Origin of the sequence: Streptomonospora alba (assembly GCF_000826685.1) — a bacterium.
Taxonomy (GTDB): domain Bacteria; phylum Actinomycetota; class Actinomycetes; order Streptosporangiales; family Streptosporangiaceae; genus Streptomonospora; species Streptomonospora alba.
Genome location: NZ_JROO01000016.1, coordinates 57,672 through 112,864, shown reverse-complemented (window position 1 = coordinate 112,864; position 55,193 = coordinate 57,672). Strand labels below are relative to the sequence as shown.

Here is a 55,193-nt window from a genome sequence, read left to right as displayed (position 1 = left end):
CGGGACGCGCGGCTACATCTCCTCGTGGACGTCCGGGTCGCCGCCGAACAGGCGCCCGTCGTCCTTGGCCAGCCCACTGATCGCCGCGACCTCGGCGTCGGTGAGTTCGAAGCCGAACAGGTCGAGGTTCTCCTGCTGCCGCTGCGGGTTCGCCGACTTCGGAATGGGCAGCGCCCCGAGCTGCAGCTGCCAGCGCAGGATCACCTGCGCCGGCGTGGCGCCGTGCGCGGCCGCGGCTTCGGCCACCGGCCGCTCGGCGAACGGGGCGCTGTTCTTGCCCAACGGACTCCACGACTGCGTCCGGATTCCGAGTCCGGCGTCGACCCGGCGCATCGCGGCCTGCGGGAAGTACGGGTGCAGCTCGATCTGGTTGACCGCGGGGGTGACCCCGCTGTCGTCGATGACGGCGCGCAGGTGCTGCTCGGTGAAGTTGCTGACGCCGATGGACCGCACCAGGCCCCGCTCGCGGGCGTCGACCAAGGCGCGCCACGCTTCGACGTATTTGCCGACACTCGGATTGGGCCAGTGGATCAGGCACAGATCGATGTAGTCGGACCCGAGCCTGCGCAGGGACTCCTCGACCGACTTCACGGCCAGGGAGTACTCGTGGTATCGGCCGGGGATCTTCGTGGTGATGCGCACGTCCTCCCGAGCCACGCCGGATGCGCGCACCGCCTGACCGACCGCCTCCTCGTTGCCGTAGTTGACGGCAGTGTCGAGCAGCCGGTAGCCGCTTTCCAGGGCGGCCCGCATCGCCGCCACCCCTTCTTCGCCGCGCAGCGAAACCGTGCCGAAACCCACTACGGGCAGAGAGTTTCCGTCGTTCAGTTCGTAAGAATCGACTCCACGCATCCGCCCAGCCTAGCCCGATCTTCGAGGGCGTCCGCTCATGTGCCGCCCGGCTCGGTGCGGGCGCGTGCTGCACCGCGTCCGGAAGCGCCGCGGAGCGGGCGGGTGAGGAGGAGTACGCCGCCGTGCGGGAGCGTGGGCCCTCTCGGTGCACCCGGCAGGGTTCGAGCCGGCGGCCGCGGGATCAGAAATCCCGGGTCCAGGCGTACCAGGGGCCGTGCAGGTGCTCGTAGGAGTCGTCGGCCGTGCCTGGCGGCGTGCCGCCGGGGCGGTAGGCGAAGCCCCGGTCCCTCAGGAACCCCGCGTCCTCGACCAGGAACCGGGCGCCGCCGTCGTCGAGGTGCTCGGCCCGGTGCACGCTGTAGGGACCGAATCGTGCGGGCGCCTCGGCACGGGGGTCGGCGGCGTAGGCGGCGACCGCGGACTCCGCCAGGGCGGTGCCCGCGCGCACGGCCGCTCCGGTCTGGGTGAGCGCCAACGTGGCCGCCATGATCCCCAGCACCAGTGTCCACCGTGCCCAGGGGTGCCACCACGGCGCGGGCCGCCGCACGCCGAACACGGGCTGCATGACCGCCTTGATACCCACGGCCACCAGCACGAGCGCCCAGCCCGCCGTCGTCGCGAGGACCGGAAGGAGGTAACCCCCGGGGACCGAGTACGCCCACATGCTGAACAGCGCGTTGGCGGCGGCGAGGACACCGACGATCCGGCCCGGCGGCCCGGCGAACCAGCGGCGGAACCGGGAATCGCCGGCTGTCCCGCCCGGCGTGAACGCGTCCTTGCGGGCGTCGACCACGGTCTCCGTCCTCCTTCTGCCGCAGGCTTTCCGGAGCGGCAAGCCTGCCACACGCCGAAGGCGGGCCGCGCCGAGCCCCGCGGCGGCGGGTGCGGGAGCCCCCGGAGCCCCCCACCCGCCGCCGCGGGGCGGCGCCGCCTCAGGCCGGCGTGATACGCACCCGCCGGGTAGCGGCGGCGGCCTCGACACGCAGTCCCTCGGCGGTCTCGACCGCCTCGGCCGCGCCCTCCACCGCCGCTGCGGCGGAGGCACCCACCGCCAGCACGCTCCACGCGGGCACTGCCTCGGCCTCGGCCTCGACCACAACCGCGCCGCCGTCGCGCCGGGTGGTGAACACCGCGGCGGGCGAACCGTCGGCGGCCGGTACCGCGGTGCGCACCGGGTCGGTGCCCCCGCCCGGGTAGACGCACAGCGTCACCCCGTCGGCGAAGTCGTAGTCGGGCCGCTCCTGCACCGCGCCCATCGGCAGCACCGCTCCGGGCCGCACCAGCAGGGGCAGCGAGTCGAAGCCGTGCTTCTCCCGCCGCCAGGCGGGCCCCCGCACCGCCTCGCCGGTGAGCAGGTGGCGCCAGTCGCCCTCGGGGACGTAGTACTCGACCTCGCCGTCGTCGGAGAAGACCGGCGCCACCAGCAGGTCGGAGCCGAGCATGTACTGGGTGTCCAGGTGGTGGCAGGTCGGGTCGTGGGGGAACTCCAGCAGCATCGCCCGCATCACCGGCACGCCCCGCTCGTGGGCCTGCACCGCCGCGCCGAACAGGTAGGGCATCAGCCGGTGCTTGAGGCGGGTGAACGTGCGGGCGATCTCGCCGGCCTCCTCGTCGAAGGCCCACGGGACCCGGTAGGACCCGCTGCCGTGCAGCCTGCTGTGCGAGGAGAGCAGCCCGAAGGCCAGCCACCGCTTGAACAGCCCGGCGTCGGGCGTGCCCTCGAAACCGCCGATGTCGTGGCTCCAGTACCCGAATCCCGACAGCCCCAGCGACAGCCCGCCGCGCAGGTTCTCGGCCATGGCCCCGTAGGTGGAGGCGCAGTCGCCGCCCCAGTGGACCGGGAAGGACTGGCCGCCTGCGGTCGCCGACCGCGCGAAGACCACCGCCTCGTTCTCACCGCGCTCCTCGCGCAGCAGGTCGAACACCGTGCCGTTGAAGAGGTGGGTGTAGTAGTTGTGCATGCCCTGGGGGTCCGAGCCGTCGGACCAGACCACGTCGGTGGGGATGCGCTCGCCGAAGTCGGTCTTGAAGCAGTCCACGCCCATGTCCAGCAGCGCGCGCAGCTTGCCGGCGAACCACGCGCGCGCCGCCGGGCTGGTGAAGTCCACCAGCGCCATGCCCGCCTGCCACATGTCCCATTGCCACACGCCGCCGTCGGGCCGGCGCACCAGGTGGCCCAACCGCCTGCCCTCCTCGAACAGCTCCGAGCGCTGGGCGATGTAGGGGTTGATCCACACGCACACCCGCAGCCCGCGCTGCTTGAGCCGGGCCAGCATGCCCTCGGGGTCGGGGAACCGATCGGGGTCCCACCGCAGGTCGCACCAGTGGAACTCGCGCATCCAGAAGCAGTCGAAGTGGAAGACGCTCAGCGGGATGCCGCGCTCGGCCATGCCGTCGACGAAGCCGGTCACCGTCTGCTCGTCGTAGTCGGTGGTGAAGGAGGTCGACAGCCACAGCCCGAACGACCACGGCGGCACCAGCGCCGGGCGCCCGGTCAGCGCGGTGTAGCGCTCCAGGATCTCCTTGGGGGTGGAGCCCTCGATCACGTAGTAGCGCAGCGCCTGGTCGTCGACGCTGAACTGCACCGCTCCCACCGACTCCGAACCGACCTCGAAGGAGACCGGGCCGGTGTGGTCGACGAAGACTCCGTAGCCCCGGTTGGTCAGGTAGAACGGAACGTTCTTGTAGGCCTGCTCGCTGCTGGTGCCGCCGTCGGCCTGCCAGATGTCGACGGGCTGGCCGTTGCGTACCAGCGGCGTGAAGCGCTCGCCCAGGCCGTAGACCAGTTCGCGCACCCCCAGCGACAGCTGCGTCAGCATGTGGTGCGAGCCGTCGGACATCTCGGCGAACCCGGTGCCGCGGTCGGCCACCGAGGTCAGGGTGCGCCCGCGTGCGCGGAAGTCCATCCGCCACGGGCCTTCGGTGTCCACCCGAAGCGACAGGTCTCCGCTGGACAGCTCCACCGCCGAGCCGTCCCGCCGCGTGCGGGGTGCGGCGGCGGGATCGGCCCGCACGTCGAAAGCGGGAGCGGGGCGGACGGAGCCGGCCAGGTGCGTGGTCTGCACCCCGATCACGCCGGGGGCCGGCGACCAGGCCTCCACCGTCAGCAGCGGCGTGTTGAGGGTGTCGCCGCGGTGGGTGATCCTGCGTACGGGGGCGTAGAGGGTGATGCTGTCGTTCTCGACGCGGACGTCGCGGGCCTCGCGCGCATAGTGGGCGCGGACGCCCTCCCGGGTCTGCCAGAACCCGTCGGTGAACTTCATCAAGGGGCCTTCGTGTCGTCGTGAGTCGTCATAGGCGGACGGCTGCGTGGGGGAGCGGTCGCCGGCTGCCGGCGGAGCGCGAAGGCGCGCCGGGGCGGGGCCCGTGCGTCTCGGGAGCGGGGCGGACTCACTTGATCGAGCCGCCCGAGATCCCCGCCGCCACGTAGCGCTGGGCGAGGACCAGCAGCACGGCCGCGGGGATGGAGGACAGCGTCGCCACCGCCATCACCGCGCCCCAGTCGCCCACGTGCGCGCCGAGGTACTCGTAGATCCCCAGCGTCACCGGCTTGACCGCGTCGGTGGTGTTGAGCGTGAGCGCGAACAGGAAGTCGCTCCAGGCGAAGAGGAACGTGAACAGGCCACCGGTGATCAGCGCGTTGCGGCTCATCGGCAGCGCGATCCTGAGCATCACCAGCCACCGGCCCGCCCCGTCGACCATCCCGGCTTCCAGGACCTCCTCGGGGATGGAGACCATGAACGCGCGCAGCAGGATGATGGTGAACGGCAGCCCCAGCGACGCGTCGGCCAGGATCAGGCCCAGGTAGGAGTTGACCAGGTTCAGTTCCACATAGGCGTTGTAGAGCGCGTTGGCCACCACGATGCCGGGCACCATCTGGGTGATCAGCGTGCCGAAGACGACGGCGCGCCCACCGGGCAGCCGGAACCGGGCCAGCGCGTAGGCGGCGGGCGCGGCCAGCGCCAGACACACCGCGACCGCGCCCAGCGCGACCAGGATGCTGGTCAGCAGGTTGTCGGCCTGGGAGCTCCAGGCGCGGCCGAAGTTGCCCAGGTCCAGGGTCTGGGGGACCCAGCGCACCTCGGCGAGGGCCGCCTCCGGCTGCAGCGCGGTGTTGACCATCCAGTACAGCGGGAACAGCAGTACGGCCAGGATCGCCGTGCCTGCGGCGGCGCTGAGGTAGTCCGGCCGCTTGGCGCGCGTCGTCCGCGCGCCCCGGTCGGCGGCGGTGCTCGTGGTGCTGCTCATCGGGTCACCCCCTCGCGGTTGGCCCGCAGGTAGATCACCGCGAAGACCATGCTGACCAGGATCAGGACGTTGCCGACCACGGCGCCCTGGCCGAAGTCGAGTTGCAGGAACGACAGCTGGTAGGTGTGCGTGCCCAGCGTCTCGGTGGCGTGGGCCGGGCCGCCGTTGGTCAGCGCCAGGATCAGATCCAGGATCTTGACCGTGGACATGAAGCCCAGCACCAGCACCACGGTGACCACCGGCTTGAGCATCGGCAGGGTCACGCTGAAGAACCGGCGGAAGAAGCCCGCGCCGTCCAGCACCGCCGCCTCCCGGATCTCCCTGGGGATCTCCTGCAGGCCGCCGTAGAGGATGACCATGTTGAACGGGATCCCGATCCAGATGTTGACCAGGACCACCGACAGCAGCGCGAAGTCGGGGCTGCTCAGCCAGGGGATCGCGGAGTCGGTCAGTTGCAGGCCCTGCAGCGCACCGTTGAGCACGCCGGTCTCCTGGTCCAGCACGCGCCGCCAGAGCGTGCCCGCCACCACCATGGGGATCAGCCAGGGCAGCAGAAGCAGCGAGCGCATCAGGCCCGACAGCGGGAAACGGCGCTGGAAGAACAGTGCCAGCGCCATGCCCACCACGAACTGCCCGGCCAGCGAGCCGAGCGTGAACAGCAGGGTGTGCCACAGCGAAGCGGCGAACAGTTCGTCGCTCAACACCGCCCGCCAGTTGTCCAGGCCGGTGAAAGGCGCCTCGCCGGTGAAGTAGGTGGCCGGGGTGTAGCTCTGGAAGCTCATCACCGCGTTGCGCACCAGCGGGAAGCTGAAGAACATCAGCATGTACAGCACGGCCGGAACGACGAACAGCCACTGGGAGACGACGCGGCGGCGCTCGGCGCCGGGGCGGCTGCTCCGGGAGCGTTCGGCGTTCTCGGTTCCGGTCGCGTGCGCGGATTCGCGGACGGTGGTCGTCATGGCCGGCTCCTCAGCTCCTGCTCGACCTGGGACTGCGCCCGCGTCAGCGCCTGCTCGGGCGTGGCCTCACCGGTCAGTGCGGCCTGCACGGCCGTGCCGATGGCCTGGGAGTAGACGCTGTAGTCGGTGCCCACGTGCTCGGTGCGGCTGCGCGCCGTCTCGACCTGGTCGGCGAAGGCCGCCAGCTTGGGCACCTCCTGGCGGTACTCCTCGGCCGCCTGCGGCGCGACCGGGACGTTGTTGGCCTTGGTGGACCACTCCAGCTGCGCGTCGGGCGCGGTCAGGCACTTCACCAGCTCGCCGGCGATCTCCTCGCGCTCGGGGTTCTCGGAGTCGACCGGCACGGTGAACGTGGTGCCGCCGATGGGCGCGACAGGGTCGGCGCCCTCTTCGGGCACCGGCACCTCGACCACGCCCCAGTCGACGTCGGGGTGTTCGTCCAGGACCGGCTTCTGCCAGGGGCCGTTGATCATCATGGCGGCGTTGCCCGCGATGAACTGGTCGTTGACGTCGGCCTGGGTCCAGTTCACCGCCGAGCGCGAGGCCGAGCCGTCCTCGATCAGCGAGGACACGAACTCCAGCGCCTCCACCGCTTCGGGCTCGTCCAGCCGGCGCTCGTCGCCGCCGTTGGACCACAGCCAGGGCAGGAACTGGTAGACGCCGTCCTCGGTGGACAGCGCGCTGATCGCCAGACCGTAGCGGTCGCCCTCGGTCAGCGCCGCCGCCGTCTCGCGCAGCTCGTCCCAGGTCTGGGGCGGCTCGACGCCCTCCTCGGCCAGGACGTCCTTGTTGTAGAACAGGCCCAGCGAGTTCACCGAGCGCGCCGCGCCGTAGTAGGTGCCGTCGTAACCGCCGAAGGAGCGGGCCCCTTCAGACAGCTCGTCGGGCGGCATGCCCAGCTCGGCCAGCGGCACCAGGCCGCCCGGGGCGGCGAACTGGGGCATGTCCGAGCCGTCGAGCACCAGCACGTCGGGCAGTGAATGCGAGGAGGCCATGCGCAGTGCCTTGGGCACAAGCTGATCGGCCGGCACGCTGAGCTGGCGCACCTCGACGCCCGCCTGGGCGCCGCATTCGGCCATCACCTCGTCGTCCCAGCTGTGGTAGGGCTCGTCGGTGCTGGAGTTCATGATCGTGTAGACGTTCGGATCGGGTTCGGCGGCGCAGCCGGCGCATACCAGCGCCAGGGCGGCTGCCGCCGCTGCCGCGCCCCGGGGCGGGCGCTTAGGGCGGTCTCTCATGGAATCTCCGGCAGAGGGCGGACGCGCGGCCCGCACTGCTGCAGGGTCGAGGGTTGGGGGTCGGGGGTGGGAGTCAGGGGGCGGGGGCCACCGTTGCGCCCCGGATGAGGCGCGGCGGGATCAGCGTGTGCGGCGCGCGGCCGCCGTCGCCGTCGTCAAAGGGACCGGGATCGCCGACCCTCGCGATGGCCTCGACGGCCAGCCGGGTCGCGGCCGCCGACATCTGCTCGACGGGCAGCTCGATGCGGGTGACATCGAGACCGCCCAGGTCTTCGGGGAAGTTGCCGATCGCCACCAGCGACACGTCGCGCGGCACCTCGATCCCGCGTGCGGCCAGGTGGCGCAGGATGCCCGGGATCGCCGGGGGGTGCTGGACCGCGAGCGCGGTGGGCGGAGCGTCGGAGTCGAAGCGGGCGTCCAGCCGCCGGTACAGCTCGACGGGGTCGTCGCTGGAGTGGCAGACGTCGACGGCGACTCCCGACTCGGCGGCGGCGCGTTCGGCGCCGCGGATACCGCGCACCGAGTAGGTGCGGCCGCTGCCGACGTCCTCCTCGACCGTGGCCAGGTAGAGCATGCGGCGGTGGCCGGCCTCGCGCAGGGCGCGGACCGAGGACACCACCGATTCCTCCCAGTCCAGGTCGCACCAGGGGGCGGCGGACTCGTCGTCGGGGTGGCCCATGAGCGCGACGGGGAAGTCCAGCGAGCGCATGGCCGCGACCCGGGGGTCCTCCATCTCCACCCCCATGAGCACAGCGGCGTCGGCGAAGCGGCCGCGCGCGGCCCGCTCCAGCCCGGCGCCCCGGTCGTCCTCGCCGGGCGGGGTCACCAGCAGAACCAGGTAGCCGTGCCGCCCTGCCGCCTCGCTGAGTCCGTACATGAACCGCCCGCCCACGGGCAGGTAGCCGTGTCCTGACAGCGGCAGCGCGAGAGCCAGGACGTCGGTGCGGGTGCTGCGCAGCGACCGCGCCCCGGCGTTGGGGTGGTAGCCCAGCTCCTCGACGGCGGCCTGTACCGCCGTGCGGGTATCGGCGGAGATCTTCCGCGACCCGCTGAGCACATAGGACACAGTGCTGGGCGCCACCCCCGCCGCCCGGGCGACGTCCTTGATCGTGGCCATGTCCCGCCTCCTCGCTGCATCGTCGAATCGATTCGACAACCGCTCGCACGAGCCCGATGTCGAATCGATTCACCACCGCGGAATGCTAGAGGTCATAGCCCCCTGTGGCAAGCGGCACAGTCGTGGAGGGTGGGGGAGGGGCGCGGGGCGGGCGGCCCGGGGGGTTCACGCTCGCTTGAGCGAGCCGGTCGGCAGTCGGCGGCGAATCGCCCCGATCGCGATAGGATTCCGCGACGGGCCGGTTCGGGGGGTTTCGCGCGATGATCCGCGAGAGAAGAGAAGAAGATCTCGATCGGCTGTGCGCTGTCCTGGAATCCATGGACCGCCCCTCGGGGATTCCAGAGGACCTCAGCGGATGGCTCGAAGAGTACGACGCGGAGCTGTCCTGGGTTTTCGATATGGCGCCGGTGAGGGTGGCGCCGACGAAGAACGTGGTCGCACATGTCCAGGTGTACGGCCCTGCCGACGGTCCAGCCACAGCCCGGATGGCCGAGTGCACAGGGAGACCCCCCGGTGAGCTGCTGGCCATCGGGAAGCACTTCGTGAAGCCCGGCACCTATGAGTGGAACATCGGAAGGTACCTCTTGAGGGAATCCGTCACGTACATCCGGAGCCGGGGGAGGATCCCGGTCCTGGACCTCCACAGGGACGGGTTCCTTTCGAAGGAGTTCTACGAGAAGTTCGGGTTTCACGAGGCGGATTCGGGCGATCCGGGCGTCACTCCGATGGTCTACACCGGGTGACCCTGCTGTATCGCCCCGCGAGGCACCTCTCGACGACTCTCCCCTTCAGCGCTCCGAAGGCGCCCCGGCACCCTTAACGCACCCCTGACGGTCGAACGCCCGTGCGGCCCTGGTCGGGCCTGCCCGCAGGGCGGGAGCATGGCCGCAGGGCGCCGTCGGCGTGAGCCTCCGGATGGAGCGGGCTCTGCGGCGCCGCGAGGAGGAGTGCGTGATGGACGTGGTCACCCTGGACGCCGTTGCGGCGGGGATGGAGGGCGCCGTCGGCGGCAAGGCCGCCGGGCTGGGCGCGATGATCGCCCGGGGCGAGCGCGTCCCGCCGGGATTCTGCCTGACCACCGACTCCTTCACGGCCGGCGAGATCCCCGAGGACGCTCTGCTGGCGGCCTACCGCGACCTCGGCGGCGGGCCGGTCGCGGTGCGTTCCAGCGCCACCTCCGAGGACCTGCCCGAGGCGAGCTTCGCGGGGCAGCAGGAGACCTACCTCGACGTCGAGGGCGAGCGCGAGCTGGTGCAGGCGGTGCGGCGCTGCTGGGAGTCGCTGGAGACCGACCGCGCCCGCGCCTACCGCGAGGCCAACCTGCCGCCCGGCGCCGAAGCCCGCATGGCCGTGGTCGTGCAGCGCATGGTCGACGCCGCGAGCGCCGGGGTGCTGTTCACCGCCGACCCCACCACCGGCAGCCGCTCCCGCACCGTCGTCGACGCCGCACGCGGCCTGGGCACCGCCGTTGTCGACGGCAGCACCATCCCCGACCACTACGTCCTGGACGCCGACGGCGTCGCCGAGGCCCCCGACGACGGGTGCCTGTCGGCCGCGCAGGTGGAGGAGCTGCGCGCGGCCGGGGAGCGTCTGCAGCGCGCCTTCGGCGCGCCCCAGGACGTGGAGTGGGCCTACGACGGCGACGGCGTCCTGTGGCTGCTCCAGTCGCGCCCGATCACCGCGCTCTTCCCGCTGCCTTCCGCCCCTCGGCGTCCCGAACCCCGCCTGTACTTGGAGGTCGGCAACATCCAGGGCATGGTGCGGCCGTTCACCCCGATCGGCATGTCGCTGCTGGAGCAGGCCCTCGACCGGATGTTCGCGGTGGCGCGCCTGGATGACAGCGTCCGCGACGTCTTCGACATGGCCCCCATCGGCGGCCGGCTCTTCAGCGACGTCACCGGGTTGATGCGCAACCGGTGGACCGGCCCCAACCTGGCCGAGAGCATGGAGGTCTACGGCCCGCGCGTGCAGGCCGCCGTGCGGCGCATGCTGGAGGACCCCCGCTTCTCCGCCGATCGCGGTTCCGCGCCGCTGCCCGCGGCGGCGCTGCTGCGGCTGGCCCTGCGGTACGGGCCGCCGACCGTGCTCGCCTCCGCCGACGTCCTCGCCCGCCCGGAGGCGGCGCGCGCCCGCGCGGCCGAGGGCGTCGCGCAGCTCCGCCGGCACCGGGGACCGGGCCCCTCGGCCGACGCCTCCCAACGGCTGCGCTACATCGGCGAGGACGGCTTCGCCCGGATCTACGGTCCCGAGATCTTCAAGGCGGCGATGCCGACGATGGTCGGCGTGGTCCTGCCCCAGATCCTCCCCGCGCTGCTCAAGGGCATCGCCACAGCCGAGGAGGCGACCGCTGTACTGGCCGGTGCGCCGCACAACGTCACCACCGAGATGGACCTGGAGCTGTGGCGGCTGGCCGAGGGCGCCGCCGAGCACCGCGACCTGCTGACCGGCACCGACCCGGCCGAGTTGGCCGCGCGCTACCACGCCGGGACGCTGCCCGACATCGGTCTGGAGGGATTCCTCGACCGCTACGGCCACCGCGCCGGCGGGGAGATCGACATCGGCCTTCCGCGCTGGTCGGAGGACCCCGCGCCGCTGTTCGCCACCATCGCGAACTACCTGCGCCTGGACGACCCCGACCAGGCCCCGCCGCGGCGCTTCGCGCGCGCCGCCGCCAGGGCCGAGGCCGCCGTCACCGACCTGTCGCGGCGCGCCGTCGGCGCCCGTCCTGTGCGCGGGCGCGTGGCCGCGTTCCTGATGCGCCGCACCCGGGAGCTGGCGGGCATGCGGGAGTTGACGAAGTTCGCCTGGCTGATCCCCTACGCCGAGATGCGCCGGCAGCTGCTGCTGGCCGGCGCGGAGTTGGCCGAGCGCGGGCTGCTGGAGGCCGCGGAGGACATCGTGTTCCTCGGCCTCGACGAGGCCCGCGCCGCCGCCGACCGCGGCGTCGACCAGCGCGACCTCGTCGCCGAGCGCAAGGCCGTCCACACCCGCGAGCTGCGCCGCCGCCACGTCCCGGCCGCGCTGCTGTCCGACGGCACCGACGTCGAGGCGCTGGCCCCGCCGCTGCCCGCCTCCGAAGGGACGCTGACCGGGTCACCGGCCGCGACTGGCAAGGCCACCGGGCGCGCCCGTGTGGTCGTCGACCCCGCGGGCGCCCGGATCGAACCGGGCGAGATCCTGGTGGCCCCGACCACCGACCCCGGGTGGACCCCGCTGTTCATGACGGCCGGCGGCCTGGTCACCGAAACCGGGTCGGTGGTCGCCCACGGGCCCACGGTGGCCCGCGAGTACGGCATCCCGGCCGTGATCTGCCTCCCGCGGGCCACCGAGACGATCTCCACGGGCGATCTGATCACGATCGACGGCGGCACCGGTCGCGTGGTCTTCGAGCCGGAGGGGTGACGGGCGGCCGCTCGCCCGGCAGGCGCTTATCCGGTCAGTCGGTCGTCTTTGAGGGCGGCGATGAAGGCGTTCCAGGAGGCGGCGGGGAAGGAAAGGTGGCCCAGTTCCCGGTTCCGGGTGTCGCGGACGTGGACCTGGTGTCTGGTGTCAGCGACTTCGACGCAGTCGCCTCCTTGGTTTCCGCTGTAGCTGCTCTTGCGCCAGCCGGAATCATTGAGTTTCATTCTCGTATTTTTCCTTGTACTGGCGAATGAATTCGCCGGACTCGTCTGGGGGGAGCGCAGCCGAGCGTAGTGCACCGAAGCGCAATGCACATTGCGAGACTTCGTCGCTGTCGGTGATCACCTGGCCGGTTCCCGGAACTTCCGCGTAGGCCACGGTCTCGCCGTTGCTCATGTCCAACACCTTGAACGCGCCGTCCATCGCTGCGTGTGCGCCCTGTGCGAAGGGAAGGACCTGAAGTCGGATGAAGGGCATAGCGGCGATCTCCAAGAGGCGACCGAGCTGCTCGGTCATGATCTCAGCCGACCCCACCGGGCGGCGGAGTACCCCCTCGTCGATCACGACCCACAGCAGCGGAGGATGCTTGCGCTGGAGCAACGTCTGCCGCTCAAGTCGAACTGCAAGCAGTCGGCTGTTCTCTTCTTCTGCTTTGGGCGGCCAGCCGGCACCGAGGACGGCGCGAGCATAATCCTTCGTTTGGAAGAGGCCGGGGACAGCTTGGAGTTGGAAGTCGTGGATGGCCCGGGCTTCTGCCTCCAAGTCGATGAATTTCTTGAACCAATGCGGATACGCGTCCTGGGCACCCGGCCACAGCCGAGCGAGCGTGCCGTTGGCCCTGAGTACCTGGTCGGCCTTCTCGGCGAACTCTTTCCGCGGAGACCGCTCCGCGCGCTCGATCGCCCCCAGCATCTGGTGCGACACCAAAGTGGCTTTGGCGAGTTCGCGCTGGGACATGTCGGCCGATCGCCGCAACCTGTGCAGTTCGCTGCCGAACTGTACGAGCGCTGCCCGCTCCGCCATCTGCGCATCCTGGCTCATGGCTACAGTTGACCACTTATTACTACACCGCGCCACCTGTTTCCACAAGAAACTGCACGCCATGGCCATACAAGGACGGACCCAAGATTGAGTGGCACTGTGGCCATCTGAAGTCGGCAGCTGAAGTCGAGCACCCGCCTCAGACACAAGCGGCCCTGGCCAGTGCGGAATCACTGACCAGGGCCTTAGCCCACGACCTGAAACAGCAGGTGAGGACTCATGTCCAACGCTATCGCCCCCGAACCCCGACTTTCACGGCGCTTCCGGCTGCGGCGGTGCGCATTCCGGTTCGACGGCCGGACGCACTGCGTCAAGGCGGCGCGGACGTGGCTCGACGCCCGGATGAAGGTCGCCGGCGTTCCCCCGGAAACCGCCGACACGGCCGCGCTGCTGCTGTCCGAACTCGCCACGAACGCCGTGCTCCACACGCCCAGCGGGGACGTCGGCGGGCGGTTCGCCGTCCGGGCGTACTTCCTCCCCGGGCGGCTGCGCGTGGAGGTTCGCGACGAGGGCGGCCTCCTGAGCCCGCTGCCGCCCACCGCGTCGGCTCCCGACCCCGACGCCGAGCACGGGCGCGGGCTGCTTCTGGTCGCGACGCTCGCCCAGCGGTGGGGCCGTTTCACGTCCGGGCGGGGACCGGGGATGTACTTCGAGCTGCGCTGGGCTGCCGCCCCCGCCGCCTCGGCGCTGCCGCGCCGCGAGGAGGTGCGGCCATGACCCCCGCCGCGCACACGGCCGCCCTGACAGCGCACCCCGCGATCGCCCCGGAGGAGCGTGCGGCGGCCGCCCATCCACTGGCGCGGCTGCGCCGGGCGTACCGTCCCTACGGCTGGACCGTCTGGTACGGCGCCGCCACCGGTCAGTACTGGGCCGCCCACACCGCGGCCATGGTGCTGGTGTGCGGCGACGGCGAGGCCGAGCTGGCCGCGGCGATCACCCGCTTCCGGCCGAACCGGCCGCCTTCACCTCCGGCCGCCGTCCCCGCCCGGTGCCGCATGCCCTCCCGCATCCCGCCGAACGTGCCCTCGCCCCGCCGGTGGCCGGGCGCGGGCTGACCGTCGGCCCGCGGAGTCGTCGTCGGCGGCGCCGGTCGTGGACGGGGGAGTGGCCGGTACGGTGTGCACGCGGTCGTGCAGCTCGGCGCCGAGCGCCTCGGTGACAACCACGACCGCTCCCACCTCCTCGCAGTGCCCGAGCAGCGCCTCGGCGCCTACCCGACTGCGCAGCGGCCGCTACTTGGCGACGAACGGCACCAGCGCGGAGTTCACCTCCGCTGCGTGGGTCCACAGCAGCCCGTGCGGGGCGCCGTCGACCTCGACGTACTCCGCCTCGGGCAGTGCCTGGCGGAAGCGGCGGCCGGTGGCGTCGACGGGCAGGATCTGGTCGCCGCTGCCGTGCAGGATCAGCACGGGCTTCCCGCATGCCCGCACCGCCTCGACGTCGCCGCGGAAGTCCTCGATCCAGGCGGAGACGACAGCGTAGGCGGCCACCGGCGCGCTGGAGACCGCGGTGTTCCAGTTGGCGTCGACGACCTCCTGGCTGATCCGGGAGCCCAGGGTCTCGTCGAGGTTGTAGAAGTTCCGGAAGAACTGCGTGTACCAGGCGTAGCGGTCAGACCGCGCGGCCTGCTCGATCCCCTCGAAGACCTCGCGCGGCACCCCGCCGGGGTTGTCGTCGGCCTGGACGAGGTAGGGCTCCAAAGACGCGAGGAAGGCCAGTTTGGCGACCCGGTCGGCGCCGTAGCGGTTGACGTAGCGGGCCAGCTCTCCCGTGCCCATGGAGAACCCGACCAGGACGACGTCGGTCAGGTCGAGGGTCTCCAGAACGGTGTTCAGGTCGGCGGCGAACGTGTCGTAGTCGTAGCCGGTGCCGACCTTGCTGGAGCCGCCGAAGCCGCGCCGGTCGTAGGTGATGACGCGGTACCCCGCCGCGATCAGCTCGCGGGCCTGCAGCTCCCAGGAGGAGCCGTCCAGCGGGTAGCCGTGGATGAGCACCACGGGCTGCCCGGAGCCGTGGTCCTCGTAGTAGAGCTCGATGGTGCTGCTGTTCTCCTGGCCGACGGTGATGAACGACAAGGCGGTCTCCCTGGAAGCAGGGGAGAACGATCGTTCTCCCTCTACCCGAAACAGTAGTCCTCGCGGGCGAGGACGCACAGCCCTCCGCCCCGGCGGCAGCGCTGCGAGCCCGGAGCCGACCGCGGAGTTCGTCGCGGCGGCGCTGCTGCGCTTCCTGCACCTGCTCGCGGTGTTCGCGGGCCTGGTGCTGATGTTCACCCCCTCGGCCGGCGCCCACTTCCGCGCCGACAACCGGGCGCCGGGGGTGGGTGCGGCCGTGCTGCGTAGCGCGGTTGCGGGCTCCGCGGTCCGAGTCGGCATTCGGATTCGCCCGCGGAACGCCCCTTGACACTCTCCCGGCTGCGGGGCAATATCGAGAAAATATTTTCAGCCAACCGACCCGTTCAACGACGACAGGTAATGTTAGCGCTAACAATCGAATAGGAAATCCCCGGGACGAGTGTGCCTAACGCGCACTGCGCCCCGGGAGGAATGGCGATCGTCGTCGCGGATTCTCATCGCCTGCGCGGTCTGGCGACCCCGCCCTCGGTTCGCCGGATTCTTGTCGCCCTTTTTCGCGCACCGTCCATTACACACCGTCGGAACCGCGTTCCGCTCCGCGCTCGCCGCTGCTGTACACGGCCGCAGCGGAGGCCGCGGTCCCCGACCCCGACCGAATCCCCCGCAGCCGCCGGAGCCCCCGCCGGCGGTACACCCCCTCGGAGGAGACTTGCGAGCGAACCGAAGGAGACCGGCGGGCACCGCGTGTGCGCTGCTCGCCGGCCTGCTGTGCGTCGTGCCGACGGCGGTCCCCGCCTCGGCCGCGACCGATTACGGCATCGACATCGACACCTCCGCCACCGGCCCGCAGATCAGCGACCGGATGTACGGAATCTTCCTCGAAGACATCAACCACGCGGCCGACGGCGGGCTCTACGCCGAACTGGTGCAGAACCGCTCCTTCGAATACAGCACCGCCGACAACGAGAACTACACGCCCATGACCGCCTGGGAGGAGGTCGCCATCGGAAACGCCCCGGGCAACGCCGAAGTCGTGAACGACGACGGCCGGCTCCACGAGCGGAACCGCAATTACCTCCATCTGGCTCTGCCCGCCGACGGCGGCGAATACGGCGTGGTCAACAGCGGATACTCGACCGGAATCACCGTCGCCGAAGGAAAGAAGTACGACTTCTCGGTGTGGGCCAAGGCGCCCGGAAACGCCGCGGCGCCCCTGACCGTCCGCTTGCGCGATGCCCAGGGCGAGCCCCTCGCCGAGCAGCTGAGGATCGAAACCGACAAGGGCGGCTGGACCCGGTACACCGGCACGCTGACCGCGACCTCCTCCAGCACCACCGGTCGGCTGTCGGTCACCGGCAGCGGCGGGGGATCGCTGAGCCTGGACATGGTCTCGCTGTTCCCGCGCGACACCTTCAAGGGCCGCGACAACGGCCTGCGCGCCGACATCGCCGAGAAGATCGCCGCGCTCGACCCCGGTTTCGCCCGCTTCCCCGGCGGCTGCCTGGTCAACACCGGAAGCCACGAGGCCTACGAAGGCCCCGACTGGCCGCGCGAGCGCTCCTACCAGTGGAAGGACACGGTCGGCCCGGTCGAGGAGCGTGCGACCAACCACAACTTCTGGGGCTACAACCAGTCCTACGGCCTGGGCTACTACGAGTACTTCCAGTTCGCCGAGGACCTCGGCGCCATGCCGCTGCCGGTCGTGCCCGCCCTGGTCACCGGCTGCGGCGAGGACGAGGCCACCGACGACCCCGAGCTGCTGCAGCGCCACATCCAGGACACCCTGGACCTGATCGAGTTCGCCAACGGGCCGGCGGACTCCGAATGGGGCGGCGTGCGTGCCGAGATGGGCCACCCCGAGCCGTTCGGCCTGACCCACGTGCAGGTCGGCAACGAGGAGAACCTGCCCGACGCGTTCTTCGACAGGTTCCTGCGGTTCCGCGACGCCATCGAGGAGGAGTATCCCGGCATCACCGTGGTCGGCAACTCCGGTCCGTCCTCCGGCGGCACCGTCTTCGAGCGCGCCTGGGACCTCAACCGCGAGCACGGCGTGGCCATGGTCGACGAGCACTACTACAACTCGCCCGAGTGGTTCCTGGCCAACAACGACCGTTACGACTCCTACGACCGCGAGGGCCCCGACGTCTACCTGGGCGAGTTCGCCTCGCAGGGCAACCGGTTCTCCAACGCTCTGGCGGAGGCCGCCTACATGACCGGGCTGGAGCGCAACGCCGACGTGGTCAAGATGGCCTCCTACGCCCCGCTGCTCGCCGCCGAGTGGGACACCCAGTGGACCCCCGACCTGATCTGGTTCGACAACAGCACCAGCTGGGGTTCGGCCAACTACGAGGTGCAGCGGCTCTTCTCCGCCAACACCGGCGACCGTGTGGTGCCCAGCACCGCCACCGGCACTCCCGGTGTCGGCGGGCCGATCACCGGCGCAGTGGGGCTGTCCACCTGGAACACCAGCGCCGAGTACGACGACGTCCGCGTGACCTCCGCCGACGGCGAGACGCTGCTGGCCGACGACTTCTCCTCCGGCGCCGACCAGTGGTCCCACACCACCGACGCCGGGAACTGGGCCGTCGAGGACGGCGCCTACGTGCAGACCGAGACCTCCGGCGAGAACACCATGGTCACCGCCGGAGACTCCGACTGGAACGACTACGACCTGGAGGTGACCGCCACCAAGCGCGAAGGCGCCGAGGGCTTCCTCGTCGGGTTCGGAGTCCAGGGGACCGGGGACTACTACTGGTGGAACCTCGGCGGCTGGAACAACACCCAGTCCGCGGTGGAACGCGCCTCCGACGGCGCGAAGAGCCTCGTCGTCGCCGACGACACCACCGTGGAGGCCGGCCGCGCCTACGACGTCCGCATCGAGGTGCGCGGCCGCGAGGTCACCCTCTACCTCGACGGCGAGGAGTGGAACAGCTTCACCGCGCCCACACCCGAGCCGTTCCGCCAGGTGGTCGCACGCGACGAGCAGACCGGCGAACTCATGGTCAAGGTCGTCAACGCCCAGGACGAAGCGGCCCGGACGTCGGTCGACCTCGGCTCGGCCCGGGTGGAGCCCACCGCCGAGGCGACCGTCCTGCAGGCCGACCCGGGAGCCCGGAACACGGCGGCCGACCGGCCCGTCAGCCCGGAGACCTCCACGGTCGAGGGCGTGGACAGCACCTTCACCCACACCTTCCCGGCGCACTCGATCACCTTCATGCGCCTGACACCGCAGGACTGAGTCCACCGACCCCGCTCGCCGGGCACCGGGCAGGAGCCGGTGCCCGGCGAGCGGCCCGTCCCGGCGCCGCGGACATCGAGGACGCCCCGGCGCCCGCCCGCCACGGCACTCAGCCGCCGTGGCTCCGGGGGCGCGCGGCCATCGCCTCGACGCCCGCCATGAGCAGGTCGAGGCCGAAGTCGTAGGAGGAATCCGGGTCCTCGCACGCGCTCAGGGGGGCGGCCGCCTCGACGAGGTGCGGATAGCGCGCGGGCGGCAGCGACTCCAGGAAGGCCCGGGCGCGCCTGCGCTCGTCCGCGGTGTCGTCGGGTGCTTCCGGCGCCGCGCCTGCGCGCACTCGGACGACGAGGTCGGTGACGGTGCTCAGCGCGTGTCGGGCGATCTGGGTCGCTTCGGCCGGTGAGAAGCCCGCGTACCGGAGGACGGCGAGCATGGCCTCGATCGTGCGCAGGCTGCTCTCGGAGGCGGTGCTGCGCGTAGCGAGCAGGGGAGCGGCGGCGGGGTGGTCGCGCAGCACCGCGACCATCGCCTCCAGCAGCGTTCGCAGCTGCCGCTGCCACGCCTCGGAGGAGGCCACCGCCGGGTCGATCTTCTCGTAGAGCCGGTCGACCATGCCGTCCAGCAGTTCGCCTTTGCTGCGGAAGTGCCAGTACAGCGCCATGGGGGTGACCCCGAGCTCCTGCGCCAGCCGGCGGATCGTCACCGCCTCCAAACCCGCCGAATCGGCGAGCGCGAGCGCTCCCTCGGCCACCGCCCGAGGTGTGAGCGCCGTCCGGTCCGCTGCGTCTGTGCGCTTGCGCTGAGCCATCGATTGACGATCGTACAGCGTACAGTCTAGCGTTCGAATTGTACTAAGTACATGTACGGTGTTCTTAGGGAGGGCGTGGACAGGACGATGGACATGAGCCTGAAGAGATGGTTCTACCGGGGCGGGCGCCCCAACCGCGCGGCGCGCGCGATCGACGGGTGGACCGCCGCGCTCTACGCGCGGGGAATCGCCCCGGACCGCCTGGTCGTACTGGAGGTCGCCGGCAGGCGCACGGGCAGGACCGCCACGACGCCGCTGGTGATGGCCGCGGTGGACGGCGAGCGCCACCTGGTGTCGATGCTGGGCGAAGGATCGAACTGGGTGCGCAACGTCCGAGCGGCCGGCGGCGCCGCGGTGCTGCGCCACGGCCGCCGCGAGGAGGTGCTCCTCGAAGAGATCGCAGCGGAGCACCGCGCGCCGGTGCTGAAGGCCTATCTGCGGCGGGCGCCCAACGCCCGAGCGCACCTGCCCGTCGGCCCGGACGCGCCGCTGGCGGAGTTCGCACACGTGGCCCACCGGTTCCCCGTGTTCCGCGTAACGGCCCCGCCTGCAAGGGCGGCTGCCGGCGGCGAACCGTAAAACAGGAATCCGATACCGCCCATGACCCGAGTTCCGGAGCTCGGCGCTTCCGGGAATCGGCGAATCCGCGCACGGTACGACCGCCCGTGGTTCGTTCAATCTCCGAACGCGGGTGAAAACCTGAGCCCTGCCTTCGCCTTGATCTATCGCGCGGATTTCACCGCTGTGGCGCCCGGGGGCGGTGGAAACCGCGCGATAGGCGGCGGGCGGTCGGGCCGGTGAGCGCGGCTCAGGAGGCGGTGTCGCCGGCTACCGAGGTGAGGTAGGCGTCGGTGCTGTCGGCGTCCATGAACCAGTGCTGGAAGTCGGTGGGGTCGGTGTAGCCCTTGGCGAACCGGTAGGCGACCGTGTCGTTACGGGCCGCGGTGGCCAGGACGCGCTGGACGTGGTCCGGCAGCGGGCCCAGCATCATGTTGGTGAAGTCGGTGACGTGGCGCGCGTAGGACCAGTAGGCCTCGAAGGTCTGCTGCATCCACTGCGGGTCGAAGGGCCGGTCGCCGCGCTCCAGGATGGCCCGGTGGTAGATGTCGGCGCAGTGCGCGGCGTTGTTCGCCCCTTGGCCGGTCACCGGGTCGTTGGCGACGACGACGTCGGCCATGCCCAACACGTGGGAGGTGGCCGAGAGCCGCCCGACCGGCTGGCGTACCACCGGAGCGTAGCCGCCGACGAGGGTGCTGCGCTCGTCGGTGGGCTGGGCGTCCACGGCGCGCTCGTACTCCCAGGGAACGTAGCGCCGCATCAGCTCCAGGGTGCGTTCGAGGTGCGCCTCGGGGCCGGGGCGGTCGTCCCAGCAGTCCAACGGCCCGCCGGGAACCGCCTCCCACAGCAGGATGTCGGCGTGGCCCGTGGTGGTCATGCCCGGCATGAAGAACAGCTCGCCGATGCCGGGGAACGCGGCAATGCGCACGTGGTGCTCGGGGTAGTCGGGCCGCGGCGTCATGCCGCGCACGTAGATGCAGGAGAGCTTGCGCTGCAGTGTGTCGTAGGGGGAGCGGGAGGCGTCGCGCTCGAAGACGTCGACCAGGTCGCCCTTGCCCGCGGCGATGACGGTCAGGTCGTAGAGCGCCGTCAGCCCCTCCAGCTCGGAGGTCATGGCGCCGTGGTAGACGACCTCGCCGCCGCGCTTCTCGAACAGCTCCAGCCAGCCCGCCATCTTCACCCGCTGGTCGACCGACTGCGCGTAGGAGTCCCAGCGGCCGACGAAGCCGAACGCGATGTCGCCGGGCGGGTCCGATACGGTCACGCGCTGGGCGACGATCCGCGGAGCCTGGTCCTCCCACAGGTTGAGGCCGTGCCGGCGCTCGACGTCCAGGGCCGGATAGAACATGCACTGGGTCGACATGACACGACCGCTGCGGATCTCCTCGGGGGTCCGCGCCGACATGACGGTGACCTCGTAGCCCGCGTTCTGCAGGCTCAACGCGAGTTGGAGTCCGGCCTGTCCGGCGCCGACGATGAGGATTCTGCGCATTGCCGCCTCTCTTGGTTCCCTGGATACGGCTGGTGTGGACTAATGCACGGCGCGCCGGTCCTCGGCCCGGCCCTGCCGCGGGGGAGCGGTGCGGCGCATCGTGTGGGTCAGCGAGGCCGTGAGCGTCTCCACCACCGACCGCCGGTCCCGCGCGTCGCAGGCCACCATCGGCACGTCGGGGGAGAGCTGGAGCGCATCGCGCACATCGGCCGGGTCGTGGCTCTGCTCGCCGTCGAAGAGGTTCACGGCGACGATGAAGGGGACGTCGGAGTCGTTCTCGAAGTAGTTGACCGCGGCGAAGGACACGTCCAGCCGGCGGGTGTCGACGAGGACGACGGCCGCGCTGGCGCCGCGGCACAGGTCGTCCCACATCGGCCAGAAGCGTGCCTGTCCGGGAGTGCCGAAGAGGTACAGCACGAGGTCCTCGGACATGGTGATGCGGCCGAAGTCCATCGCGACGGTCGTCGTCATCTTCCCGTCTCCGCCGGTCTCGGGATCGACGGTGCGGGAGGCCTGGGTCAGCCATGCCTCGGTGTTGACCGGCGGGATCTCCGACACAGCACCGACCATGGTGGTCTTCCCGGTGCCGAATCCGCCGGCGACGACGATCTTGGCCGAGGCCAGCTGCGGCGTCCGGTCAGGCGAGTTCGTAAAGCCCATCGATGACTCTCTTCAGCAACCGGGGGTCGTAGGGGGAGGAGTAGGCGTCGGGGTTGACGATCAGCCGCTCTCGGGCGGCCATGTCGCCGATGAGCACACGTGTGACCCCCAGTGACACCCCGCAGTGCGCCGACAGCTCGGCGACCGACTGCACCGCCGAGCGCGCGCGCTCGTACAGGGCGCGGGCCTCGGGCGGCAGCCGCTGCGAATAACCGGGATCGTAGTCGGGCACCGCGATCAGGGTGTGGACGAACAGGCGGTGTCGCGTGCGGGTGCGTCCGCCGGTCAGAACATAGGGGCGCACCCATGGATTGACCGTCATAGTGGCTCTTTCGCTGTGGTTGGAGCCGGACTCACGACGCGCCCCGGCTCATGGACAGTCCGCGCAGGTCGTCGCGCATCTGGGGGGTCAAGACGTGGCCGACGCTCTGGACGAGCTGGGTCATGCGGTGGGCGACGACGCCCAGGTTCGCCCCGTCGCGGACGAGGACGGCCAGCCCTGCCAGGCTGCCGATGCCCATGAACAGGAAATGCCCGGCCGGGAACTTCAGCATCACCTGGTCGCACCCGGGCTCGCCCACCTGGTGGGCGATGTTGGTGCCGAGGCTGATGAGTCCGCTGATCATGGCCGCCATGGGATCGGCCGTGTCGGCGGGTATGTCGCCGGAGGTGATCAGCGGCAGGCCGTCGGAGGAGACGATCAGCGCATGCGAGACCCCGGGGGTCTGCGCGGTGAAGTCGTCGAGCAGCCAGCCGAACTCCTGGGGATTGCGCGGCTGGGCGGTGCCACCGTTCATCGCCCCTCCTCCTCGTCGTCGGTGTGCCCGCCTGCGGGCGGTGTGGTGTCGTGGCCGGTGGCGGACGCGCCGGCCGAGAAGGCGCTGAGGTCGTCGGCGAACGACGCGCCGCCGTCGCCGCCTGCGCCGCCGGTCCCGCTGGACGCGCTCTCGCCGCCCGGGGGGCGCAGCGAGCCGCGATCGTCGTCGCGGCGCAGGCTTTTGCGCTCGCGGCGCGGGAGGCCGCCGGCGGTGGGCCGCTGGGGCGGGGCGGGTTCGGGCGGCGGAGCGCTGTCCGGACCGATGGGGCCGGGCGCCAGGCTCAGGTGGGGCGGCCGGGCCGCGGCGTCGGCCGCTGCGGGTGCCGGGCGCTCGGCCTGCGGCCGCCCTTCGCCGGCCATCTCGCCCACGGCCGGGGCGCTCGCCGGCGGATCGCAGACCAGGTGCGCGGGCAGGGACAGCACCGCCGTGGTGCCCGACGGCCGTGCGGAGTCGGACGCGGGGCGGCTGCTGAAGGTGACCGAGGCGCCGTGGCGGTGCGCCAGCCGGTGCACGACGGGAAAGCCGGTGTGCCGGGCCGCGTGCGAGTCCAGCGGAGGGACGCCGCCGCTCATCGTCGCGTTGAGAGCACGCACATGGGCCTCGCCGAGACCGATCCCGGAGTCGGAGATGCGTACGATCACGCCGCCGCTCTCCGTGGGGTGGACGCCGACGTCGACGGTGCCGGGCGAGTAGCGCGCGGCGTTGTCGAGGAGCGGGGCGACCATCGAGGCCACGTCGTCGGCTGCGTAGGAGGGCACCGCCAGCTCGGCCACGCTGGCGATGCGCACTCGCGAATAGGACTCGATGGAGGAGGCCGCCATGCGGACGACGTCCAGCAGCGACGTGGCGTCGCCGCCGGTCTCGCTCTCGTCGCTGTCGACCAGTACACGCAGCTCGCGAGCGGTGCGCCGGATCATGGTCAGGGCGTGGTCCACCTCGTAGAGCCGCTTGAGGCGCTCCGGATCGTCCTCGTCCTGCTCCAGCCGGTCGACCTCGTGGCGCTGCTGTTCGGCCAGGACCAGCACCTGCATGGCGAACCGGTCCATGAGCCCGGTGAGGGGAGCGGTCGGATCGGGGGCGGCCCCTCCCGCCTGAGCGGGTGCGGGCTGCGGCGCGGGCTGCGGCGCGGAATGCCCGGCGGTCGGTGCCGCGGCGGGGGGCGGTGGAGGGGCGGGCGCCGCGGCGGAACCGGGGTTCGCCGGGGCGGGAGGCGCGGGCGCGGCGTCGCGGCGGCGCCTGAGCAACCTGATCATGATCGTTTTCCCAGGGGAGGATGGGACGATTCCATTGCGGAACTCGGCGGCGTATCGGTGGCGGATTCCGTTTCCGGTCGGAGTTCGGGAAGTGGAGGCACCGGCGCTCGCGCGCTCCGCTACCGGCATGGGCCGAGATCGCAGCGAGGCGGGGAGGGGCCGTTGCTCCGTGCTCGGCAAGGGTTCCACAACTCGGCGCGCACGAGAAGCTGCAGTGTCGCGATTGTGGATCTATGCGACCGAAGAAGAATAGATCGTGCAATATCCCGATTGCCCGATATCGAGTCGCCGGCCGCGACGATCTTCCGTCCTCCTTCGGATTCGTGCGGTTCCGGTTTCCACCTGGGGATTCACCACGCGCCTGAGCGTGCCGCCGAATCCGGAGCCGTCGTTTCCGGCACCGAAGAATGCGCGGTGAGCGCGGCCGGGAGGCGGCGGCCGACCGTCGCCCCGCACCGCCGCCCGAACCACGCGGACCCGCGTTCCGTGCCCGAAACCCAGCGGCGGCACGCCCCGCTCCGTCCTCCGCGGGCCGCAGCCGGCCGGCGCGCCGCACGCGATGCGGCCTCGGCCGGGTCCCTACGCGAGCGCTTCCGGCCCCGGCGCGGCGGGGCGGTCCGAGAGGTCCTCGCCGACGAGGCGACCGCCGGTCAGGCGAAGGCGGTGGTGGGCCCGGCGCGCGGCCTGGGGGTCGTGCGTGGCGTGGACGACGGTGACGCCCTGTGCGTGCAGTTCCTCCAGGATCTCGGGGATCTCCTGCCGAGTCGCGGCGTCCAGGCCGGTGGCGGGCTCGTCCAGCAGCAGGAGATCCGAGCGCTGGGCCAGTCCTTGGGCGAGGAGGGTGCGCTGGCGCTGGCCGCCGGAGAGGGAGCCCAGCGGGCGGGCGGACAGTCCGGCGATGCCCAGGCGCTCCATGCAGACCGCGACGACCTCCCGGTCGCGGGCGGTGAGCCGCCGCCACGGCCCCCGGTGCGCCCAGCGGCCCATGGCGACGGTGTCGCGCACGGTCACGGGCAGGGCGTCGGATACGGCGCTGTGCTGAACGACCAGAGCCGGGCGCGCGTCGTGGAAGCGCTCGACGGTACCCGAGGCGGGGGAGTGCACTCCTGCGAGGACGCCCAGAAGCGTGGACTTGCCCGAGCCGTTGGCGCCCAGCAGCGCCGTCACACTGCGCGCCGGAATCCGGGCGCAGACCTCGTGCAGGACCGTCGTGGGGCCGTAGGCGGCGCTGACCCCGTGCAGTGCCACGGCGGCGTGTGTGCTGCGCACCACTTCACCTCCACATTGACAATGATAATCATTTTCATTGTACGGTCATCCCCATGGATTGGTTGACCGAACCGTTCGCCGTGGCCTTCGTCGCACGGGCGCTGTGGGCCGGGGTCCTGGTCTCCGGCGCCTGCGCGCTGGCGGGGACCTGGGTGGTACTGCGCGGCATGGCGTTCCTCGGCGACGCGATGTCGCACGGGATGCTGCCCGGGGTGGCGTTGGCCTCGCTGCTGGGCGGAAGCCTGTTCCTGGGCGCGGCGGCCAGCGCGATCGCGATGGCACTGGGAGTCGCCGCCGTGACCCGCTGGTCCCGCCTGTCCCAGGACACCGGCATCGGGCTGCTGTTCGTCGGAATGCTCGCGCTCGGCGTGATCATCGTGTCCTACGCGCAGTCCTTCGCGGTCGACCTCACCGGTTTCCTCTTCGGCGACGTCCTGGCCGTGCGCACTGGCGACCTCGCGGTCCTCGCCCTGTCGGCCGGCGCGGCCGCGATCGTCGCCCTGCTGGGCCACCGCGCCTTCGTCGCCCTGGCCTTCGACCCCCGCAAGGCCCGCACCCTGGGGCTGCACCCGCGCCTGGCCCACACCGCGATGCTCGGTCTGATCACCCTCGCGATCGTCGCCTCCTTCCACGTCGTGGGGACCCTGCTCGTCTTCGGCCTGCTCATCGCGCCCCCGGCGGCGATGGCGCTGTGGGCGCGGCGCATCCCGGTGATCATGCTCGGCTCGGCGGTGCTCGGCTCGACCGCGACCTTCGCCGGCCTGCTCGCCTCCTGGCACCTGGGCACCGCGGCCGGCGCGACGATCGCGGCGATCGCGGTGGCCCTCTTCTTCCTCTCCGCCGTCGCCGCCCGCGTGCGCGACCTGCGCCCCGGCACCGCCGCGCGCTCCCAGTCGCGCGCCGGACCCGAGCCGTCCCCCGAAACCGCGTCCCCCCGATCCGCCCCGGAACCCGAACAGGAGCACGAGTTCACACGATGATGTTCGCCAGCAGAACACGAACGGCCCTGGCATGGGCCGCAGGGGGGTTGCTGGCCGCCGGCTGCGGCACCGGCGGCCCACCGCCCTCCGAGGATGCCGAGGCCCGACCGCACGGCCACGTCGACGGTGCCCAGGAGACCGCCCAACCGCAGTGGCGCCTGGTCGCGGCCGACACCGGCGACGGCTCCCTGCACCTGATCGACCCCGCGACCGAGGAGGTGACCGGCCTCGGCACCGCACCCGGCATCCAGGAGGCCGCGACCGACGGCCGGTTCGCCTACCTCGGCGCCGGCGACACGGTGACGGTCCTGGACAGCGGCACCTGGGCCGTCGACCACGGCGATCACGCGCACTACTACCGCGCCGAGCCGGCGATCCTCGGCGAGGTCGAGGCGGGCGGCGGCCTGCGGGCCGCCGGTGACACGGCGGTCACCGCGCTCGCCTCGGACGCCGGCGCCGGGATCCTCGACCGCGCCGCCCTGGAGGACGGCGACATCGCCCGCGCCGTCGCCATCCACGGCGGCGGAGCGCTCCTGCCCCGCGGCGAGCGGTTGGTGGCGGCCGACGCCGGCGGCGCCGTGCGCGTCCTCGACCGCGAGGGCGCCCCCGTCGGCACCCTCGACGCACGGTGCCCCGACCCCCGCGGCCAGGCCCTGACCCGGCGCGGAGCCGTCATCGGCTGCTCGAACGGAGCCCTGCTGGTCACCGGCGAGGGCGACTCCCTGGACGCACGCACGATCGCCTACCCCGACGGCGGCGCCGACCCGGTCGCCGCGTTCCACCACCGCCCCGGCGCGCCGGTGCTCGCGGGCAGGGCAGGCGACGAGGGCGTGTGGGTACTCGACGCCGGGGCCGGGGAGTGGACCCTGCTGGAGACCGGACCGGCCGCCGCGGTCAGCGCCGCCGGCGAGGACCTGCCGGTGCTGGTCCTGGGCGAGGACGGGCGGCTGCGCGCCTATGACCCCGAATCGGGCGAGCAGACCGCCCAGAGGCGCCTCATGGAGGGGGCCGGCGCGCGCGGCGCGCCCGAGCCGGTCATCCGCATCGACACCGGCCGCGCCTATGTCAACGATCCCGCGGCCGACGCGGTCTACGAGATCGACTACAACGACGACCTGCGCCTGGCCCGCACCTTCGAACTCGGCTTCAGCCCCGACGTCATGGTGGAGACGGGGTGGTGAGCGCGATGCCGACGGACCCCCGATCCCGGCCGCGCCCCCTGAGCCGCGCTGCGGTCGTCCTGCCGGCGCTGCTGCTCGCGCTCACCCCCGCCGTGTCCGGATGCGCGGCCTTCGGCGCGGAGCGCTCCGGCATCGTCGTGACCACCAACATCCTCGGCGACATCACCCGCAACGTCGTCGGCGACCAGGCCGAGGTCACCGTCCTCATGCAGCCCAACGCCGACCCGCACTCCTTCGGCGTCTCCGCCCAGCAGGCGGCGGGACTCCACGACGCCGAGCTGATCGTCTACAACGGCCTCGGCCTGGAGGAAGGGGTACTGCGCAACGTCGCGGCCGCCGAGGACGTCGGCACCCCCGCTCTGGCGGTCGCCGAGGGAGTCGAGCCGATCGAGTTCACCCGAGGCGACACCGCCGGACAGCCCGACCCGCACTTCTGGACCGACCCGGTACGCGCGGGCGAGGCCGCGGACCTCATCGCCGAAACCGTGATCGACGAGGTCGGCGGCGCCGACGCCGCGGCGGTGCGCGCCAACGCCGAGGACTACCGCGCCCACGTCGACCGGCTGCACGAGCACGCCCGGCAACGCTTCGCCGACATCCCCCGGGAGCGGCGCAAGCTGGTCACCAACCACCACGTCTTCGGCTACCTCGCCCGGCGCTACGGCTTCGAGGTCGTCGGCGCGGTCGTGCCCAGCGGCACCACGCTGGCCTCGCCCAGCAGCGCGGATCTGAAGTCCCTCGCCGACACCGTGCGCGAGGCCGGGGTTCCGGCGATCTTCGCCGACTCCTCCCAGCCCGACCGCCTCGCCCGGGTGATGGCCGACGAGGCCGGCGTCGACGTCGCGGTCGTGGCGCTGTTCTCCGAGTCCCTGACCGCGAAGGGCGGGGGAGGCGCCACCTACCTGGAGATGACCCGGCACAACACCGACGCCATCGCCGAGGGCCTCACCGGATGAGCGCCCCGGCGACCCGTCCGCCCCCGAGGACCGCCCCGGCGGCTCCGCCCCCCACCCGGCTCCACTCGACGGAAACGGAAGGCACGTATGCGCACCAACCCCCACCGATCCCGCCCGCGCCGTGAACGGTCCGCGCTGTCCGTCCTCGCGGCGCTGAGCCTCACCGCCACGGCGTGCGGCTCAGCGGCCGGCGAGGACCCGGCCGGCGGCGAGTCCCCAGGCGGCGCCGAGGTCGCCGACGCGCTCGTCGCCACCTACGACGGCGGACTCCTCGTCATCGACGGCCGCACGCTCGACGTCGTCGAGGACATCCCGCTGGAGGGCTTCACCCGGCTCAACCCCGCAGGCGACGGGCGCCACGTGCTGGTGTCGACCTCCACCGGATTCCGCGTCCTCGACGCCGCGGGCGCCGAACTCACCGACGACGAGTTCGAGGCGCCCGAACCCGGCCACGTCGTGCACCACGCGGGAAAGACGGTGCTGTTCTCCGACGGAACCGGCGGGATCACCGTCTTCGACCCCGGCGAGCTGAGCCGGGGCGGCCTGCCCGAGACCGAGACCCACACCACCGCGCACCCCCACCACGGCGTCGCCGCGGTGCTGGAGAACGGCGAGATGGTGGTGACCCTCGGCGACGAGGAGGAGCGCCCCGGCATCCACGTGCTCGACGCCGACAGACAGGAGATCGCCCGCAGCGAGGAGTGCCCCGGCGTGCACGGCGAGGCGACCGCCGCCGACGAGGCCGTGCTCGTGGGCTGCGAGGACGGGGCGCTGGTCTACTCCGGCGGTGACCTCGCCAAGATCGACAGCCCCGACGACTACGGGCGCATCGGCAACCAGGCCGGGCACGAGGCGTCGCCTTACGTGCTGGGCGACTACAAGACCGACCCCGACGCCGAGCTGGAGCGCCCCGAGCGGATCTCGATCCTCGACACCGAGGAGGCCGGACTGCGCCTGGTGGAGCTGGGCACCAGCTACAGCTTCCGGTCCCTGGGGCGCGGCCCCGACGGCGAGGGGCTGGTGCTGGGGACCGACGGCGCGATCCACGTGATCGACCCGCAGACCGCCGAGGCAACCGACTCCTTCCCGGTCATCGGCCGGTGGCGGGAACCTCTGGAGTGGCAGGAGCCCCGCCCCACCCTGTTCGTCCGCGGCGGGACCGCCTATGTGACCGACCCCGGCGAGCAGCGGATCTACGCCGTCGACCTCGCCTCGGGCGAGGTCGTGCAGGAAGCGGAGCTGCCCGAGGCGTCCAACGAGGTCACCGGTGTGTGACGGCTGAGCGGGCGGGCACGGGACCGCAGAGGCGCGGCGGGGCGGCCGTTTCGGCCGGCCCGCCCGGCGGCGGTCGGCGGGGCCGGGGTCACAACAGGCCGCAGAGGGCGGCGATGCCCAGCGCGCACAGGGCGGCGCCGGCTCCTGCGTCGATGGTCGAACGCACCGCGGGGCGCCGCAGTACCGGGCCCAACGACCCGATCGCGGCGATGTAGAGGGTCCACCACGCGGCTGCGCAGGCCACGACCACGGCCCCCATCGCCACGGTCTGGGCGAACACCGGTTCGCCGGCGACGAGGAACTGCGGCATGAACGTCAGGTAGAAGATGAGCGCCTTGGGGTTGAGCACGTTGTTGAGGAACCCCTGGGCCAGTGCCGATCCGGCTTTACGCGGCGCGGCGGATTCGGCGCGCGGCTCGGCGCGGTTGCGCCAGGCCGAGACGACGAAGACGGTCCCGAGCAGGATGAGATACCCGCCGCCTGCGACGCGCAGCACGGTCGGCAGCAGGGGAGCGGCGGCGACCAGTCCCGCCAGTCCCGCCGCCGCCATGAGCGTCAGAAACGCGAGTCCGCCGCAGATTCCCGCGACGGTGAACAGGGCGCTGCGGGCCCCGCCGGAGACGGCGCTGCGGGTGACGAGCACGAAGTCCGGGCCCGGCACGGCCAGCATCAGGATCAGGGTCGTGAGGAAGACGGGCAGGTGGGAAACCATCGCCTGACCAATACACAGGAGCGAACAGAGAACGAGGATACGGCCTTATTCTCGTTCTCCATTCGAGGTACAGGCAACAGATTCGCCTATACTTCGGTGCATGGTCGAAACCGCCGAACTCGATCCGGTCGATCTCCGGATTCTCGCCGCTCTGCAGAACAACGCACGGCTGCTCAACAAGGAACTCGCCGCCAAGGTCGGTGTGGCGCCCTCGACGTGCCTGGACCGCGTCAACCGCCTGCGGGAGGGCGGTGTCATCACCGGCTACGGGGTCGAAGTCGATCCGGCCAAGCTGGGGCGGCCGCTGCAGGCCTTCCTCTACATCCGCGTCCAGCCGCACCGCAGCGCCCTGGTCGACCCGTTCGTCGAGCATGTGCTCTCGCAGCCGGAGACGCGCGGCCTGTGGCACCTCACGGGCGCCGACGATTTCATGGTCCACGTCGCCACCGAGGACGCCCATGCGCTGCAGCGGCTCGTGCTGGATGCGTTCACCGCCCGTGAAGAGGTCACACGGGTGCGGACCAACCTGATCTTCCAGCACTGGGCGGGCCGGCCCCTGTTGCCCCCGGCGGCGGACTCCGGCTGATCGCAGCCCGCCGCGACCGCGCGTTTGCCATGGCTATCGAATATCGATAGATTCCTATCGTGCTTCGATTGAAGGAGGGGCGATGGGAAGGCTGACAGTGCTCGCGTTGCGCGCTGTGCTCGGGGTGCTGCTCGCCGGGTCGGTGTTCGTGCAGGCGGTGATGGTGCCGCTGCTGGCGGCCGACCTGGAAGGGCTCGACCCGCAGGTCGCGCACCTGCGTACCCCGCTGCTCGTGATCGTGTTCCTGGGGATCGTCGCGGTCCAGGTCCTCCTGGTCTGCGTGTGGCGGTTGGTGACCATGGTCCGGCGCGGAACGGTGTTCTCCCACGCCGCTTTCCGGTACGTGCACGTCGTGATCGGCGCGATCGTGGCGGCCGCACTGCTGGTCTTCGCGCTCGCGGTCCTGCTGGCGCCCGGCGAGGCCGTGGCCCCGGGCGTCGTCCTGCTGCTGTGCGGGGCCTCCGTAGCGGTCCTGGGCGTCGCCCTCATCGTGCTCGTGCTGCGGATGCTGCTCGCCCAGGCCATCGCACGCGACGTCGAGGCGGCGCGGATGCGGGCCGAGCTCGACGAGGTGATCTGATGCCGATCGTCGTCGACGTCGACGTGATGCTGGCCAAGCGGAAGATGTCCGTGGGCGAGCTGGCCGAGCGCGTCGGAATCACTCCGGCGAACCTGGCGGTCCTCAAGAACGGCAGGGCCAAGGCGGTGCGCTTCGCGACGCTGGCCGCGCTCTGCGAGGTGCTCGACTGCCAGCCCGGCGATCTGCTGCGCTGGGAGGCCGAGGCCGCCGAGGACAGCACGCGACCCGCGGACGCGGCCGAGGCCGCCGACGCGTGAGGGCGGCACCTCGCCGGCCGTCGCGCGGGCCGCTTCGCCTGCGCGAAGGGGCCCGCCCGCGGTGATCCGCGGACGGGCCCTGCACGCCGGGTGGATCAGACGGCTCCGGCCCGGGCCGCCAGCCGCTTCTCGCCCGGATCGCTCGGGTCCTTCAGCCGTGTCGAGAGCGCGGCGACGCCCAGGTACAGGCAGCTGAAGATGATCGCGACCCCGCCGCCGCCGACGAGGGGGTAGGCCAGGGTGACCACCATCGGGCCGACGAAGGCGGCGCCGCCCGCGCCGAGGTTGAGGATCGCCAGGGACGCGCCCTTGTCCTTGTGCCGCACCATCGACGGCATCAGCGCCGAGAGCGGGACGAATCCGGCCAGCAGCACGCCGTAGAGGCAGCCCAGGGCGATGGTCACGGGGAAGCTCTCCGTGGCGATGGCCGTGAAGTACCACAGGGGCGTGGCCACGGCGCAGCCCAGGCAGCCGAACACCGTCACCGTGCGCCGCCAGCCGAAGTAGTCGCCGAAGACGCCGAAGAACAGGTTGGCGGCGATGTTGGCGCCGTAGGCGGCCGCGGTGAGCGTGGCGATCTGGGCGATGCTGAGGAAGCCCTCGTTGGTGCCCGCGCTTCCGAAGGTGAACGGGAACATCGCGAAGAACCCGTACTGGGGCGCGGTGTTGACGATGCGCACCAGCCCGCCGAACAGTGTGCGGCGGTCGCGCCAGAGGATGTCCACGCCCTCCAGCAGCCGGCGGTGGCTTCTGGGGTTGGCCACCGACGCGTCGGCGATGGGCTTGAGGCCGTTGGGCTCGCGCACCGCGAAGGAGCCCAGGATGCCGCCCGCGGCGACCAGAACCAGCGACAGGACGAGCGTGTCGTGGAGCGAGAAGCCCAGCGGTCCGATGGCCAGTGCCGCCACACCCGCGCCGAGTGTGGGCAGGCCGCCGGTGAAGGCGAACCAGAACCAGCCCGCGACCGACCCGCGCATCCGCGTGGGGCTGGTGGTCTGCGCCCACACCAGGAAGGCGAAGGCGAACAGCGGGTAGGCGAAGCCGCGGATGCCGTAGGTAGTCACGATGAACGCGAAGTTCTGGGACGGGATGGCGGCGAACAGGAAGATCGCCTCGAAGACGACCCACCACGCGGCCCCCAGCCAGATCACGCGGCGCGGGCCCCAGATGGCCGACAGGGTGCCCGACAGCCACGAGGCCAGCATCACGGCGACCCCGTAGACGGTGACGGTGGCGAAGGTCGCCTGCTCGCCGGCCAGCCCGCCGCCGTCGGGCTGGGTCAGGTAGTCGGTGAGGTAGCTGATCTCGACGCCGTCGCCGATCATGTAGATCAGCACGGCGACGAAACCCCAGAAGAGCGGCTTGGGGATGCCGATGCGCTCGATGCCGCGCAGCGGTTTCGATTCGGGGTCGGGCTGGCTGGCAGGCGGGTGCTGCGGCTGGCGTGAAGTCGCCGGCTGGTTCATGGTCTCTCCTCGCAGGGGTGGGATCCGCCCGCGGCGCGGAGCCGGAGGGGAGGCGCGGTCCGGACTCGTCCGGCGCCCCGGCGCTCCCGGCGCGGGCGGATTGGCGGCGCCCCGCCCCGTGGTCCGGGGTGCCGGGCGGTGCGCAGGCGTGCGGATCTACGCCCGCACCCGAGCCGAAGGCCTGCATCCGCCGTACGGCGCCGTGATCCGCGTCGAACACGGCGCCGCGCGTGATCCAGGTCTCACCTTCGCCACAGAGAGAACATAGCCTGCGTGAAATTAACACGCAATACGTTATCTATTGTTTCGTCGGGGCGACCTCGACCTCCACCCGGTCCCGGAGCTCGGCCAGCAGGTCGGCGTCCACGCCGTCGTCGACGATCACGCGGTCGAAGGAGTCCACCGGCACCAAGTGGTGCAGCGCGGTGCGCGGCATCTTGCTGGAGTCCATGAGCAGCACCCTGGTCGCGGCCGATGCGAGCATGGCCCGCTTGACCACGACGATCTCCTGCTCCTGGTGGTAGGTCATCGCCGCGGTCATGGCGGAGGTGCTGATGAAGGCGGTGTCGACGTTGACCGAGGAGATCGCCTCGGTGCAGGGCAGGCCGTTGAAGGAGTCGTGGGTGCGGAAGTAGTCGCCGCCCAGCGCGATCAGCCGGACGTCCTTCATCGCGCACACCTCGTCGATGGTGCGGCGGTAGTTGGTGACCACGGTCAGCGGGGCGAGCGGCTCCAGCAGCGCAGCGAGCTGCAGTGCGGTGGTGGAGTCGTCGAGCATGACCGAGTCGCCCGGCTCGATGAGCTCCGCGGCGCGGGCGGCGATGGCGCGCTTCTGCTCGATGCGCGCGTTGAGGCGGTACTCGGCGTCGCTCTCGAAGACCGTGGACGGCTGGGCGGAGACCCCGCCGCGGAATTTGCGCAGCAGGCCGCGGCGCGCGAGCTCGTCGAGGTCGCGGTGCACGGTCATCACGCTGACGCCGGTCAGCTCGGCCAGTTCGACCGCCGTGGCCGACCCCTGCTTGGCGACGAACTCGGCGATGGCCTGCTGGCGCGCTTCCTGGGGGCGGGTATCGCCGCGTCGGGTGCTCATGGGACCCCTGTCCTCGAAAATCTGCCGTCTGCTGGACGCTGTGCTGCTCGACAGACGCTATCGGAGCGCTCCCGAGTGCTACGGGTAACACGAAGGCATAGCCGAATAACGTTGATCGTGTTAATTTAACTCCATAGATGTCATGAAGGTGGATGAGAGGACGCGATGAGCAGCAGACTCAGCGCCGTGGTGTTCGACCTCGACGGCGTACTGATCGAGAGCGACCACCTGTGGGAAGAGATGTGGTCGGACTACGCCGCCCGCCACGGCGCCCGGTGGTCCTCCGAGGACACCGCGACCGTCCAGGGCATGAGCTCCCGCGAATGGTCGCACTACCTCAACCGGATGGCGGGCGCCGCCGAGAGCGAGGCCGACACCGAACGCGCCGTCGTCGACGGCATGGTCGGCGCTTTCGAGCAGGGGCGGGTGGACCTGCTGCCCGGGGCGCGCCAGACCGTGCAGGCCGTCAGCGCCGAGACGACCATCGCGCTCGCCTCCTCCGCGCCGCGCCGGCTCATCGACGCCGTGCTGCGCGGCCACGCCCTTGAGGACCGCTTCTCCGCGACGGTCTCCAGCGCCGAGGTCGACCGCGGCAAGCCCCACCCCGACGTCTACCTGGAGGCGGCCTCGCGGATCGGGCGGCAGGGCGTCGACTGCGCCGCGGTCGAGGACTCCTCCAACGGCATCAGGGCCGCCCACGCCGCCGAGATGACCGTGATCGCACTGCCCAACCCCGCCCCCGGCTACCGCCCGGCGCCCGACGCGCTCGAACTGGCCGCGGAGGAGGCCGGCGACCTCGCCGACGTCCGCGACCGCCTCCTGCGGCTGCTCGGCCGGACCCAAGCCCAGGGGAGCAGCTGATGCCGTCGGTCGAGGACCCCGCCGTTTTCAAGTCCGCGTGGATCCAGGGCCTGGTCAGCTCCTACTCCCGGCTGGTCGCGCCCGTTCCCGACGCCTACGGCGTGATGAGCGCCCACGCCCCCGAGCGGGGCCGCGTCAGCGTCGTCATCGGCGGCGGCTGCGGCCACTACCCGGCCTTCGCGGGACTGGTGGGACCCGGGCTGGCCGACGCGGCCGTCGTAGGCGACGTGTTCACCAGCCCCAGTGCCGAGCAGGTCTACCGCACCGCGAACGCGGTGGACGGCGGCGCGGGCGTGTTCTTCGGCTACGGCAACTACTCCGGCGACGTGATGCACTTCGGACTGGCCGCGCGGCGGCTCGCCGCCGAGGGCGTCGACTCCCGCACCGTGCTGGTGACCGACGACGTCGCCAGCGGCTCCGCCCAGGAGAGCGCGCAGCGCCGCGGAGTCGCCGGCGGCTTCTTCGTCTTCCGGATCGCCGCGGCCGCCGCGGCGCGCGGCTACGACCTCGACGGCGTGGCCCGGGTGGCGGCCCGCGCCAACGCCATGACCCGCACCTTCGGCGCGGCCTTCGGCGGGTGCACCCTGCCCGGCCAGAACGAGCCGCTGTTCACCGTGCCGGAGGGGACCATGGAGCTGGGGCTGGGCATCCACGGAGAGTCGGGGCTGCGGCGGGTCCCCGCACAGGACCCGGCGGGACTCGCCGACACACTCGTCGACACCCTGCTGCCCGAGCTGCCCCACGCCGGCAGTCGACGCGCGGCCGTGCTGCTCAACGGACTCGGCCAGACCCCCTACGAGGACCTGTTCGTCTGCTACGAGCGAGTGCACCGCCGCTTGGCCGAAGCCGGGATCGCCGCGCACCGCCCCGAGGTGGGCGAGTTCGTCACCTCCCTGGACATGGCCGGGCTGTCACTGTCGCTGATGGTCCTCGACGACGAACTGGCCGACCTCTACAGCGAGCCGTGCCAGAGCCCGGCCTTCACCATGGCGCCGATCGCCGAGCCCGCCGTCCCCCGGAGCCGACCCGCACCCCGCCCCGGCGCGGGCACCGCCTCCGGCCCCGCGCACACCGCCGCGACGGCACCGACCCCGGATGGCGGTGTCGCGGCCGAGGCCCTGGCGGCGGCATTGGCCGCCGTGGAGTCCCATGAACAGGAACTGGGCCGACTCGACGCGGTCGCCGGAGACGGCGACCACGGCCAGGGCATCGTGCGCGGACTGCGCGCGGCCGCCGCGGCGGCCCGGACCTCAGGCCCCGGCGACAGCGCCGAGGCGTCGGGCCGGGCGCTGCTGCTGGCGGGCACCGCCCTGGCCGACGCGGCCGGCGGCGCCTCGGGCGCGCTCTACGGGCTGCTGCTGACCGAGATCGGCGGCGGGCTGGCCGCAGCCGGACCCGTACCGGTCACCGCGAAACTGCTCTCTCCCTCGGTCGAGGCAGCATTCGAGGCGGTGTGCGAACTCGGCGGCGGCACCGTCGGGGAGAAGACCATGCTCGACGCGCTCGCCCCCTTCCGCGGCACCCTGGTCGAACATGCCGCCGCCGGCGCACCGCTTGCGGCCGCGTGGACCGCGGCAGCCGTCGCGGCCACCGACGCCGCCCGCGCCACCGCCGACATGCCCGCCAGACGCGGACGCGCCGCCCGCCTGGGCGAACGCGGCCGGGGCCACGCCGACCCCGGAGCCACCTCGCTGGCGCTGATGGCCTCGGCCGCGGCCGATGTCCTCAACGCCCGCTGCGCCACCGCCGACTCCGATGCCGAAAGCCGGTGAACACGCCGTGAAGATCGCCGTCGCCGCCGACAGCGCCGGAGTGGCGCTGAAGGACGAGCTGAAAGACCTGCTGCGCGCGGACGGGCGCATCACCGAGGTCCGCGACCTCGGCGTTCCCGACGCCGCCGACGACCGGGCCTACCCCTTGCTGGGCATCGCGGCCGCCGAGGAGGTGGCCGCGGGCGAAGTCGAACGCGCCGTGCTGGTGTGCGGCACCGGGATCGGCATGTGCATCTCGGCGAACAAGGTCGCCGGGGTGCGCGCGACCGTCGCCCACGATTCCTACTCCGCCGAGCGCTCGGTCAAGTCCAACGACTGCCAGGTGCTCACCATGGGAGCACGGGTGATCGGACCGGAGTTGGCGAAGCGGATCGTCGCCGAGTGGATCGGCCACGTCTTCGACCCCGGCTCCGCGAGTGCGGCCAAGGTCGCCCGCATCAGCGACTACGAGCAGGCCTGAGCCGCGGCGGGCGGCCGCACCGGGCGAAACCCGCCGACCTCCGGCCCCGACGGGGTTCGGACCGACCGAACGTGAAAAGGAGCCGACATGCGAGTACTGGCGGCGGGCGACCACTTCGTCAGCCCGGACCTGCTGGTGGCCGCCGTGGAAGAGGAGGTCGGCGACGGCCCGCCGGCGCCCCCGCAGGCCTCCCGGCTGAAACTGCCCTGGCCCGTCGAGCCGTTCGGCCCCGTCGGCGGGGTCGAGGAGGCGAGCGGAACCGAGGAGCAGGTGGTCGAGGCCCTGCGCGGCGCCGAGGTCTGCATGACCCAGATGGCCCCGGTGACCTCGCGGGTCATCGACGCCTGCCCCGACCTGCGCCTGGTGTCGGTGTGCCGGGGCGGGCCGGTCAACGTCGATCTGACGGCTGCCACCCGCGCCGGCGTCGCCGTGACCTATGCGCCCGGCCGCAACGCCACCGCCGCCGCCGAGTACGCCATCGCGATGATCCTCGCGGCGCTGCGGCGGGTGCCCGCCGCCGACGCCGAACTGCGCGAGGGCCGCTGGCGGGGCGACTTCTACGCCTACGAGCAGGCGGGCGTCGAGCTGCGGGGGACCACGGTGGGCCTGGTGGGTTACGGCGCCATCGGGCGGATCGTGGCCCGCATCCTGCGCGCCTTCGAGGCCCGGGTCCTGGTCAGCGACCCCTACACCGACCAGAGCACCGCCGCCGAGGACGGAGTGCGGCTGGTCGGGCTGGAGGAGCTGCTGTCCTCGTGCACCGTGGTCAGCCTGCACGCGCGGCTGACCGAGGAGACCCGCAACATGATCGACGGCGAGCGGATCGCCCTCATGCCGCGCGGCGCGGTGCTGGTCAACACGGCGCGCGGCGGCCTGCTCGACCACGCCCCGCTGCCCGAGGCGCTGCGCAGCGGCCGCCTCGGCGCGCTGGCCCTGGACGTCTACGACGTCGAACCGCCGCCGGCCGACTGGCCGCTGCGCGGGCTGGACAACGTCGTGACCACGCCGCACCTGGCCGGCGCCACCCGCCAGACCGCCGAGCGCGCCGCGCGTATCGTAGCCGGCGAGGTCGGGCGCTACCTGCGCGGAGAACCGCCCCGCCACCTTGCCAATCCCGAGGTCCGGGAGGTGCACGCATGATCATCGGCGTCGACGTGGGCACGACGGTGACCAAAGCCGCCGTCTTCGACCGCGACGGCCGGGCGGCGGCCGAGGCCGACGAACCGACCACGCTGCACCGCACCGGCGGCGCGCGGGTCGAGCAGGACCTCGACGAGGTGCTGGCGACCGTCTCCTCGGTGGTGCGCAAGGTCGCCGCCACGCAGTCGGAACCGGTCACCGCCGTCGCCCTGACCGGTCAGGGCGACGGACTGTGGCTGCGCGACGCCGACGGCCGCCCCACCCGGCGGGCCGTCTCCTGGCTGGACGGCCGCGCCGGCCCGCTGGTGCGGCAGTGGTACGACGACGGCACCATGGCCAGGGTGCACGGGCTGACCGGACAGGGTATGTTCCCCGGCGCGCACGGACCGCTCCTGGCGGCGCTGGACCGCGAGGAGCCCGAAACGCTCGGACGCTCCGCCGTTGCCGGCTACTGCGTCGACGCGATCGTGCAGCAGCTGACCGGCGAGATCACCGTCGACGCCTCCGACGCGTCACTGCCCTTCCTGGACGTGGGCACCCGCACCTACAACTCCGATGCGCTGGCCCAATGCGGTGTCTCGCACCGGCGCGGGCTGCTGACCGAACCCGCCGAGCCCCACCGCCTGTTCGCGCTGGACGGGCGTGGCGCCGGGCTGCTGGAGCTGCCTGAAGGCACCCCCGTCACCGGCGGCCCGTTCGATCTGCCCGCCTGCTTGCTGGGCAGCGGCCTCAGCGAGGTGGGCGACGGGCTGCTCACCGTGGGCACCACCCTGGCCTGCCAGGTGGTCGCCGACCGGGTGAGCGTGGAGCCGGACGGCGAACCCGCGGGCATGTGGCTGTGCACCGACCGGCCGGACCGGTTCTCGCGCGCGATGCCGGCCATGGTCGGCACGGCGGGCCTGGACTGGTTGCTGGACCTCCTCGGGCTGGGGATCGACGATGTGGAGCCGCTGCTCGAAGCGAGCCCGCCGGGCGCCCGCGGAGTGTCGGCCCTGCCGTTCCTGGCGGAGTCGGGCGAGCGGGCGCCGTTCGTGGACCCGTGGGCCCGCGGCCAGCTCACCGGCGTCAACCTGGGCACCGAGCGCGCCGACGTCGTCCGCGCGGTCTGCGAGAGCATCGCCTATGCGGCCCGGCACTGCCTGGAGGCGGCCGGACTGAGCGGAAACCTCGCCGTCTGCGGCGGAGGGAGCCGGTCCCGGGCGTGGATGCAGGTCTTCGCCGACGTGCTGGGGCGGCCGGTGATTCTGCCCTCCGACGACGCGATCGGGGTGCGCGGTGCTACGGCCGCGGCCTGGCGCGCCCTGGGCGAGGCGCCCGACGAAGCGCGGTGGCTCGCCCAGGGCGAGCGGATACCGCCGCGCCCCGAGACGAGCGCCCGCTACGCGGAGGGCTACGCCCGATACCGGGCGCACCTGGACAGCGCTCGCTCGCTGTGGGCCTCGGACGCGCCCGCCTGACGCGGACTGCGGAGCAGCGCCCGCGCAGCGAAAAGGGCCGGCGCACCGCCCGGTGTTCGGACGGTGCGCCGGCGAGCGGGGTCATGTGGTGGAGAACGTGAACCAGTTCAGATTGACGAAATCGGCCGGCTGGCCGCTGGTGAAGGTCAGGTAGACGGTGTGCGTCCCGGTCACCGGGCTCATGTTCATCGGCACGGTCTGCCAGCTCTGCCACCCTCCGGTGCCGGCCACCGCGAAGCTGGCGACCGGCTCGGCCGTGGGGCTGTCCAGCCGGACCTCGACCAGGCCGCTGACCCCCTCGGGTGCGCCGGAGGCGACGCGGGCCTTGAACTGCTGTGCCGCGGTGGCGCCGAAGTCGACGCCGTCGAACCGCAGCCGGTCGCCGTCGCCGATCTGCGCGACGTTGTGCCCGCCGCCGGAGTCCGATGTCGTCTCCAGCACGGTGCCCGACTGCCCCTGGTAGTCCTCGGCCTGGATGGTGGAGCGGGCGTCCACGCCGCCGCCGCCGCCGTCGTCGCCGCCGCCGTCGTCGCCGCCGGAGCCGCTCTCCCACACGGCCACGTAGTCGACCGTCATCGGCTCGCCGGGCCGCGTGGCGTCGGTGGGTGTGGCGCCGCCCTGCACCCCGTCGGGGAAGGCGCCGCCCATGGCGACGTTGAGCAGGAGGAAGTAGCCGGCGTGGTCGGTCATGTCGCTCCACGCCGAGGCACCGATCTGGCCCTCGTCGACGCTGTGGTACTGCTGACCGTCGACGTACCAGCGCAGCTGGCTGGAGGAGCCGCTGCGGTCCCACTCGAAGCTGTAGTTGTGGAAACCGGACTGGCAGGTCGAGTCGGGGCAGGCCCGGCTGTCGCTGAGGCCCTCGGTCTCGTTGCACGGCCCGCCCGGATCGACCCCGCAGTGGAGCACGCCCCACACCGAGTCGATCCCGTTGACGTTCTCCATGATGTCGAACTCGCCCACAGAGGGCCAGTTCCAGTACTCGCCGCGGTAAGGGGAACCAAGCGCCCAGAACGCCGGCCAGTAGCCCAGTGCCTCTTCACCGGTGATGTCGGGGACCTGGAGGCGGCTCTCGATGCGCAGGGTCTCTCCGTCGGCGGGTTTGAAGTCGGCCCGCTGGGTCTCGATCCGCGCCGAGGTCCACTGCCCGGACGCGTCGCGCCTGGGGGTGATGCGCAGGTTGCCCTGCCCGTCCAGGCCGATGTTCTCGGGGGAGTCGGTGTAGGTCTGCACCTCGCCGGTGCCCCAGTTCGCCGGTCCGCCGGGGTAGGAGGTTCCGGTGTCGACGATCCATTTGTCGGAGTCGGGCAGGGCGCCGGCCTGGCCCTCGAAGTCGTCGCCCCACACCAGGTTCCAGCCGTCCGGGGGCGGGGGCAGGTCGGCCTGGGCGGGCGCACTCGCCGTGGTCACCATGGTGAGGGGGAGGATGAACGCGGCCAGGGCGGCGAACAGCCTGCGCGGCCTTCGGTTCCTGGAGGGCTGATGGCTCTCCATTCTGACCTCTTTCCATGCGTCTCGCAGGTGGGGGATGTGCTGCATCGAGCACTGTGATCACTGTGCGTTCCGCCCCCGGATGCGTCGGCGGACCCGTGCGTGGGGCGGATCTTGTGGAGGTCGTCTTCGTGAGAGAGCGCTCTCTCACGCACCGAACATGACACACGCCACAGCGTCAGGCAAGACCGGCAAAGCCGCCGGATCGGCTCTGCCCGTACCGTTCCTTCCGGCGGAGCCCGCGGAACTGGAAGGATGGGAAGATGGGAGCGCGCGGCGAAATCGCGGAGCGCGCGGTTCGCCGACGCGGGCGCGTCCGCTTCCGGCCGCGGTCCGCGCCGCGTTCGCGGGGAGCGGGGGCGGATCGAACCGCTACGGTTGCGTAACGGTGCCACCGGGGCGGGGCGGCCCCAGTATGGGAGCGCTCTCCGCGTCGGCCGGAGGTGCGGCTGGGGAGGATCATTGGGCAGCAGACGTCCCACCTTGGAGGCGGTCGCCGCTCGGGCGCGGGTGTCCCGCGCCACGGTGTCGCGTGTGGTCAACGGGCAGAGCACCGTCGACCCCGAGATCCGCGACGCCGTCCTGCGCGCCGTCGCCGAGCTCGGCTACGTGCCCAACTCGGCGGCACGCAGCCTGGTGACCCGCCAGACCGACTCGATCGCGCTGGTCGTCTCCGAACCGCCCACCCGCGTATTCTCCGACGATCCGCTGTTCTCCCTGGTCGTGCGCACGGTGAGCAGCGAGCTGGAACTGGCGGGCAAGCAGGCCGTGCTGATGCTGGCCAGTTCGCCCCAGGCGCAGGCGCGGGTTGAGGACTACGTCTCCAGCGGGCACGTGGACGGCGTCATGCTGCTGTCCATGCACGGCGCCGACCCGCTTCCGGGCGCCGTCGCGCGCATGGACGTGCCCGCCGTCTCCTACGGCCGCCCTGCGGTCGAGCTGCCCCACGTCGACAACGACAACGTGGGCGGTGCCGAGCAGGCCGTGCGCCACCTGCTCGACAGCGGTCGCCGCCGCATCGCCGCCATCGCCGGGCCGCAGGACATGACGGCCGCGCAGGACCGCCTCACCGGCTACCGCGACGCCCTGCGCGCATCGGACCGCCGATCGATCGTGGCGGTGGGCGACTTCACCCGCGCATCGGGCGCGACGGCCATGCGCCACCTGCTCGAAGACGACCCCGGCCTCGACGCCGTGTTCGCGGCCAACGACCTGATGGCCGTCGGCGCGCTGCAGGCCCTGCGCAAGGCCGGCCGCCGCGTCCCCGACGACGTGGCGGTGGTCGGGTTCGACGACATCGAGGCCGCGGACTTCACCGACCCGCCGCTGACCACGATCCGCCACCCGGTCGTCGAGCAGGCCACAGCCATGGTGAGGCTGGTCCTGACCCCGCCCGCCGAGCGCGCGAGCGACCGCGTGGTCCTGCCTACCGAGCTGATCGTGCGCGACTCGGCCTGAGGCGCGGACCCGCCCGCGGGCGGGCCGCGGAGCCGCCCCGACGCGGCCCGCGCTCAGCGCGCCCGTCGTCCCGGCCGCAGGTCCGGCCCGGACCGAGCGCTCGCGTCGGCCCGGGCCACCGCGTTGTCGTGGTCCGCCCAGGCCGTGCCCGCGCCCGCGCGCAGCCGCACCGTTCGAACCGGCTGCGCGGCGTTCCACATCGACGAGTACAGCCCTGACCGGCCGTCGCCGACCGCGTCGGCGGCCTCATCGAAGCCGCCGTAGGCGATGACGGCCTGTGCGGCGGCGGCGCGCGCCGCCGCTCGATGCCCGGGTCCCGGTCCGCGAGTCTCCTTGGAGCGACAGCGGCCCGACGCGGGTCCGCCGCCTCCGTCTGCACTCCGCCGCCTCGGGGCCGGTGCTTTCCGCGCCTCTGTGCGCAGTGGTTGAAAGTTTCCTACTTGACATTCGCCACATCAGGTGGAAATTTTCCATGTCACGGACAGCCCTCAGGGGCGCACGCGTCGGAAGGGATCACTCCTCCTCATGGCCACCACCGACACCGGCAGGGCCGGCGACTCCGTCGACGACCTCCGCACCGACCTCGCCGGTTTGGCGACCGAGTCCCGGCGCGACGACCTGAGCGCGATCGACGGGATGGGCACGGAGGCCATCGTGCTCACCATGAACGCCGAGGACCGGACCGTGGCCCCCGCGGTCGGTGCCGCGGCGGCGACCATCGCCGCGGCCGTCGACGCCATCGCCGCACGCATGGCCCGCGGCGGACGGCTCATCTACGTCGGCGCCGGTACCGCGGGCCGGCTGGGCGTGCTGGACGCCTCGGAGTGCCCGCCCACCTTCAACACCGATCCGCAACAGGTGATCGGACTGATCGCCGGCGGCCCCGGCGCGATCCGCGGCGCGGTGGAGAGCGCCGAGGACGACACCCGCGCCGCTGCGGCCGACCTGGACGACCTGGGACTGTGCCCCGAGGACACCGTGGTGGGCGTCTCCGCCTCCGGGCGGACCCCCTACTCCGTCGCCGCGGTGCGCCATGCCGCCGAACGCGGCGCCCTGACCGTCGGCGTCTCCTCCAACCCGGGTTCACCCCTGGGCAGCGCCGCCGACCACGCCATCGAGGTCGACACCGGCCCCGAGTTGATCACCGGCTCCACCCGGCTCAAGGCCGGAACCGCCCAGAAGCTCGTCCTGAACACGCTGTCCACGGTCACCATGATCCGCCTGGGCAAGACCTACGGAAACCTCATGGTCGACCTGCGCAGCAGCAACGAGAAACTGCGCGCGCGTGCCCACCGGATCGTCGAGATGGCCACCGGCGCCGGCGACGACGAGGTGGACCGGGCCCTGTCCGCCGGCGCCGGCGACGTCAAGACGGCGATCCTCACCATCCTCGGCCGCGTCGGCGCCGAGGAAGCCGGCCGCCTCCTCGACGCCTGCGGCGGCCGACTCCGCGACGCGGTCGAATCGGCTGCCCGCGGGGACTGATCCCCCCGACCCCCCGAGCTCGGAAGGAAGCTGGCAATGAGCGATCCGAGCGCCACCGGCCACGCGGCCACGGCGCACGACCTCCTCGCGCTCGTCGGCGGCGAGCGCAACGTCACCTCCGTCACCAACTGCATCAGCCGGCTGCGGATCGGCGTCGCCGACCGCGCCCTCGTCCACGAGCAGGAGATCCGCGACCACCCGAAGGTGCTCGGCGTGGTCGAGGACGACACCTTCCAGATCGTGCTGGGGCCCGCCGCGGTCGCCAAGGTCGCCGAGGAGTTCGCCCGGGCCGTGGAGTCCGAGCGCGGCGCGGGTGCCGCGGGCGGAGCGGCCGAGGGCGCGGCGCCCGCCGGTGGCGCCGGTGGCGCCGGCGGCGACGCCGAAGCGCTGGCCGCCAAGGGCGAGGCGATCCGGGCGGCGAACAAGCGGCGCAACGCCACCCCGTTCAAGCTGATGCTGCGGCGCATCGCCAACATCTTCGTGCCGCTGATCCCCGCGCTGATCGCCTGCGGCATCCTGGCCGGCGTCACCGGCGTGTTCGCCAACCTCGGCTGGCTGGGCCCGGTGCTGCCCGCCCTGGACGCGATCGCCAAGGGCTTCATGTCCCTGATCATGGTGTTCGTGGGCATGAACGCCGCCAAGGAGTTCGGCGGCACCCCGGTGCTGGGCGGCGCGGTCGCCGCCATCATCCCCTTCGCCGGAGTGGCCGACGTCCAGGCGTTCGGAGTCGAACTCGAACCCGGGCAGGGCGGCGTGCTGGGCGCCCTGGGCGCGGCGGTGCTGTGCGCCTACGTCGAGCGCTGGACCCGGCGGTGGGTGCCCGACACCCTGGACATCCTCGTCACGCCCACCGTCGCGGTCCTGGTCTCGGGCCTGGTCACGGTATACGGGCTGATGTTCGTGGCAGGAGAGGTCTCCGCGGCCATCGGCGTGGCGGCGAACTGGCTGCTGGGCTACGCGGGGGCGCCGGCCGGACTGATCCTGGGCGGGCTGTTCCTGCCCCTGGTGATGCTGGGGCTGCACCAGGCCCTCATCCCGATCCACACCACCCTGATCGGCGTCGACGGGTTCACCGTGCTGCTTCCGGTGCTGGCTATGGCCGGCGCGGGGCAGGTGGGCGCGGCGCTCGCGCTGTATCTGCGCCTCAAGCACAACGAGGGGATCCGCACCACCATCCGCTCGGCACTGCCCGCCGGCCTGCTCGGGGTGGGGGAGCCGCTGATCTACGGAGTGACGCTGCCGCTGGGCCGCCCCTTCCTGACCGCCTGCGCCGGCGGCGCGGTCGGCGGCGGATTCCTCGGACTGGCCAACCAACTGGGGGTCAGCGCGGGCTCGACGGCGATCGGCCCCTCGGGCTGGGCGCTGTTCCCTCTGGTTCAAGGCAGCCAGGGCATCGGCGCCGCAGTCGCGGTCTACGGCCTCGGGCTGGTGGTCGGCTACGTCGCCGGTTTCCTGCTGACCTACTTCTTCGGCCTGAGCCGCGACGCCGCGGCCGAACTCAACGCGGCCGAGAGCATGGCGCCGGACGACTCCTCCGAGGACGCCCCCGCCGCCGCACCCGGCCCCGAGGGCGATCCGGCGCAGGCCCGCACCGCCTGAGGAGGTACACGGATCGACTCCCGCCCGATCCGGGCCACCGGGCGGGAGCCGATCCGCGCCCGGTGGGCCGGAGCCGGGGCGGGTGGCGGTCGCCGACCTGCGCGGCGGCGTCGTCCTCGTCGCTCTGGGCTGCCATGACCCCGGTCTGCCAAGCCAAGGCGGGGCGCAGGCGGACACGGCGCGCCGCGGGGGCCTTCGCGGCGGGTTCGACGCCGCGGGCGGCGCCGGAGTCTCGACTCTCCGTCGGCACCGCCCGCGGCTCCGGAGATCAGCGAAGGGACCGGCGAACCGCGGCCGCCGCGCTGACCATGTTCTGCAGAGCCGTTTCGACCTCGGCGTAGCCGCGGGTCTTCAAGCCGCAGTCGGGATTGACCCACAGCCGCTCCGAGGGAACCGCCTTCAGCGCGGTCCGCAGGAGGTCGGCGACTTCCTCGGCCCCGGGTACCCGGGGCGAGTGGATGTCGTAGACGCCGGGCCCGACCCCGCGTGCGAAGCCGACCGCGTTGAGGTCGTCGAGCACCTCCATACGGGAGCGCGCCGCCTCGATACTGGTGACATCGGCGTCCAGGGCGACGATCGCGTCGATGACGTCGCCGAACTCGGAATAGCACAGGTGGGTGTGGATCTGGGTCGATGCGGCGACCCCGGAGGTGGCCAGCCGGAACGCTTCCACCGCCCAGTTCAGGTAGTCCCGGTGCTGCGCCGCGCGCAGCGGCAGCAGCTCCCGCAGCGCCGGTTCGTCGACCTGCACCACGCGGATCCCCGCCGCCTCCAGGTCGCGGACCTCGTCCCGGATCGCCAGCGCGACCTGCCGGGCCGTGTCGGCCAGCGGCTGGTCGTCGCGGACGAAGGACCACGCCAGGATGGTCACCGGCCCGGTGAGCATGCCCTTGACCGGCTTCTCGGTCAGCCGCTGGGCGTAGGTCGCCCACTCGGCGGTGATCGCCTCCGGCCGGGCGACGTCACCGAAGAGGATCGGGGGCCGCACGCACCGGGATCCGTACGACTGCACCCATCCCGCCTCGGTGGAGACGAACCCCTCCATGTGCTCGGAGAAGTACTGCACCATGTCGTTGCGCTCGGGCTCGCCGTGGACCAGCACGTCCAGACCCAGCCTCTCCTGCAGCCGGACGACGCGCTCGATCTCATCCCGCATCCGCCGGGTGTAGGCGGCGTGGTCGATGTCGCCCCTGCGCGCCGCGGCACGGGCCTCGCGGACTTCGGCCGTCTGCGGGAACGACCCGATGGTCGTCGTCGGCAGCGGAGGGAGTTCAAGCGACTCCTCCTGCGCCCGGCGGCGGTCCGCGTAGTCGGCGCGGCGCACGTGCTCGGGCCGCAGCGACCCCAGCCGCGCCTGCACACGGTGGTTGCGCACCCTCTCGGCCCCCGTCCGGTCGGCGACCGCCTCGGACGCCCGGGCCAGCTCGTCGGCCACGGCCTCCCTGCCCTCACGCAGTGCGCGGCCCAGGGTGACGACCTCGCCCACCTTCTGCTCGGCGAAGGCCAGCCACGACTTCACCTGCGGATCGATGCCCGCCTCGGCGCCGACGTCGTAGGGCACGTGCAGCAGCGAGCAGGACGTGCTGACAGCCACCTCCCCGGCCGCGCCGAGCAGCGTGGCCGCCGTCGTCAGGGCCCGGTCCAGGTCGGCGCGCCAGACGTTGCGGCCGTCGATCAGCCCGGCGACCAGCGTCTTGCTGTGCAGCCCGTGCAGGGACGCCAGCCGGTCCAGCGCGGATCGGCCGGCGACGAGGTCCACCCCCAGCGCCTCGATGGGGCAGGAGGCGAGCGCCCCGAGCGCCTCGCCGAGGTCGCCGAAGTAGCCGGCCGCCATGAGGCGGGGGCGCTCCTGCACCTTGCCGAGCCTGCGGTAGGCCTTGCGCAGTGCGGCCAGCTCCGGTTCCGAACGGTCCGCGGCGAACGCCGGCTCGTCCAGCTGGACCCACTCCGCACCGGCGTCCTTCAGTTCGGCCAGCAGTTCGGCGTAGGCGTCGAGGACGTCGTCGAGCCGGTCCAGCGGCCGGAAGCCGTCCGGCGCCCCCTCGGCGGGCTTGGACAGCAGCAGGAACGTCACCGGGCCCACCAGCACCGGCCGGGTGGACACGCCCAGCTCCAGCGCCTCCCGGTACTGCTCGACCGGGGTGCGGTCGGCGAGCAGGAACCGCGTGTCCGGCCCGATCTCGGGGACCAGGTAGTGGTAATTGGTGTCGAACCACTTCGTCATCTCCAGGGGAGCCGCGGAGTCCGTCCCGCGCGCCATGGCGAAGTAGGTGTCCAGGGGGCCCAGCCCGAGTGCGCTGAAGCGCGAGGGCACCGCGCCGAACGTGACCGCGGTGTCCAGCACCTGGTCGTAGAACGAGAACGTGTTGCCCGGTACCGAGTCCAGGCCGGCGTCGGCGAGTGTGCGCCAGGTGCCCGTACGGGTGCGGCGCGCCGCCTCACGCAACTCCGCCTCGCTGCTGTCTGAGGCCCAGTAGCTCTCCAGCGCGCGCTTGAGTTCCCGGTTCGGGCCGATCCGGGGATAGCCCAGTACAGTCGATCCGATCGTGCTGGTCAACGCTCTCTCCTCGCGAGCTCGACGACAGGCTCCGAGGTCTGCGGAGGCCTGCGCCGACCAGCGAGCGGCAGTGAGTGCGACGCCACTGCGGGCTGATCGTCCGCCAGGTCCTCCCGCGAGACCTCGGACCGACGCGCACCGGCCGGTGCGCGTGCCGGTGGCAGGTCTTCGGACTCGCGGGCACCTTCCGCCCTTGGGACGGATACTCCTACCGGCCGCCTGCTTCCCAGACTCCTCGGTCCAGTGCTGCCCGGTCCCTGGGGACCGGGGGCGGCGTTCGTTCCCACTCACCGCTGCGGGGCAGTCCCGGATTCGCACCGGGTTCCCTCTTGCCTCGCCCGCCCCGGACCGCTGTTTCAGGCGCGTGCCGCGGGAGAGCGAACCACCAGCACGTCCAGAGTAGTCCTCCGCCGCCCGCCGGCAACACCGCCGGGCCCGCAACGGGACGTGGCGACGGTCACCGGGGGCGCCCGCGAGGCGCCTGAGGCGTCGGCGCTCGCGGGCACCCTGCGGCTGCGGTCCGCGGTACGCGGTCCGCGGTCCGCGGTCCGCGGTACGAGGGGCGCTGTGTGCGTGACCGCTACCTGCCCGGTGCGCCGGCCAGCGCCGCGGCCGCACGGGCCAGTCGCCCGCCCTGGGAGCGGGCGGCCACCAGCACCGCCTTGACGTGGTCGGCGTCTTCGGCCGCAAGCGACTCGGTCTGGCTGACGCCGTAGGGGTTGCCGCCCGCCGCATGGACGGCGTCGTAGTCGACGTAGCCGGGCGCCAGCACCAGCGCACCCCAGTGGTACATCGTCTGGTACATCGAAAGAAGGGTGGACTCCTGGCCGCCGTGGACCTCGTAGGCCCCGGTGAACCCGGTGGCGGGCTTGTCGGCGAGCTCGCCCGCCTGCCAGAGCGACGCGGTCGTGTCCAGGAACTGCCTCAGCTGGGACGCCATGTTGCCGAAGCGGGTCGGCGTGCCGAAGGCGTACCCGTTGGCCCAGGTGAGGTCGTCGTGGCCGGCCTCGGGGACGTGCGCGGTTGCGTCCAGGTGCGCGCGCCAGGCCGGGTTGGAGTCGACGGCCGCATCCGGCGCCAGCTCCGCGGCCCTGCGCAGCCGTACTTCGGCCCCCGCGTCGGCGGCGCCCTCGGCATACGCCTCCGCGATGCGGTGCATGTTGCCGGTGGAGGAGTAGTAGATGACCGCGATCCGGGCGTCGTTGGCGTTCATTGCGATGGTTCCTCTCGTCGTTTCGGTGCGGTCCCACCGTGCTCGCCCGCGCTTACCGGCTGCTGCCCACCGGCTTACGGGCGGCTGCTCCCGCGGCGGTCGGCTAGCGTGGCGCATATGCGATTCGGGGTGCTCGGGCCGCTTGCGGTCTGGGAGGCGGACGGCACCGCCGTCCGGGTGCCCGGAATGAAAGTGCGGGCACTGCTGGCGGATCTGCTCGTGCACGCGGGCCGGCCGGTCTCGGCCGATCGGCTGGTCGCCGACCTGTGGGGCGAGATGCCGCCGGGCAACCCGGCGGGCGCACTGCAGGCCAAGGTCTCCCAGCTGAGGCGGGCCCTGGAGGACGCCGAACCGGGCGGCCGGGCGCTGGTCGAATGGCGTACCCCCGGCTACGTGCTGCGTGTCGACGGCCCGCAGGTGGACGCCGGGCGGCTCGTGCGACTCACCGCACAGGCACGGGACAGCGCCGCCCCCCGGGCCAGAAGCGCCCTGCTGACCGAGGCGCTGGAGCTGTTCCGCGGCCCTGCCTATGCCGACTTCGCCGACCAGGAGTTCGCCCGAGCCGAGATCACCCGCCTGGAGGAGCAGCGGGTGACGGCGCTGGAGGACCTCGCCGAGGCGCGGCTGGAGCTGGGGGAGCACCGGGCGCTGGTCGGCGAACTCGACGCACTGGTGGAGGAGTACCCGCTGCGGGAGCGGCTGCGCGGTGCGCACGTGCGTGCCCTCTACCTGTCCGGTCGCCAGGGCGAAGCCCTCGCGAGCTACGAGCGACTGCGCGTCCTGCTGCGAACGGAGCTGGGTCTGGACCCCGGGCCGGAACTCGCAGGGATCCAGCAGGCGGTCCTGGCGCAGGATCCCGCCCTCCGGCCGGACCCGCCCCCTGAGGCCGCAGCGCGCCTCCGGACCAACCTGCCGGCTCCGCTGCTGGCAGGCGGCGGCCTGGTGGGGCGGAAGGGCGACGCGGCCGAGGTGTGTTCCCGCTTGGCGACCGGCCGGCTCGTGACGCTCGTCGGGCCCGGCGGGGTGGGCAAGACCCGGCTGGCGGTCGAGACGGCGGCCTGGGCGGCCGAGGGCTTTTCGGGCGGCGCCTGGATCGTGGAATTCGCCGCGCGGCACCGGGCCGACACGGTGGAGGCGCTGGCCGGGGCCGTGCTGGCGGCGCTGGGGATCCGCGAGGACGCGGGCCCGGGTACGGCGGTCGGCCGGGAGCACACCGGACCGGTCGAGCGGCTCACGGCGGCGCTGCGGTCCGAACGGCTGCTGCTCATCCTCGACAACTGCGAGCACGTGGTCGATTCGGCCGCCGAGCTGACGCGGGGCCTCTTGGCCACCGCGCCCGGCGTGCACGTCCTGGCCACGGCGCAGGAACCCCTGGGGCTCACCGGCGAGCTGCTGTACCCGGTGCAGCCGCTGGAGCTGCCCGCCCCGGACGCCGGCGTGGAGGACCTGGCGCAGACCCCCGCCGTGCGGCTGTTCGTCGAGCGGGCCGCCGCGGCCGCACCGGGCTTCGCTCTCGACACGGACAACGCCGCGGCCGTGGCGTCGATCTGCCGGCGGCTGGACGGGATCCCGCTGGCACTGGAGCTGGCGGCCGCCCGGGTCCGGGCGCTGGGAGTGTGCGAGCTCGCCGTGCGGCTGGACGACAGGTTCCGGGTGCTCACCTCCGGCAGTCGCGACGCCCCTGCCCGGCAGCGAACCCTGCGGGCAATGATCGACTGGAGCTGGGAGCCGCTTCCCGAGCCCGAGAGGGCCGTGCTGCGCCGACTGGCCGTGCACGCCGACGGCTGCACCCTGGAGGCGGCCGAGGAGGTCTGCGCCGGCGGCGACGTGGCCGCCGCAGACGTTCTCGACCTCCTCTCCCGGCTGGTGGACCGCTCACTGGTCATGGCCGCCGAGAACGCGGTGCCCCGAACCCGCGCGATGTCAGGCGCTCGGCCCGAGGACGCCTCCCGAAGCGGCCCCCGTTACCGGCTCCTGGAGTCCGTCGCCGCCTACTGCCTGGAGCGCGCCGAGGAGGCGGGCGAGACCGGAGCGGTGCGGCGCCGGCACGCCGAGTACTACACCCGCCTCGCCGAACGCGCGCAGCCCTACCTGCGCGGACACGGCCAGCACGCGTGGCTGGAGCGCCTGGACGCCGAGTCCGCCAACCTGCGCGCGGCCCTGGACACCGCCGTGGACCTGGGCGACGCGCCCGTGGCGCTGCGCCTGGTCGACGCGCTGGCCTGGTACCGGATCCTCCGCGGCCGCTACGCGGAGGCCCGCGAATCGCTCCGGGCGGCATTGGATCTGCCCGGTGCGCCGTCGTGGACCACACGGGCCGCTGTGCTGTCCTGGCTGGCCGCGATCGGCTTTCTCACCCGCGGGGACGCCGAGGCCGCGGAGCAGGCCCGGGCCGCGCTGGAGTCCTACGAGCGGCTCGACGCTCCCGAGGGGCGTGCGCACGCCCAGTGGCTGCTGGCTTTCGCCCGTCAGGGCTCCGGTGGCCTGGCGGCCAGCGAGGACCTGGTCGAACAGGCGCTGAGCGCCTTCCGCGGCGGCGGCGACCGGTGGGGCACGGCCGCGGCTCTGAGTACGCGGGCCGAGATCGCGCTGGCGCGGGGCGACCTGGCCGTTGCCCGGTGCGACAGCGACGCCGCGGAGCCGCTGTTCACGGAGCTCGGGGACCGGTGGGGGCAGGTCCAGGCCGCCCGCATCCGCGCCACCCTGGCCGAGATCGCCGGCGACTACGGGGCGGCCGCGCGGGCGCACCGCTGCGTTCTGGGGCTGGCCGAAGAACTGAAGCTGTGGCCGCTGGTGACCGTGCAGACGGCCACGCTCGGCCGGCTGGCTCTGCTGTCGGGTGACTTCGCCGAAGCCGAGGACCTGCACGAGAAGGCGAGGCGGCTGGCAGCCGAGCAGGGCGACGGCTCGGGGGAGGCGTTCGCCGCGACCGGGCTCGCGCTGGGGGCCCGGCGCCAAGGCCGGCTCGACACGGCACAGGCGCACCTGCGCCGGCTGCTCGACTGGAACCGCCGCACCGGCTACCAACCCGGGATCGCGCTGATGCTGGCCGAGTCGGGATTCGTCGCCGAGCAGCGGGGCGACGCCGACACGGCCGCCGCGCTGCACGCCGAAGGCCTGGCCGTGGCACGGGAGACCGGCGATCCCCGGGCGGTGGCGCTCGCCCTGGAGGGAACCGCCGGCGCAGCGGCCCTCACCGGCGGTCACCGCCGCGCTGCCCGGCTGCTGGGAGAGGCCGCCGCTGCCCGGGAGTCGATCGGTGCGCCGCTGCCGAGCGCGGAGCGCGGCGACGTGGACCGCATCTCGGCCGCGTGCCGAAAGGCGATGGGAGACGAGGCGTTCGACACGGCCTTCGCCTACGGCGAGCGGAGCGGGCTGAGCGGCGGGCCCGGCCCCGCCGCCGGCCCGTCCTAGCCGAAAACCTCGATCAGGGCGATGGCGACACCGATGACGAGCACGGCGATCAGGACGATGTAGCAGCCGATGTTGCCGGTCGGCCCCGGATCGCGGGTCGGGCCGTGGTGGATGTCCTGTGCGCCCTTGCCCGGCCGGGACCGGCGCTTCTTGTTCTTGCGTGCAGCCATATTGAGCGTTTCCTCACCGCTTCGTCGGACTGATCGGCTCCGAGGACGAGCCTCTCCCGCGACGGTGCGTCTTCGCCACCCGGCGCCGCAAATGGCCCTCCGCGGTGATCGGGGTCGGAGCGGGGCGCGGGGGAAGCGGGGGCCGCACTCCGCACGCGCCGAACCGCTCACAGCCGACGCGGCCCGTCCGGGGCGCCGCCCCGGACGGGCCGCGGCCGGGTTCTGGCCGCGGCCCGTGGCCCGTCCCCGGCTCCCGGAGCGCGGTGCGGCGGCCTGCACCGCAGCGGCGTGCTTCAGCGCCGAGCGTGGCTTCCCGGCTTTCGGCGGTCAGGCGGTGGCTGCACGGTGATCGTCCGCGACGGAGAGGGCGAGTTCGCGTCGGGCGTCCAGTTCGTCGAGTCGCGCCACAAGGGAGGCCCGCACGTCATGGTAGGTGTCGGTGCCCAGCGGCAACCGCAGCGGCGCCGGTTCCAGGTCGAGGGAGTCGATCATCGCCCGCGCGATCTTCGCCGGGTCGTTGGGCAACGGGAACGCGCCTCCGGCGAGGGCCCGGCGCACGTCGCCGGCGGGGCCGGCGTCGTACTCCGGCATCACCGGTGCCGTGGCCAGTGCACCGCCGAAGCCGGTGGGCGTGGCCCCCGGTTCGACGATCGTCAGTCCGATGCCCAGTGGTGCGATCTCCTGGGCCACCGTCTCGCAGAACCCCTCGATCCCCCATTTCGAGGCGTGGTAATAGGAGAAGTTGGGATACGTCGTCTGGCCGCCTGCCGTGGAGACCTGCAGGATGCGCCCGTGCCGCTGGCTGCGCAGATGGGGGAGTGCGGCGCGGACCACCCGGATCGAGCCGAACAGATTGGTCTCGACGACGCGGCGGATCTGCTCGTCGGTCGCCTCCTCCACCGCGGCGAACACTCCGAATCCCGCGTTGTTGACCACGGCGTCGACCCTGCCGAAGTTCGCGAACGCCTCGTCCACGACGGCGGCGACCTGCCGGGCGTCGTCGACGTCGAGCCGGGCGGTCCAGAGGCGGTCGCCGTGCTCGGCGCGCAGGTCCTCCAGAGCCTCCGGCCTGCGAAGGGTGGCGGCCACCCGGTCCCCACGCTCGAGCGCCTGCTCGGTGACGAGCCGTCCGATGCCCGAGGAGGCGCCGGTGATGAACCATGTCTTGCTCACAGAGCGTCCTTTCGTGTGCTGTCGAAGGAACGCTAGGAATTGGAGTCGACTCGAAGTCAACGGCGTAGGCTGCGGTGCATGGCCGTTGCCGAGAGAACGCTGAGCATCAGCGAGGTGAGCGCACGCACCGGACTGTCCGCGTACACGCTGCGCTTTTATGAGCGGGAGGGGCTGTTCGTCCAGCCGGTTCGGCGCAACAGCGCGGGGCGGCGTGTGTTCACCTCCCAGGAGGTCGAGTGGCTGCGGGTCTGCTCCAAGTTCCGGGATACGGGGATGTCCCTGCCTGATATCCGGCGCTATGTGGAGTTGGTCCGCGAGGGCCCCGGCAACGAAGAGGAGCGGTTCGCCCTCCTGCGCAACCACGAGCAGAAGGTGCGGAGCCGGGTGGAGGAGTTGCAGCAGGCCCACGAGGTGATCGAAGCCAAGGTCGCGCTGTACGCACGGCATCTCGCCGCGGGCTCGGCCGACGGGCTGTGGCGCAACGGACCCGAGTGCACCGTGCCGGAGGACGCCCAGGATCCTCCTGCCTCCGCCTGAACCGCGCCGCTGGACACCCCTGCAGGTGAAGGGCCGCATTCCCGGACCCGGCGGGCCCGGGTCCGGGAATGCGGCGCGTGACGGGTGTGTCCCCTCCGTCGTCGCCGGCTGCGCCGTGCAGACCCGGGACGCGGCACGCGCCCGCATCGTGGCGCCTCCAGCGCCTCCAGCGCCTCCAGCGCCTCCGGTCCCCGGGATACGCCGGTCGGGCCGCTACAGCGTTACGCCGGGGAAGGCCAGGACGCGGGGTTCGGTGAGGTCGGCCATGGCGTCCATGACCCCTTCGCGGCCCACC

General features: G+C 72.5%; 49 protein-coding genes and 1 riboswitch (1 of these 50 only partly in view). Of the genes, 23 read left to right on the top strand and 26 right to left on the bottom strand.

The window, feature by feature from the left end; translation table 11 throughout:
- Positions 1-12: 12 nt before the first annotated feature.
- The 7 genes from LP52_RS09695 to LP52_RS09665 form a co-directional block, all read right to left on the bottom strand.
- Positions 13-852, bottom strand: a complete 840-nt coding sequence (locus LP52_RS09695; protein WP_040272578.1) for an aldo/keto reductase — start codon at positions 850-852, stop codon at positions 13-15.
- 181 nt (positions 853-1,033) lie between these two features.
- The gene (locus LP52_RS09690; protein WP_040272577.1) at positions 1,034-1,645 is read right to left on the bottom strand and encodes a hypothetical protein; all 612 of its coding nucleotides are present in this window, start codon (positions 1,643-1,645) and stop codon (positions 1,034-1,036) included.
- Positions 1,646-1,784: 139 nt separating this feature from the next.
- Positions 1,785-4,115, bottom strand: coding sequence for an alpha-xylosidase (gene yicI / locus LP52_RS09685; protein WP_040272576.1), 2,331 nt, complete (start codon positions 4,113-4,115; stop codon positions 1,785-1,787).
- A gap of 127 nt (positions 4,116-4,242) precedes the next feature.
- A complete protein-coding gene (locus tag LP52_RS09680) occupies positions 4,243-5,100 on the bottom strand; it encodes a carbohydrate ABC transporter permease (RefSeq protein ID WP_040272574.1) in 858 nt (285 codons plus the stop codon).
- Positions 5,097-6,059 carry a carbohydrate ABC transporter permease gene (locus tag LP52_RS09675; protein WP_040272572.1) on the bottom strand — a complete coding sequence of 321 codons (963 nt, stop codon included), beginning with the start codon at positions 6,057-6,059 and terminating at the stop codon, positions 5,097-5,099. The genes LP52_RS09680 and LP52_RS09675 overlap by 4 nt, the downstream gene beginning before the upstream one ends.
- The gene (locus LP52_RS09670) at positions 6,056-7,297 is read right to left on the bottom strand and encodes a sugar ABC transporter substrate-binding protein (protein WP_040272570.1); all 1,242 of its coding nucleotides are present in this window, start codon (positions 7,295-7,297) and stop codon (positions 6,056-6,058) included. The genes LP52_RS09675 and LP52_RS09670 overlap by 4 nt, the downstream gene beginning before the upstream one ends.
- A 73-nt stretch (positions 7,298-7,370) precedes the next feature.
- Complete coding sequence (locus LP52_RS09665; RefSeq protein WP_040272568.1) at positions 7,371-8,414, bottom strand: LacI family DNA-binding transcriptional regulator; 1,044 nt, start codon at positions 8,412-8,414, stop codon at positions 7,371-7,373.
- Between the two features lie 260 nt (positions 8,415-8,674).
- Between LP52_RS09665 and LP52_RS09660 the strand changes: the two genes are divergently transcribed.
- Together LP52_RS09660 and LP52_RS09655 are read left to right on the top strand one after the other, a co-directional pair.
- Positions 8,675-9,157 carry an N-acetyltransferase gene (locus tag LP52_RS09660; RefSeq protein WP_040272566.1) on the top strand — a complete coding sequence of 161 codons (483 nt, stop codon included), beginning with the start codon at positions 8,675-8,677 and terminating at the stop codon, positions 9,155-9,157.
- A 211-nt stretch (positions 9,158-9,368) separates the two neighbouring features.
- A complete protein-coding gene (locus LP52_RS09655) occupies positions 9,369-11,816 on the top strand; it encodes a PEP/pyruvate-binding domain-containing protein (protein WP_040272621.1) in 2,448 nt (815 codons plus the stop codon).
- 26 nt (positions 11,817-11,842) lie between these two features.
- Here the strand turns inward: LP52_RS09655 and LP52_RS09650 are convergent, their stop codons facing one another.
- On the bottom strand, positions 11,843-12,040 hold the full coding sequence (locus LP52_RS09650; protein WP_040272564.1) for a DUF397 domain-containing protein: 198 nt from the start codon (positions 12,038-12,040) through the stop codon (positions 11,843-11,845).
- Positions 12,027-12,857, bottom strand: coding sequence for a helix-turn-helix domain-containing protein (locus LP52_RS09645; protein ID WP_238580814.1), 831 nt, complete (start codon positions 12,855-12,857; stop codon positions 12,027-12,029). The genes LP52_RS09650 and LP52_RS09645 overlap by 14 nt, the downstream gene beginning before the upstream one ends.
- 219 nt (positions 12,858-13,076) lie before the next feature.
- Between LP52_RS09645 and LP52_RS09640 the strand changes: the two genes are divergently transcribed.
- Both LP52_RS09640 and LP52_RS09635 read left to right on the top strand, forming a co-directional pair.
- Entirely contained in the window at positions 13,077-13,574 is a 498-nt protein-coding gene (locus tag LP52_RS09640; protein WP_040272562.1) for an ATP-binding protein, read from the top strand.
- On the top strand, positions 13,571-13,912 hold the full coding sequence (locus tag LP52_RS09635) for a hypothetical protein (protein ID WP_238580813.1): 342 nt from the start codon (positions 13,571-13,573) through the stop codon (positions 13,910-13,912). The genes LP52_RS09640 and LP52_RS09635 overlap by 4 nt, the downstream gene beginning before the upstream one ends.
- Before the next feature lie 177 nt (positions 13,913-14,089).
- On the opposite strand, the gene LP52_RS09630 is transcribed toward LP52_RS09635, so the two are convergent.
- Positions 14,090-14,932 carry an alpha/beta fold hydrolase gene (locus LP52_RS09630; protein WP_040272561.1) on the bottom strand — a complete coding sequence of 281 codons (843 nt, stop codon included), beginning with the start codon at positions 14,930-14,932 and terminating at the stop codon, positions 14,090-14,092.
- Positions 14,933-15,641: 709 nt separating this feature from the next.
- Between LP52_RS09630 and LP52_RS09625 the strand changes: the two genes are divergently transcribed.
- Positions 15,642-18,170 carry an alpha-L-arabinofuranosidase C-terminal domain-containing protein gene (locus tag LP52_RS09625; RefSeq protein ID WP_040272559.1) on the top strand — a complete coding sequence of 843 codons (2,529 nt, stop codon included), beginning with the start codon at positions 15,642-15,644 and terminating at the stop codon, positions 18,168-18,170.
- 109 nt (positions 18,171-18,279) lie between these two features.
- Here LP52_RS09625 and LP52_RS09620 read toward each other — a convergent pair whose 3' ends face one another.
- Positions 18,280-18,978 carry a TetR/AcrR family transcriptional regulator C-terminal domain-containing protein gene (locus tag LP52_RS09620; protein ID WP_040272558.1) on the bottom strand — a complete coding sequence of 233 codons (699 nt, stop codon included), beginning with the start codon at positions 18,976-18,978 and terminating at the stop codon, positions 18,280-18,282.
- Between the two features lie 93 nt (positions 18,979-19,071).
- Between LP52_RS09620 and LP52_RS09615 the strand changes: the two genes are divergently transcribed.
- A complete protein-coding gene (locus LP52_RS09615; RefSeq protein ID WP_040272615.1) occupies positions 19,072-19,557 on the top strand; it encodes a nitroreductase/quinone reductase family protein in 486 nt (161 codons plus the stop codon).
- Between the two features lie 229 nt (positions 19,558-19,786).
- Here LP52_RS09615 and LP52_RS09610 read toward each other — a convergent pair whose 3' ends face one another.
- The 6 genes from LP52_RS09610 to aztA form a co-directional block, all read right to left on the bottom strand.
- Complete coding sequence (locus tag LP52_RS09610; protein ID WP_040272556.1) at positions 19,787-21,028, bottom strand: styrene monooxygenase/indole monooxygenase family protein; 1,242 nt, start codon at positions 21,026-21,028, stop codon at positions 19,787-19,789.
- 39 nt (positions 21,029-21,067) lie between these two features.
- Positions 21,068-21,688, bottom strand: a complete 621-nt coding sequence (locus LP52_RS09605) for a GTP-binding protein (protein ID WP_193789973.1) — start codon at positions 21,686-21,688, stop codon at positions 21,068-21,070.
- Positions 21,666-22,010, bottom strand: a complete 345-nt coding sequence (locus LP52_RS09600; RefSeq protein WP_040272555.1) for a DUF742 domain-containing protein — start codon at positions 22,008-22,010, stop codon at positions 21,666-21,668. The genes LP52_RS09605 and LP52_RS09600 overlap by 23 nt, the downstream gene beginning before the upstream one ends.
- 31 nt (positions 22,011-22,041) lie before the next feature.
- Positions 22,042-22,485: a roadblock/LC7 domain-containing protein gene (locus LP52_RS09595; protein ID WP_040272554.1), complete on the bottom strand. Its 444-nt coding sequence runs from the start codon at positions 22,483-22,485 to the stop codon at positions 22,042-22,044.
- Positions 22,482-23,552: a sensor histidine kinase gene (locus tag LP52_RS25740; protein WP_052809656.1), complete on the bottom strand. Its 1,071-nt coding sequence runs from the start codon at positions 23,550-23,552 to the stop codon at positions 22,482-22,484. Before LP52_RS25740 ends, LP52_RS09595 begins: the two co-directional genes overlap by 4 nt.
- Before the next feature lie 786 nt (positions 23,553-24,338).
- Positions 24,339-25,031 (bottom strand): zinc ABC transporter ATP-binding protein AztA, encoded by a 693-nt coding sequence (gene aztA, locus LP52_RS09585; RefSeq protein WP_040272553.1) that lies wholly within the window; start codon positions 25,029-25,031, stop codon positions 24,339-24,341.
- A gap of 50 nt (positions 25,032-25,081) precedes the next feature.
- Here aztA and aztB point away from each other — a divergent pair, with 50 nt between their 5' ends.
- The 4 genes from aztB (at position 25,082) to aztD (ending at position 29,420) form a co-directional block, all read left to right on the top strand.
- Positions 25,082-26,008: a zinc ABC transporter permease AztB gene (gene aztB, locus LP52_RS09580; protein ID WP_052809655.1), complete on the top strand. Its 927-nt coding sequence runs from the start codon at positions 25,082-25,084 to the stop codon at positions 26,006-26,008.
- Positions 26,005-27,189, top strand: coding sequence for a PQQ-binding-like beta-propeller repeat protein (locus tag LP52_RS09575; RefSeq protein WP_052809654.1), 1,185 nt, complete (start codon positions 26,005-26,007; stop codon positions 27,187-27,189). Before aztB ends, LP52_RS09575 begins: the two co-directional genes overlap by 4 nt.
- A gap of 5 nt (positions 27,190-27,194) precedes the next feature.
- Positions 27,195-28,145, top strand: a complete 951-nt coding sequence (gene aztC / locus LP52_RS09570; RefSeq protein ID WP_052809660.1) for a zinc ABC transporter substrate-binding protein AztC — start codon at positions 27,195-27,197, stop codon at positions 28,143-28,145.
- Between the two features lie 87 nt (positions 28,146-28,232).
- A complete protein-coding gene (aztD, locus tag LP52_RS09565) occupies positions 28,233-29,420 on the top strand; it encodes a zinc metallochaperone AztD (RefSeq protein WP_052809653.1) in 1,188 nt (395 codons plus the stop codon).
- Positions 29,421-29,508: 88 nt separating this feature from the next.
- Here the strand turns inward: aztD and LP52_RS26410 are convergent, their stop codons facing one another.
- Positions 29,509-30,132: a LysE family translocator gene (locus LP52_RS26410; RefSeq protein WP_040272552.1), complete on the bottom strand. Its 624-nt coding sequence runs from the start codon at positions 30,130-30,132 to the stop codon at positions 29,509-29,511.
- Between the two features lie 100 nt (positions 30,133-30,232).
- Between LP52_RS26410 and LP52_RS09555 the strand changes: the two genes are divergently transcribed.
- From LP52_RS09555 to LP52_RS09545, 3 genes are all read left to right on the top strand, one after another.
- A complete protein-coding gene (locus LP52_RS09555; protein ID WP_040272551.1) occupies positions 30,233-30,718 on the top strand; it encodes an Lrp/AsnC family transcriptional regulator in 486 nt (161 codons plus the stop codon).
- An 82-nt stretch (positions 30,719-30,800) separates the two neighbouring features.
- Entirely contained in the window at positions 30,801-31,298 is a 498-nt protein-coding gene (locus LP52_RS09550) for a DUF2975 domain-containing protein (RefSeq protein WP_040272550.1), read from the top strand.
- The gene (locus LP52_RS09545) at positions 31,298-31,555 is read left to right on the top strand and encodes a helix-turn-helix domain-containing protein (RefSeq protein WP_040272549.1); all 258 of its coding nucleotides are present in this window, start codon (positions 31,298-31,300) and stop codon (positions 31,553-31,555) included. The genes LP52_RS09550 and LP52_RS09545 overlap by 1 nt, the downstream gene beginning before the upstream one ends.
- Before the next feature lie 95 nt (positions 31,556-31,650).
- Here LP52_RS09545 and LP52_RS09540 read toward each other — a convergent pair whose 3' ends face one another.
- Together LP52_RS09540 and LP52_RS09535 are read right to left on the bottom strand one after the other, a co-directional pair.
- Positions 31,651-33,021, bottom strand: coding sequence for an MFS transporter (locus LP52_RS09540; RefSeq protein ID WP_084723059.1), 1,371 nt, complete (start codon positions 33,019-33,021; stop codon positions 31,651-31,653).
- Positions 33,022-33,319: 298 nt separating this feature from the next.
- Complete coding sequence (locus LP52_RS09535) at positions 33,320-34,111, bottom strand: DeoR/GlpR family DNA-binding transcription regulator (protein WP_040272548.1); 792 nt, start codon at positions 34,109-34,111, stop codon at positions 33,320-33,322.
- Positions 34,112-34,276: 165 nt separating this feature from the next.
- Between LP52_RS09535 and LP52_RS09530 the strand changes: the two genes are divergently transcribed.
- The 5 genes from LP52_RS09530 (at position 34,277) to LP52_RS09510 (ending at position 39,801) form a co-directional block, all read left to right on the top strand.
- On the top strand, positions 34,277-34,972 hold the full coding sequence (locus LP52_RS09530; protein ID WP_040272547.1) for an HAD family hydrolase: 696 nt from the start codon (positions 34,277-34,279) through the stop codon (positions 34,970-34,972).
- On the top strand, positions 34,972-36,744 hold the full coding sequence (locus LP52_RS09525) for a dihydroxyacetone kinase family protein (RefSeq protein ID WP_040272546.1): 1,773 nt from the start codon (positions 34,972-34,974) through the stop codon (positions 36,742-36,744). Before LP52_RS09530 ends, LP52_RS09525 begins: the two co-directional genes overlap by 1 nt.
- 7 nt (positions 36,745-36,751) lie before the next feature.
- Entirely contained in the window at positions 36,752-37,204 is a 453-nt protein-coding gene (locus LP52_RS09520; protein WP_040272545.1) for an RpiB/LacA/LacB family sugar-phosphate isomerase, read from the top strand.
- Positions 37,205-37,291: 87 nt separating this feature from the next.
- On the top strand, positions 37,292-38,344 hold the full coding sequence (locus tag LP52_RS09515; protein WP_040272544.1) for a 2-hydroxyacid dehydrogenase: 1,053 nt from the start codon (positions 37,292-37,294) through the stop codon (positions 38,342-38,344).
- Positions 38,341-39,801, top strand: a complete 1,461-nt coding sequence (locus tag LP52_RS09510; protein ID WP_040272543.1) for an FGGY-family carbohydrate kinase — start codon at positions 38,341-38,343, stop codon at positions 39,799-39,801. Before LP52_RS09515 ends, LP52_RS09510 begins: the two co-directional genes overlap by 4 nt.
- Positions 39,802-39,882: 81 nt before the next feature.
- Here the strand turns inward: LP52_RS09510 and LP52_RS09505 are convergent, their stop codons facing one another.
- On the bottom strand, positions 39,883-41,295 hold the full coding sequence (locus tag LP52_RS09505) for a glycoside hydrolase family 16 protein (protein WP_084723058.1): 1,413 nt from the start codon (positions 41,293-41,295) through the stop codon (positions 39,883-39,885).
- Between the two features lie 459 nt (positions 41,296-41,754).
- Here LP52_RS09505 and LP52_RS09500 point away from each other — a divergent pair, with 459 nt between their 5' ends.
- The 3 genes from LP52_RS09500 (at position 41,755) to LP52_RS09490 (ending at position 45,834) form a co-directional block, all read left to right on the top strand.
- A complete protein-coding gene (locus tag LP52_RS09500) occupies positions 41,755-42,750 on the top strand; it encodes a LacI family DNA-binding transcriptional regulator (RefSeq protein ID WP_040272542.1) in 996 nt (331 codons plus the stop codon).
- Positions 42,751-43,275: 525 nt separating this feature from the next.
- Positions 43,276-44,235, top strand: a complete 960-nt coding sequence (murQ, locus tag LP52_RS09495) for an N-acetylmuramic acid 6-phosphate etherase (RefSeq protein WP_052809652.1) — start codon at positions 43,276-43,278, stop codon at positions 44,233-44,235.
- Positions 44,236-44,271: 36 nt separating this feature from the next.
- Entirely contained in the window at positions 44,272-45,834 is a 1,563-nt protein-coding gene (locus LP52_RS09490) for a PTS transporter subunit EIIC (RefSeq protein WP_040272541.1), read from the top strand.
- Positions 45,835-46,102: 268 nt separating this feature from the next.
- Here the strand turns inward: LP52_RS09490 and metE are convergent, their stop codons facing one another.
- On the bottom strand, positions 46,103-48,391 hold the full coding sequence (gene metE, locus LP52_RS09485; RefSeq protein WP_040272540.1) for a 5-methyltetrahydropteroyltriglutamate--homocysteine S-methyltransferase: 2,289 nt from the start codon (positions 48,389-48,391) through the stop codon (positions 46,103-46,105).
- Between the two features lie 142 nt (positions 48,392-48,533).
- Positions 48,534-48,793: riboswitch (cobalamin riboswitch) on the bottom strand.
- Between the two features lie 178 nt (positions 48,794-48,971).
- A complete protein-coding gene (wrbA, locus tag LP52_RS09480; protein WP_040272539.1) occupies positions 48,972-49,604 on the bottom strand; it encodes an NAD(P)H:quinone oxidoreductase in 633 nt (210 codons plus the stop codon).
- Between the two features lie 117 nt (positions 49,605-49,721).
- Between wrbA and LP52_RS09475 the strand changes: the two genes are divergently transcribed.
- Entirely contained in the window at positions 49,722-53,018 is a 3,297-nt protein-coding gene (locus LP52_RS09475) for a BTAD domain-containing putative transcriptional regulator (RefSeq protein ID WP_052809651.1), read from the top strand.
- Here the strand turns inward: LP52_RS09475 and LP52_RS27675 are convergent.
- Positions 53,015-53,188 carry a hypothetical protein gene (locus LP52_RS27675; protein WP_169775358.1) on the bottom strand — a complete coding sequence of 58 codons (174 nt, stop codon included), beginning with the start codon at positions 53,186-53,188 and terminating at the stop codon, positions 53,015-53,017. The two genes, LP52_RS09475 and LP52_RS27675, sit on opposite strands and share 4 nt — an antisense overlap.
- A 327-nt stretch (positions 53,189-53,515) precedes the next feature.
- Complete coding sequence (locus LP52_RS09470) at positions 53,516-54,361, bottom strand: SDR family oxidoreductase (protein ID WP_040272538.1); 846 nt, start codon at positions 54,359-54,361, stop codon at positions 53,516-53,518.
- A 78-nt stretch (positions 54,362-54,439) separates the two neighbouring features.
- On the opposite strand from LP52_RS09470, the gene LP52_RS09465 reads away from it, so the two are divergent.
- Positions 54,440-54,898 (top strand): MerR family transcriptional regulator, encoded by a 459-nt coding sequence (locus LP52_RS09465; protein WP_040272537.1) that lies wholly within the window; start codon positions 54,440-54,442, stop codon positions 54,896-54,898.
- A 213-nt stretch (positions 54,899-55,111) separates the two neighbouring features.
- On the opposite strand, the gene LP52_RS09460 is transcribed toward LP52_RS09465, so the two are convergent.
- A protein-coding gene (locus LP52_RS09460; RefSeq protein ID WP_202966084.1) for an aldehyde dehydrogenase family protein crosses the window boundary here: on the bottom strand, positions 55,112-55,193 show its 3' end. The gene runs 1,415 nt beyond the window's last position; only the last 82 of its 1,497 coding nucleotides appear in the window; its start codon lies beyond the right edge, outside the window — the gene reads right to left on this strand; it ends in the stop codon at positions 55,112-55,114.

Coding starts and splice junctions, on each gene's coding strand:
- LP52_RS09695 (WP_040272578.1), bottom strand. CDS start 852: ATGCGTGGAGTCGATTCTTACGAACTGAACGACGGAAACTCTCTGCCC.
- yicI (WP_040272576.1), bottom strand. CDS start 4,115: ATGAAGTTCACCGACGGGTTCTGGCAGACCCGGGAGGGCGTCCGCGCC.
- LP52_RS09680 (WP_040272574.1), bottom strand. CDS start 5,100: ATGAGCAGCACCACGAGCACCGCCGCCGACCGGGGCGCGCGGACGACG.
- LP52_RS09675 (WP_040272572.1), bottom strand. CDS start 6,059: ATGACGACCACCGTCCGCGAATCCGCGCACGCGACCGGAACCGAGAAC.
- LP52_RS09670 (WP_040272570.1), bottom strand. CDS start 7,297: ATGAGAGACCGCCCTAAGCGCCCGCCCCGGGGCGCGGCAGCGGCGGCA.
- LP52_RS09665 (WP_040272568.1), bottom strand. CDS start 8,414: ATGGCCACGATCAAGGACGTCGCCCGGGCGGCGGGGGTGGCGCCCAGC.
- LP52_RS09660 (WP_040272566.1), top strand. CDS start 8,675: ATGATCCGCGAGAGAAGAGAAGAAGATCTCGATCGGCTGTGCGCTGTC.
- LP52_RS09655 (WP_040272621.1), top strand. CDS start 9,369: ATGGACGTGGTCACCCTGGACGCCGTTGCGGCGGGGATGGAGGGCGCC.
- LP52_RS09650 (WP_040272564.1), bottom strand. CDS start 12,040: ATGAAACTCAATGATTCCGGCTGGCGCAAGAGCAGCTACAGCGGAAAC.
- LP52_RS09645 (WP_238580814.1), bottom strand. CDS start 12,857: ATGAGCCAGGATGCGCAGATGGCGGAGCGGGCAGCGCTCGTACAGTTC.
- LP52_RS09640 (WP_040272562.1), top strand. CDS start 13,077: ATGTCCAACGCTATCGCCCCCGAACCCCGACTTTCACGGCGCTTCCGG.
- LP52_RS09635 (WP_238580813.1), top strand. CDS start 13,571: ATGACCCCCGCCGCGCACACGGCCGCCCTGACAGCGCACCCCGCGATC.
- LP52_RS09620 (WP_040272558.1), bottom strand. CDS start 18,978: ATGGCTCAGCGCAAGCGCACAGACGCAGCGGACCGGACGGCGCTCACA.
- LP52_RS09615 (WP_040272615.1), top strand. CDS start 19,072: ATGAGCCTGAAGAGATGGTTCTACCGGGGCGGGCGCCCCAACCGCGCG.
- LP52_RS09610 (WP_040272556.1), bottom strand. CDS start 21,028: ATGCGCAGAATCCTCATCGTCGGCGCCGGACAGGCCGGACTCCAACTC.
- LP52_RS09605 (WP_193789973.1), bottom strand. CDS start 21,688: ATGGGCTTTACGAACTCGCCTGACCGGACGCCGCAGCTGGCCTCGGCC.
- LP52_RS09600 (WP_040272555.1), bottom strand. CDS start 22,010: ATGACGGTCAATCCATGGGTGCGCCCCTATGTTCTGACCGGCGGACGC.
- LP52_RS09595 (WP_040272554.1), bottom strand. CDS start 22,485: ATGAACGGTGGCACCGCCCAGCCGCGCAATCCCCAGGAGTTCGGCTGG.
- LP52_RS25740 (WP_052809656.1), bottom strand. CDS start 23,552: ATGGACCGGTTCGCCATGCAGGTGCTGGTCCTGGCCGAACAGCAGCGC.
- aztB (WP_052809655.1), top strand. CDS start 25,082: ATGGATTGGTTGACCGAACCGTTCGCCGTGGCCTTCGTCGCACGGGCG.
- LP52_RS09575 (WP_052809654.1), top strand. CDS start 26,005: ATGATGTTCGCCAGCAGAACACGAACGGCCCTGGCATGGGCCGCAGGG.
- aztC (WP_052809660.1), top strand. CDS start 27,195: ATGCCGACGGACCCCCGATCCCGGCCGCGCCCCCTGAGCCGCGCTGCG.
- aztD (WP_052809653.1), top strand. CDS start 28,233: ATGCGCACCAACCCCCACCGATCCCGCCCGCGCCGTGAACGGTCCGCG.
- LP52_RS26410 (WP_040272552.1), bottom strand. CDS start 30,132: ATGGTTTCCCACCTGCCCGTCTTCCTCACGACCCTGATCCTGATGCTG.
- LP52_RS09555 (WP_040272551.1), top strand. CDS start 30,233: ATGGTCGAAACCGCCGAACTCGATCCGGTCGATCTCCGGATTCTCGCC.
- LP52_RS09550 (WP_040272550.1), top strand. CDS start 30,801: ATGGGAAGGCTGACAGTGCTCGCGTTGCGCGCTGTGCTCGGGGTGCTG.
- LP52_RS09545 (WP_040272549.1), top strand. CDS start 31,298: ATGCCGATCGTCGTCGACGTCGACGTGATGCTGGCCAAGCGGAAGATG.
- LP52_RS09540 (WP_084723059.1), bottom strand. CDS start 33,021: ATGAACCAGCCGGCGACTTCACGCCAGCCGCAGCACCCGCCTGCCAGC.
- LP52_RS09535 (WP_040272548.1), bottom strand. CDS start 34,111: ATGAGCACCCGACGCGGCGATACCCGCCCCCAGGAAGCGCGCCAGCAG.
- LP52_RS09530 (WP_040272547.1), top strand. CDS start 34,277: ATGAGCAGCAGACTCAGCGCCGTGGTGTTCGACCTCGACGGCGTACTG.
- LP52_RS09525 (WP_040272546.1), top strand. CDS start 34,972: ATGCCGTCGGTCGAGGACCCCGCCGTTTTCAAGTCCGCGTGGATCCAG.
- LP52_RS09515 (WP_040272544.1), top strand. CDS start 37,292: ATGCGAGTACTGGCGGCGGGCGACCACTTCGTCAGCCCGGACCTGCTG.
- LP52_RS09510 (WP_040272543.1), top strand. CDS start 38,341: ATGATCATCGGCGTCGACGTGGGCACGACGGTGACCAAAGCCGCCGTC.
- LP52_RS09505 (WP_084723058.1), bottom strand. CDS start 41,295: ATGGAGAGCCATCAGCCCTCCAGGAACCGAAGGCCGCGCAGGCTGTTC.
- murQ (WP_052809652.1), top strand. CDS start 43,276: ATGGCCACCACCGACACCGGCAGGGCCGGCGACTCCGTCGACGACCTC.
- LP52_RS09490 (WP_040272541.1), top strand. CDS start 44,272: ATGAGCGATCCGAGCGCCACCGGCCACGCGGCCACGGCGCACGACCTC.
- wrbA (WP_040272539.1), bottom strand. CDS start 49,604: ATGAACGCCAACGACGCCCGGATCGCGGTCATCTACTACTCCTCCACC.
- LP52_RS09475 (WP_052809651.1), top strand. CDS start 49,722: ATGCGATTCGGGGTGCTCGGGCCGCTTGCGGTCTGGGAGGCGGACGGC.
- LP52_RS27675 (WP_169775358.1), bottom strand. CDS start 53,188: ATGGCTGCACGCAAGAACAAGAAGCGCCGGTCCCGGCCGGGCAAGGGC.
- LP52_RS09465 (WP_040272537.1), top strand. CDS start 54,440: ATGGCCGTTGCCGAGAGAACGCTGAGCATCAGCGAGGTGAGCGCACGC.